Annotated in this window: 36 protein-coding genes (1 of these 36 only partly in view); 20 read left to right on the forward strand and 16 right to left on the reverse strand. The window is 74.1% G+C overall.

Annotation, left to right across the window (positions count from 1 at the left end; all coding sequences use genetic code 11):
- A protein-coding gene (locus tag AB0J08_RS21570; protein ID WP_360636430.1) for an MFS transporter crosses the window boundary here: on the reverse strand, positions 1–859 show its 5' portion. It extends 374 nt beyond the left edge of the window; only the first 859 of its 1,233 coding nucleotides appear in the window; it begins with the start codon at positions 857–859; its stop codon lies off the left edge, out of view.
- 60 nt (positions 860–919) lie between these two features.
- On the reverse strand, positions 920–1,660 hold the full coding sequence (locus AB0J08_RS21575; protein ID WP_360636433.1) for a FadR/GntR family transcriptional regulator: 741 nt from the start codon (positions 1,658–1,660) through the stop codon (positions 920–922).
- Between the two features lie 166 nt (positions 1,661–1,826).
- Here AB0J08_RS21575 and AB0J08_RS21580 point away from each other — a divergent pair, with 166 nt between their 5' ends.
- Entirely contained in the window at positions 1,827–2,594 is a 768-nt protein-coding gene (locus AB0J08_RS21580; RefSeq protein WP_360636436.1) for a sporulation protein, read from the forward strand.
- Between the two features lie 57 nt (positions 2,595–2,651).
- Here the strand turns inward: AB0J08_RS21580 and AB0J08_RS21585 are convergent, their stop codons facing one another.
- From AB0J08_RS21585 to AB0J08_RS21630, 10 genes are all read right to left on the reverse strand, one after another.
- Positions 2,652–4,460 carry an LCP family protein gene (locus AB0J08_RS21585; RefSeq protein ID WP_360636439.1) on the reverse strand — a complete coding sequence of 603 codons (1,809 nt, stop codon included), beginning with the start codon at positions 4,458–4,460 and terminating at the stop codon, positions 2,652–2,654.
- 179 nt (positions 4,461–4,639) lie between these two features.
- Positions 4,640–5,488, reverse strand: a complete 849-nt coding sequence (locus AB0J08_RS21590) for an HAD family hydrolase (RefSeq protein WP_360636442.1) — start codon at positions 5,486–5,488, stop codon at positions 4,640–4,642.
- A 49-nt stretch (positions 5,489–5,537) separates the two neighbouring features.
- Complete coding sequence (serS, locus tag AB0J08_RS21595) at positions 5,538–6,812, reverse strand: serine--tRNA ligase (protein WP_360636445.1); 1,275 nt, start codon at positions 6,810–6,812, stop codon at positions 5,538–5,540.
- A 643-nt stretch (positions 6,813–7,455) separates the two neighbouring features.
- Positions 7,456–8,391: a prephenate dehydratase gene (gene pheA, locus AB0J08_RS21600; protein WP_360636448.1), complete on the reverse strand. Its 936-nt coding sequence runs from the start codon at positions 8,389–8,391 to the stop codon at positions 7,456–7,458.
- Between the two features lie 189 nt (positions 8,392–8,580).
- Complete coding sequence (gene efeB / locus AB0J08_RS21605; RefSeq protein ID WP_360636451.1) at positions 8,581–9,936, reverse strand: iron uptake transporter deferrochelatase/peroxidase subunit; 1,356 nt, start codon at positions 9,934–9,936, stop codon at positions 8,581–8,583.
- 5 nt (positions 9,937–9,941) lie between these two features.
- A complete protein-coding gene (locus AB0J08_RS21610) occupies positions 9,942–12,020 on the reverse strand; it encodes a FixH family protein (RefSeq protein WP_360636454.1) in 2,079 nt (692 codons plus the stop codon).
- A gap of 13 nt (positions 12,021–12,033) precedes the next feature.
- A complete protein-coding gene (locus tag AB0J08_RS21615) occupies positions 12,034–12,552 on the reverse strand; it encodes a copper chaperone PCu(A)C (RefSeq protein WP_360636457.1) in 519 nt (172 codons plus the stop codon).
- Positions 12,549–13,214, reverse strand: a complete 666-nt coding sequence (locus tag AB0J08_RS21620; RefSeq protein WP_360636460.1) for an SCO family protein — start codon at positions 13,212–13,214, stop codon at positions 12,549–12,551. The genes AB0J08_RS21615 and AB0J08_RS21620 overlap by 4 nt, the downstream gene beginning before the upstream one ends.
- An 82-nt stretch (positions 13,215–13,296) precedes the next feature.
- A complete protein-coding gene (locus tag AB0J08_RS21625; protein WP_360636463.1) occupies positions 13,297–14,058 on the reverse strand; it encodes a YcnI family protein in 762 nt (253 codons plus the stop codon).
- Between the two features lie 190 nt (positions 14,059–14,248).
- Positions 14,249–15,088 carry a hypothetical protein gene (locus AB0J08_RS21630; protein ID WP_360636466.1) on the reverse strand — a complete coding sequence of 280 codons (840 nt, stop codon included), beginning with the start codon at positions 15,086–15,088 and terminating at the stop codon, positions 14,249–14,251.
- Between the two features lie 282 nt (positions 15,089–15,370).
- Between AB0J08_RS21630 and AB0J08_RS21635 the strand changes: the two genes are divergently transcribed.
- The gene (locus AB0J08_RS21635; protein WP_360636469.1) at positions 15,371–16,021 is read left to right on the forward strand and encodes an ATP-binding protein; all 651 of its coding nucleotides are present in this window, start codon (positions 15,371–15,373) and stop codon (positions 16,019–16,021) included.
- Positions 16,022–16,238: 217 nt separating this feature from the next.
- Here the strand turns inward: AB0J08_RS21635 and AB0J08_RS21640 are convergent, their stop codons facing one another.
- Positions 16,239–16,505 carry a hypothetical protein gene (locus tag AB0J08_RS21640; protein WP_360636472.1) on the reverse strand — a complete coding sequence of 89 codons (267 nt, stop codon included), beginning with the start codon at positions 16,503–16,505 and terminating at the stop codon, positions 16,239–16,241.
- 197 nt (positions 16,506–16,702) lie between these two features.
- The gene (locus AB0J08_RS21645; RefSeq protein ID WP_360636475.1) at positions 16,703–18,100 is read right to left on the reverse strand and encodes a sigma-70 family RNA polymerase sigma factor; all 1,398 of its coding nucleotides are present in this window, start codon (positions 18,098–18,100) and stop codon (positions 16,703–16,705) included.
- A gap of 348 nt (positions 18,101–18,448) precedes the next feature.
- Here AB0J08_RS21645 and AB0J08_RS21650 point away from each other — a divergent pair, with 348 nt between their 5' ends.
- Positions 18,449–18,742 (forward strand): hypothetical protein, encoded by a 294-nt coding sequence (locus AB0J08_RS21650; protein ID WP_360636478.1) that lies wholly within the window; start codon positions 18,449–18,451, stop codon positions 18,740–18,742.
- 199 nt (positions 18,743–18,941) lie between these two features.
- Here AB0J08_RS21650 and AB0J08_RS21655 read toward each other — a convergent pair whose 3' ends face one another.
- Positions 18,942–19,877 (reverse strand): LPXTG cell wall anchor domain-containing protein, encoded by a 936-nt coding sequence (locus tag AB0J08_RS21655; RefSeq protein ID WP_360636482.1) that lies wholly within the window; start codon positions 19,875–19,877, stop codon positions 18,942–18,944.
- Positions 19,878–20,026: 149 nt separating this feature from the next.
- Here AB0J08_RS21655 and AB0J08_RS21660 point away from each other — a divergent pair, with 149 nt between their 5' ends.
- The 17 genes from AB0J08_RS21660 (at position 20,027) to AB0J08_RS21740 (ending at position 38,478) form a co-directional block, all read left to right on the forward strand.
- Positions 20,027–20,941, forward strand: coding sequence for a LysR family transcriptional regulator (locus tag AB0J08_RS21660; protein ID WP_360636485.1), 915 nt, complete (start codon positions 20,027–20,029; stop codon positions 20,939–20,941).
- Positions 20,942–21,002: 61 nt separating this feature from the next.
- Complete coding sequence (alc, locus tag AB0J08_RS21665; RefSeq protein ID WP_360636488.1) at positions 21,003–22,091, forward strand: allantoicase; 1,089 nt, start codon at positions 21,003–21,005, stop codon at positions 22,089–22,091.
- A 107-nt stretch (positions 22,092–22,198) separates the two neighbouring features.
- Entirely contained in the window at positions 22,199–22,429 is a 231-nt protein-coding gene (locus tag AB0J08_RS21670; RefSeq protein ID WP_360636491.1) for a hypothetical protein, read from the forward strand.
- A 24-nt stretch (positions 22,430–22,453) separates the two neighbouring features.
- Entirely contained in the window at positions 22,454–23,770 is a 1,317-nt protein-coding gene (locus AB0J08_RS21675) for an amidase (protein ID WP_360636494.1), read from the forward strand.
- A 372-nt stretch (positions 23,771–24,142) separates the two neighbouring features.
- Positions 24,143–24,964: an integrase gene (locus AB0J08_RS21680; protein WP_360636497.1), complete on the forward strand. Its 822-nt coding sequence runs from the start codon at positions 24,143–24,145 to the stop codon at positions 24,962–24,964.
- Between the two features lie 134 nt (positions 24,965–25,098).
- Positions 25,099–25,887 (forward strand): alpha/beta fold hydrolase, encoded by a 789-nt coding sequence (locus AB0J08_RS21685; RefSeq protein ID WP_360636500.1) that lies wholly within the window; start codon positions 25,099–25,101, stop codon positions 25,885–25,887.
- Positions 25,888–25,967: 80 nt separating this feature from the next.
- Positions 25,968–27,719, forward strand: coding sequence for a fatty acyl-AMP ligase (locus tag AB0J08_RS21690; RefSeq protein ID WP_360636503.1), 1,752 nt, complete (start codon positions 25,968–25,970; stop codon positions 27,717–27,719).
- Entirely contained in the window at positions 27,716–29,464 is a 1,749-nt protein-coding gene (locus tag AB0J08_RS21695) for an acyl-CoA dehydrogenase family protein (RefSeq protein WP_360636506.1), read from the forward strand. Before AB0J08_RS21690 ends, AB0J08_RS21695 begins: the two co-directional genes overlap by 4 nt.
- A complete protein-coding gene (locus tag AB0J08_RS21700) occupies positions 29,461–31,179 on the forward strand; it encodes an acyl-CoA dehydrogenase (protein WP_360636509.1) in 1,719 nt (572 codons plus the stop codon). Before AB0J08_RS21695 ends, AB0J08_RS21700 begins: the two co-directional genes overlap by 4 nt.
- A 68-nt stretch (positions 31,180–31,247) precedes the next feature.
- On the forward strand, positions 31,248–32,021 hold the full coding sequence (locus AB0J08_RS21705) for an enoyl-CoA hydratase-related protein (protein WP_360636512.1): 774 nt from the start codon (positions 31,248–31,250) through the stop codon (positions 32,019–32,021).
- Positions 32,022–32,052: 31 nt separating this feature from the next.
- Positions 32,053–33,465, forward strand: a complete 1,413-nt coding sequence (locus AB0J08_RS21710) for a condensation domain-containing protein (RefSeq protein WP_360636515.1) — start codon at positions 32,053–32,055, stop codon at positions 33,463–33,465.
- Positions 33,466–33,502: 37 nt separating this feature from the next.
- Positions 33,503–34,414, forward strand: coding sequence for an alpha/beta hydrolase (locus AB0J08_RS21715; protein ID WP_360636542.1), 912 nt, complete (start codon positions 33,503–33,505; stop codon positions 34,412–34,414).
- A 60-nt stretch (positions 34,415–34,474) separates the two neighbouring features.
- Positions 34,475–34,747 carry an acyl carrier protein gene (locus AB0J08_RS21720; RefSeq protein WP_360636518.1) on the forward strand — a complete coding sequence of 91 codons (273 nt, stop codon included), beginning with the start codon at positions 34,475–34,477 and terminating at the stop codon, positions 34,745–34,747.
- Positions 34,748–34,775: 28 nt separating this feature from the next.
- The gene (locus AB0J08_RS21725) at positions 34,776–35,864 is read left to right on the forward strand and encodes a zinc-binding dehydrogenase (protein ID WP_360636521.1); all 1,089 of its coding nucleotides are present in this window, start codon (positions 34,776–34,778) and stop codon (positions 35,862–35,864) included.
- Between the two features lie 26 nt (positions 35,865–35,890).
- Positions 35,891–36,439: a YbaK/EbsC family protein gene (locus tag AB0J08_RS21730; protein WP_360636524.1), complete on the forward strand. Its 549-nt coding sequence runs from the start codon at positions 35,891–35,893 to the stop codon at positions 36,437–36,439.
- Positions 36,440–36,556: 117 nt separating this feature from the next.
- Positions 36,557–37,843 (forward strand): histidine kinase, encoded by a 1,287-nt coding sequence (locus tag AB0J08_RS21735; RefSeq protein ID WP_360636527.1) that lies wholly within the window; start codon positions 36,557–36,559, stop codon positions 37,841–37,843.
- Positions 37,831–38,478: a response regulator transcription factor gene (locus AB0J08_RS21740; RefSeq protein ID WP_360636530.1), complete on the forward strand. Its 648-nt coding sequence runs from the start codon at positions 37,831–37,833 to the stop codon at positions 38,476–38,478. Before AB0J08_RS21735 ends, AB0J08_RS21740 begins: the two co-directional genes overlap by 13 nt.
- Positions 38,479–38,566: 88 nt before the next feature.
- Here the strand turns inward: AB0J08_RS21740 and AB0J08_RS21745 are convergent.
- Positions 38,567–44,554, reverse strand: a 5,988-nt coding sequence (locus AB0J08_RS21745) for an amino acid adenylation domain-containing protein (protein WP_360636533.1), incomplete at its 5' end; no start/stop codon positions are given.

Here is a 44,554-nt window from a genome sequence, read left to right on the forward strand (position 1 = left end):
CCAGCAGCGGCACCAGGAAGGCACCGGCCACCTGGACCAGGTTGGAGAAGGCGAAGACCAGGCCGGCCTCGCCGCGGTCCATCCCGTGGTCGGCCAGGATCGTCGGCATCCACGCCACCAGGGTGTAGACCAGCAGCGACGAGATGCCCATGAAGAGGCTGATCTGCCAGGCCAGCGGCGACCGCCAGACACCCTCGATCGGCCGGCCGGCGGGGACCGCCGCCACGGCGGCCTTCTCCTGTCGCGAACGCAGCACCTGCGGCAGCCAGGCGACCGCCGCGACCAGTGCCAGCAGCGACCAGGCGCCGAGCGAGGCCTGCCAGCCGCCGCCGAGGGCGCGCTCCAGGGGCACCGAGGTGCCCGCCGCGAGCGTCGCGCCGACCAGCATGGTGGTCGAGTAGACACCGGTCATGGCCGCGGCCCGGCCCGGGAACTCGCGCTTCACCAGGCCCGGCATCGAGACGTTCAGCACCGCGATCGCGACACCGATCACCACGCAGCCGGCGTACAGCGCGGCCACCGAGGGCAGCACCCGCAGCAGCACGCCGGCGCCAAGCACCAGCACGGCGCCCAGCACCACCCGCTCGGTGCCGAACCGCCTGGTCAGCCGGGGGGTGAGCGGGGCGCCGACGCCTTGGAAGAGCACCGGGACGGTGGTGATCAGACCGCTCGCCGTCGCGGAGAGGCCGAAGGTGTGCTGGATCTCGCCGACCATCGGCGAGATCGCCGCCAGGCAGGCCCGCATGTTGAGGGCGACCAGCAGGATGCCGGTCAGCAGCAGGGCGGGGTGGGCCAGCCGGGTGCGGACGGGGAGCGGGGAGTGGGTGACGACCGGCTGCTGGGCACGGGTGACGGCCATGGGGCGTGCTGCTCTTTCGTGAACGGGGGGTGCGGGGCGCGGAAGGAGGGCGGGCGCCGTCTACTTCCGGGCCGCGATGGCGGCGAGGAGCTGCTCGACGGCCGCGGTGGGCTCGGCGAGCAGCGCCCGACACGCGGCCTCGGCGCGGTCCGGGTCACCGCTCTCGATCGCGTCGACCAGCGCCGCGTGGGTGGCCACGACCACCTCGGGCATCTCGTGGTCGCCGAAGGCCGTCCGCATCGACTCCCGCACCGAGGCGCCGAAGTAGCGGTAGACCTCGGTGAGCGCGGGATTGTGCGCGGCCTCGACCACGGCGGTGTGGAACTCCAGGTCGTGCTCGACGGTCGCCTCGCGGCCGGCGCGCTCCGGGTGGGACGCGATCACCTCGGCCTCGCGGGCCAGCGCTGCCCGCATCCGGACGATGTCCTCGGGCGTGTGCCGCAGGGCCGCCAGCCGGGCGGCCTCGGCCTCCAGCGCCGCCCGGACCTCCAGGACGTCCCGGACGCCGGAGCGCTGCACGCCCCGCAGGACGGAGGCCGGGTCGCTGGTGCTGCGCACGAAGGTGCCCTCGCCCTGCCGGGAGACCAGCATGCCGGCGTGCACCAGCACCCGGATCGCCTCCCGCACGGTGTTGCGCCCGACCCGCAGCCGCTCGGCCAGCTCGTGCTCGGTGGGGATCCGCGAGCCGACCGGCCAGGCGCCGGCGGCGAGCTGCTCGCGCAGCTGGTCGATGGCGGTGTCCACCAGGGAGCGCCGGCCGGCGGCCTGCAAGGTGTCCTGGCTGTGGCCGGGTGCGGTCATGGCGGAGCTCCCCTCGGGTCCCGTGCGGTGGTCGTCGGTCATCCTACAACTGCTTTGCCCGGTCATCCTACAACTGGCCCACGGCCGGTCCGGGGGAACCGTCCGGGCCGTCCTGGCGTTCCTCCCGACGACTTCGGTCCACCCCTATTTCGAGGAGAGCGCCCCCATGGTGTTCAAGAAGCTGCTCGGTGCCCTGGGCGTCGGCGGTCCCGGCGTCGACACCGTCCTGACCACGCCGGTCGTGCGGCCCGGCGCCACCCTGCACGGGACGGTCGAGCTGACCGGCGGGACGGTCGAGGCGGACATCCGGGGGATCACGCTGACCCTGGTCGCCCGGGTGGAGATCGAGCACGAGGAGGGCGAGAGCACCGGCCTCTACCCGTTCGCGCGGTTCTCCGTCACCGCGCCGCTGGTGCTGGCACCCGGCGAGAACCGGTCGATCCCGTTCGCCGTCCAGGTGCCGTGGGAGGCGCCGGTCACCGTCGTCGCCGGGCAGCACCTGCACGGCATGCAGCTCGGCGTGCGGACGGAGGTCGACATCGCGGGCGCGCTCGACAAGGGCGACTCCGACCCGCTGGAGATCGAGCCGCTGCCGGTGCAGCACCGGATCCTGGACTCCCTGCTGCAGCTCGGCTTCCGGTTCCGCTCGGCCGACCTGGAGGCCGGCCACATCCGGGGTACCGGTCAGACGCTGCCGTTCTACCAGGAGATCGAGTTCTCCGCCGCGCCGCAGTACGCGCACGCCTGCAACTCGCTGGAGGTCAGCTTCGTCACCACCGGGCACCGGGTCGAGGTGGTGCTGGAGGCGGACAAGCGCGGCGGTCTCTTCGGCCACGGCGGCGGCGACGTCATCCGCACCCACGTGGTCGAGCACGGCCAGGCCGACCAGGACCTCACCGCCCTGGTCGACGGCTGGATCCGCGCCGCGCTCTGACGGCCGCGCCGCCGCCGGCCCCGGGTGTCCGGGTCCCGGCGGCGGGGCCGGCGGCGGCTATCCGTAGGAGACGTTGCTGCAGATGTCGTCGTCGGCGGAGCGGGCCTCGTTGACCACCTCGCTGGGCAGCGGGGCCGGCACGCTGGGGCCGGCGGTGGCCGTGGTGGCGTTGGCCGCGGCGTAGTCCTTGCCGAGGACGAGGCTGATGCCGGCTGCCGAGGTGGGCGTCAGGACGGCGCCCGGGAACAGCGCCGCGACCTTCTCCGCGTTGGCCTTCTGGCCGGCGCCGTACTCCACCGTGGTGGTCGCCTTGGTGGTGTTCTTGGCGGTGGTGACCCCGGTGACGGTGACCTTGGCGGTCTTGAGCGTCTCGGCGGCCTTGGCGGCCAGTCCGGCGGCGGTGGTGCCGTTGTAGACCGCGACCTTCACCGGCCCGTCCACGGCGGCCGGCGGGGGCGCGGCCGGGGTGGTCTCGGGGGCGGCGGTCGGGGTCTGCGGCGCGTCCTCCTGCTTGCCCGTGGCGTCCTCGCCGTCGATGGTGCGGTCGGCCTGGAGGGTCTTCCAGAGGTTGTCGACGGCCGGGTGGACCAGGTCGATCCGGGGGCCGTTGTAGCGCCACGGCGTGGTGAGGAACTTGACGTCGTGCAGGTCGATGTTCTTCATCGACAGCGCGAAGTCCATCAGCTTCTTGGCCGAGTCCAGCCCCGGGTCGACCGTCATCGACTTGGTGGCGGCGTCGGCCAGCGGCAGCAGCGTGGTCGGGTTCAGGCCCTCGCCCTTGACCTTGGTCATCAGCGAGGCCAGGAAGGCCTGCTGGCGCTTCATCCGGCCGACGTCGGACTCGTCGCCGATGCCGTGTCGCAGCCGGACGTAGTCCAGCGCCTTCTGGCCGGAGAGCTTCTGCTTCCCCTTGGGCAGGACGACCTTGCCCTTCTTGCCCAGGTTGGGGTTGAGGTGCCCCTCGTAGATGTCGTTCGGCAGGCAGACGTCGACGCCGCCGACGGCCTCGGTCATCGCCGCGAAGCCCTCGAAGTTCACTTCTATGGTGTGGTCGACCCGGATGCCGGTGAGCTTCTCCACCGTGTTCTGGGTGCAGGCCGGGTTGCCGGACTCGCTGTTGCCCACCGAGAACGCCGAGTTGAACATCTGCCCGGGGGACTCCTTGGTCCACTTGCCGTTCGGCAGCTTGCAGGCCGGGATGGTCACCAGGGCGTCGCGCGGGATGGAGATGCCCACGGCGTGCTTGTGGTCCGCGTAGACGTGCAACAGGATCGTGGTGTCCGAGCGGGCACCGTCCTCGTTGCCGCCGCCGAGGTCGCTGTTCTTGCCGGCCCGCGAGTCGGAGCCGATCAGCAGGATGTTGACGGGCTTGTTGCCGTTGGCGTCGGCGACCGCCTCCGGCGGACGGTCGGTGGCGATGGCGTCCGCGTCGAAGGACTTGATGTTGCCGTTCAGCTTGTAGTAGATCGCGCCGCCGGTGCCCGCCAGCACCACCAGGACGCCGGCCACCGACCAGGCCACGACCTTCTTGACGTTCCGCTTGGGCTTGCGGCTGTTGCGCGCGGCCGCCCGGCCGCCCGTCGCGGCGCCGTCGGACACTCCGCCGTCGGGCTTCGAGCCGTCGCCCCTGCCGCGGCCGCCGCCCTTGCCCTGGGCGGCCCGCCGGGCCTCCGCCCGGCCGCCCGGCCGGGGTGCGGGGACGCGACCGGCGGCGTCGGCCGGCCGTTCGGTGCCGACCCCGCCGCGTGAACCGCCGCCGGCCCGCGGGGTGCCGGCCGCGCGCGCGGCGCCGGTGCTGCGGGGGGCGTTCGCGGCGCGCCGCCGCCCTTCAGCCCCCGACGTGCTCTCGTCCCACTGGCCTGACATGCGCGTACCTCTCAGCGGCGGAAGCAGCAATCCTGTGCGTGTCCGGCGGGCACGGCCCGGATCGGCCGGGAGAACCGCACAGGAGCACCGCACCGGGAGACGCGGAGCTTCAGCGGAGCATACAAACTCTTCCTGTGACGGTCAGCATCCGGGTGCCGTGGAACGGCCCCGCCCCTGTCTCACCGCTGCGGGTAGAGCCGCTCCAGGACGGCGGCGACGCCGTCCTCGTCGTTGCCGAGGGTGACTTCGTCGGCGACCGCCAGCAGCTCCGCGTGCGCGTTGGCCATCGCGACGCCGTGCGCGGCCCAGCCGAACATCGGCACGTCGTTGGGCATGTCGCCGAAGGCGATCGTGTCGGTGGCGCGCAGGCCCAGGCGGCGGGCGGCGACGGCCAGGCCGGTGGCCTTGGAGAGGCCCAACGGCAGCAGCTCGACGATGCCGGCGCCCGCCATGACGACGCCGACCAGGTCACCGGCGACCCGGCGGGCGGTCTCGGCGAGCGCGTCGTCGGTCAGACCGCGGTGTTGGATGTAGAGCTTGCTGAGCGGGGAGGCGAACAGCTCGCCCTTGTCGACCCGGACCACCGGCAGGTCGGAGCCGATCAGCAGTTCGTAGCCGGGTCCGGCCAGGACGTCGCCGTCCAGGCCGTCCTGGTTGGCGGCGACGGCCAGCGGGCCGGTCTCCGCCTCGATCTTGGCGACGGCCAGCGCGGCCAGTCGGCGGTCCAGGGTGAGCGAGGTGAGCAGCTTGTGCGCGCCCGCGTCGTAGACCTGTGCACCCTGGCCGCAGACCGCTATGCCCCGGTAGCCGATCTCGTCGAAGACCGGCCGGGCCCAGGCGGCCGAGCGGCCGGTGACGATGATGTGCACCGCGCCGGCGCCGGTGGCCGTGGCCAGCGCGGCGCGGGTGCGCGCGGAGACGGTCTCCTCGCCGGTGAGCAGGGTGCCGTCGAGGTCGGTGGCGACCAGCCGGAAGGGCAGGTCGCCACCGGCGACGGGGGAGACGGGGCTGGGGCTGGTACTGCTCATGGGCCGTGCGTCTCCCGGGAGTTGCAGTCGGGCGGTGGTGCGGTGGGCGCTACTTGACCGGGGGCAGGACGGAACGCCCGCCGAGGAACGGCCGCAGTGCCTCCGGGACCACCACCGAGCCGTCGGCCTGCTGGTGGTTCTCCAGGATCGCCACGATGGTGCGCGGGACGGCGACCAGGGTGCCGTTCAGCGTGGCCAGCGGGCGGACCTTGCCCTCCTCGCGCATCCGGATGGAGAGCCGGCGCGACTGGTACTCGGTCGTGTTGGAGGTCGAGGTGACCTCGCGGTACTTGCCCTGGGTCGGGATCCAGGCCTCGATGTCGAACTTGCGCGCGGCCGAGGAGCCGAGGTCGCCGGAGGCGACGTCGATCACCCGGTACGGCAGCTCCAGGGCGTTGAGGAAGTCCTTCTCCCACTGCAGCAGGCGACGGTGCTCGTTCTCGGCGTCCTCGGGCGTGGTGAAGACGAACATCTCCACCTTCTCGAACTGGTGGACGCGGATGATGCCGCGGGTGTCCTTGCCGTAGGTGCCGGCCTCACGGCGGAAGCAGGACGAGTAGCCGGCGTAGCGCAGCGGCAGCTTGTCCGCGTCGATGATCTCGTCCATGTGGTACGCCGCGAGCGGGACCTCGCTGGTGCCGACGAGGTAGCGCTCCTCCTCTTCGAGGAAGTACACGTTCTCGGCGGCCTGGCCGAGGAAGCCGGTGCCGTCCATGGCGGCCGGGCGGACCAGGGCGGGGGTGATCATCGGGGTGAAGCCGGCCGCGGTGGCCTGGGTGATCGCCATGTTGACCAGGGCGAGCTCCAGCAGCGCGCCGACACCGGTCAGGTAGTAGGACCGCGCGCCGGCGACCTTGGCACCGCGCTCGGTGTCGATCGCGCCGAGGATCTGCCCCAGCTCGACGTGGTCACGGGGCTCGAAGCCCTCGGCGGCGAAGTCGCGCGGAGTGCCGATCTCCTCCAGCGTGACGAAGTCCTCCTCGCCGCCGACCGGTGCGGCCGGGTCGATGAGGTTCGCCAGCGAGCGGAGCAGGCGCTCGGCCTCCTCCTTGGCGACGCCCTGTTCGGCGTCGGCGGCCTTGACCTCCTCGGCGAGCGCCTTGGTGCGCTGCAGCAGGGCGGTCTTCTCCTCGCCCTGGGCCTTGGCGACCTGCTTGCCGAGCGTCTTCTGCTCGTTGCGGAGTTCGTCGAAGCGACTGCCCGAGGACCGCCGCCGTTCGTCGGCGGAGAGGAGGGCGTCGACCAGGTCGACGTCCTCGCCACGGACGCGCTGCGAGGCGCGCACTCGGTCAGGGTCCTCACGGAGCAGGCGAAGGTCAATCACGCGCCCAAGCCTACCGGGCGGGGCCCCGTCCACCGGTAGGGGATTTCCCCTGGGGATAACTCGACTCCTCCTGTGGATAACTCCTGTGGGCAATCGCCCGGGGTCGAGTTATCCACAGGAGGAGCCCGCAGGCTGTGGATGGACGGGTGGTGGGTGGGGACGGCGGACGCAACCGAAGAATTGAGGTTTCAAACCTCAGTTGACCTTCCCGAGTGAGGGAATTGAAGCACTCAGACAGGTGATTTGCTGGCACACGGGTGACTCTGGTCCGATTAGTCATATCTAAGCCGCTAACCGATGTTCCGACCGAAACGGGCAGTGGCTATACCGGTTTGTCGACTCGTCCCCAGGTCTGTGGATAACTTTCGGCTGTGGACAGCCCGAGGGCCTGTGGACAGCCGCTTCCATCGGTGGGGCCCCTGTGGACGACGGGTGCGGTCGCCCGCCCCGAGGTCCGGATGCAGTCGAAAACAGTCGAGAAAGAACAGGGAAACGAAAGTCGGCGATCAAATGTCCTGGATGCCCAGGTCACCCGGATGCCGCAACCGCCTCGCAACCGCCTCGCAACCGCCTCGCACGTGCCTCGCTGCAGCCTCGCGACCGGCTCGTACGTACCTCGCCGCCCCCGGACGTCCCGAACCCCTCAGATGTCGCCGCGCCCGTCGAGGCAGCGGGAGAGCCAGTCGGCGGCCTCGGTGAAGTCGGCGTCCGAGGTGCCCGGTCGCTGGTGCTTGGAACCCTGCCGGTCGGCGCGCGGATAGGAGCCGAGGAAGCGCACGTGCGGGCAGATCCGCTTGAGGCCCATCAGCGCCTCGCTCACCCGGCGGTCGGCGAGGTGGCCCTCGCAGTCGATCAGGAAGCAGTAGCTGCCGAGTCCCTCGCCGGTCGGCCGGGACTCGATCCGCATCAGGTTGACCCCCCGCACCGCGAACTCCTGCAGCAGCTCCAGCAGAGCGCCCGGGTGGTCGTCCGGCAGCCAGACCACCATCGAGGTCTTGTCCGCGCCGGTCGGTGAGGAGACCCGCCCGGGCCGGCCCACCAGGATGAAGCGGGTGGTCGCGTTCTGCGCGTCGGCGATGTCTTTGACCAGCGGGTCCAGGCCGTAGATCGGCGCCGCGAACTCGCCCGCGAACGCACCGTCGAACCGTTCCTCGGCGACCAGCCGGGCGCCGTCGGCGTTGGAGGCCGAGGACTCCCAGCGGGCGTCCGGCAGGTTGGCGGCCAGCCAGCGGCGCACCTGCGGCTGGGCCACCGGGTGGCTGGTGACGGTCTTGATGTCGGCCAGCTCGGTGCCGGGCCGCACCAGCAGCGCGAAGGAGATCGGCAGCAGCACCTCACGGTAGATCATCAGCGGGGTGCCGGCGGCCAGTTCGTCGTTGGTCGCGGTGACGGCGCCCTCGACCGAGTTCTCGATCGGCACGAACGCGCCCGAGGCCTCGCCGCCGCGCACCGCGTCCAGCACCAGCGGCACCGAGGCCAGCGGCACCAGCTCCCGGGTCGCCGCCTCGGGCAGGGTGCGCAGGGCCGCCTCGGTGAAGGTGCCCGCCGGGCCGAGGTAGGTGTAGCGGGTGGCCGACATGCCGCCTCCATGCGAAAGGGTTACCGAACAGATCACCTTAGACCCTCCGGCAGATCGGGGGCGGTGTCGCCCATCTGCCGGAAGGTCCTGGCCACTTCACCCGCCGCCCACGGCGGCGCTCCGGTCCGTGGGAGGTCCGGGCGGGGCCGCTGAGACGCGGGCCGGGACCGTGACCGCCCACGGCGGTGCCTACTCCAGCAGCGGCTGCCCCACGTAGCCGCCCTCCGGCGCGCCGGGCGGCACGGCGTACAGGCCGCTGGCCTCGTGTCGCAGGAAGCGGGAGAGGCCGTCGCCCCGGGCGAGCTTGCGCTGCACCGGGGTGAAGCCCCGGCCCGGGTCCGCCTGGAAGGCGAGGAAGAGCAGCCCGGCGTCCGGCGAGCCGTCGGCCAGCAGGCCGTCGTGGTACGAGAAGCCCCGCCGCAGCATCGTCGCCCCGCCGTTGGCGGCCGGCGCGGCGACCCGGACGTGCGCGTCGGCGGGGACGGCGAGCGTGCCGTCCGCCGCCTGCGCGGTCAGGTCCACCGGGGTGGTCTCGCCACCGGAGGCGGGCGCGGAGAGCGGCGCGCCGTCCGCCTTCCGGCGCCCGATCACCCGCTCCTGGCGGTCGACCGGCAGCGACTCCCAGGAGTCCAGCAGCATCCGGATCCGCCGGAACACCAGGTACGAGCCGCCGCTCAGCCAGGCGGTGCGGTCGTCGCCGCCGGTACAGAACACCTTGCCGGCGAAGCCGTCCTCGCCGGGCCTGGGATTGTTGGTGCCGTCGATCTGGCCCATCAGATTGCGCCCGGTCACCGGGTGCGCGGTGGCGCCGGGCGTCCGGGCGAAGCCGGCCGCCTGCCAGCGCAGCGCCGCCGTGCTGGCCGCCTGGCGCTGGAGCACCCGCAGGGCGTGCACGGCGACCAGCGCGTCGTCGGCGCCGATCTGGACGAAGAGGTCGCCGTCGCCGCGGGCCGGGTCCAGCGCGTCCGCCGGGAAGGCGGGCAGCGGCTCCAGCGCAGCCGGGCGGCGGTCGGCGAGGCCGGCCTTGTCGAACAGGGTGGCGCCGAAGCCGAAGGTGACGGTCAGCGAGCAGGGGCCGGCGTCCAGGGCCACCTGGTTCTCGAACGCGTCGGCCGGTTCACCGGCGGCCATCAGCGCGGCCGTCCGGGACCAGCTCCGCAGCAGCGTCCGCAGCCCGTCCCGGCCGACGCCGCCGGCCAGGTCGAAGGCGGCCAGCTGGACCCGGGCCTGCTGCGGTTCGAGGATGCCGGCCTGGTGCTCGCCGTGGAACGGCACCCGCCCGGCGCCGAGCGAGGCGTTCGGGCCGGCGGCGGGCCCGGCCGCGGGGGCCCGGCCCAGGGCGGCCGCCCCGGCCGCTCCGGCGCCCGCGCCGACCACCAGCCCGGCCCCGGCGGTGCCCAGCAGGGCCCGCCGGGTGACACCGGACCGCGGCGCCCGGCCGGTGGCGCCCCCGGCGCCGGTGGCGTCGGCCGCACCGGTGGCTTCGCCGGTGCCCGGGGTGCTCCCGGTGCCCGTGGTCCGGCCCGTGCCCGTGGCGTCGCGCATCGCCCTCACCCGATCTTCAGTTGCTTGATCTCGGTGGTCTGGTCGATCTCCGAGGAGCGGACCAGCACCGACACCACCCAGTTCCCGGCCAGCGGCAGCTGCGCGGTGCCGCTCCAGCGCCCCGCGCCCTCGGCGGTCAGCGGCACCGGCAGCGGCCCGAGGTCGCGGTCCGGCAGGGTGAAGGCGAGCTCCACCTCGGGGACGTCGACCGGCCGGCCGTCCACCCCGTCCAGGCTCAGGTGGACTTCGTTGGGACCGGTTCGGGCGGGGTTGAGGGTGACGGTCGCGGTGCCCTTGGCGTTCGGGGTGCGGCCCTTGGTGTCGTACGGGAGCTTGAGCTCCAGCGTCTGGCCGGGCACCGTCTGCGGGGCGGGCACGCCCGGCGCGGGCACGGTGGCGCCGTTCGCGGCCCCGGCGGCCGCGATCTCGCTCGCCACCCGGCCGGGCGGCGAGTTGGTGAGCATCGTGGTGACCACCAGCACGGCCACCGCCACCGTCGCCTCGGCCAGCACCGAGCGGCGCAGCCCGGCCCGGGTCGGGGTGAGTCCGCGCGCGCGGCCGGCGCTGGCCCGGGCAGCCTGCTGGCGGGCCAGCTGGGCCTGCCGGACCGGGTCGTCGGTGCGGGCCGCGACGGCGACCGGCTCCGGCGCCTCGACCGGCGCGACCGGCTCGGCCTCCGCCGGGGCGGCCCGCAGCCGGGCCAGCCAGGCGCGGGAGATCCAGGCGACGCCGAGCATCGCGACCACGCAGCCGGTCTTCACCAGCAGCAGCCGCCCGTACTCGGTGCCGGTCAGCGCGCCCCAGCTGCCGAGGCCGCGCCAGGACTGGTAGATCCCGGTGGCGGTGAGCACCGCCACCGAACCGAAGGCGATCCGGGAGAACCGGTCGGCGGCGTCCGCGCCGATCCCGTGCCGCAGGCCGACCAGCATCCCGGCCAGGCCGCCGAGCCAGAGCGCCATCGCGATCAGGTGCAGTACGCCGAGCGGCAGCGCCAGCCAGACCTGGATGCCGACCGAGGCGTGGTCGGCGCCGACCCAGGTCGCCGACAGGGCGACGGCCAGCACCAGCCCGGCCACGCCGAGGCCCAGCCGGGCCTCGTGCTGCGGGCGCTCGGCGGCGCGCCGCTCCAGCTGCCGCAGCTCGGCCTCCTCCGCGTCCACCGTCGCCCGTTCGTCGCCCGCGGCCGGGGCGTCGCTGGCCGGCCGCTCGTCGCCCAGCGTCCGCTCGTCGCCCGCCCGGCCGTCCCCGGCCTGCGCCGGGGGCGGCGTCGCCGGCTGCCCGAGCTGGCCGACCAGCAGCGACAGGAAGACCCCGCTCGCCGCCAGCAGCAGCAGCCGGGCGGCCAGCGCGGTGCCGATCCGCTCGTCAAGCGTGGCGCGCACCAGGGACAGGTCGAAGGCCTGCCCGAGGCCCGATCCCCGCTCGTACGGGCCGCGCAGCATCAGCACCGCGACGGTGGAGACCAGCAGGGCCACCCAGCCGGTCATCAGCAGCCGCTGCACCGCGCGGTGCGCCGCCCCGGCCGGCCAGCAGGCCAGCACGAACGCGGCCGCGCCGATGAGCAGCGCGAACGCCGCGTAGGCGACGGCCCGGCCGGTGCCGTACAGCGCGGCGACCACGTCGTCGGCCTCGGCGCCGCTCAGCGCGGTGGTGGAGACGGAGGTGTCCGAGGGCGCGCCGACGGAGAAGGTGAACGCGCCGCCGATCGGGTGGGAGTCCTCGGAGACCGCGCGCCAGGCCACCGTGTAGGTGCCGTTGGCCAGGCCGCTGTTCAGCCCGACCCGGGCGGTGTTGTCCTTGCCGTCCGCGTGTGCGGGGCCGCCGGTGTCGACCGCCTTGCCGGCCGGGTCGAGGACCCGGACCGAGTCCCCGGAGAGCGACACCGCCTCGCTGAAGGTCAGTGTGACGGCCTGCGGCGCGGTCGCGACGACCGAGTTCTGCGCCGGGTCGGTGGACTGCAGGGTGGCGTGGGCGGCGGCGGGCCCGGCGGCGGCGAGCATCAGCGCGAGCACCGCGCCGAGCAGGCCCAGCAGCCCGACGAGCCGGCGGCGGGTGGTGGGGTTCGGCAACGCGGCCGTCAGCATCTCCTGGATCCCCTTACTGCTGGCCGGGGCGGTAGGTGAGTTCCTTGACCGGCACCTTGACCGAGACGGTGCCGGTCTTGGCGAAGGTCAGGTCGAGTTCGAGCTCGTCACCGAGGGCGGGGGCCTTCTGCCATCCCATGATCATGAGGTGGTTGCCGCCGCGCGCGAGCTGCAACGCGCCGTGCGCCGGGACGTCCAGGCGGTCGACCTGCTCCATGGTGGACTCGGTGGAGCGGTGCATGGTGACCGACCGCGCGGCCGGGCTGGAGACCTTGAGCAGCTGGTCCTCGCCGCCGTCGTTGCGCACGGTCAGGTAGCCAGCCGCCATCCCGCCCGCCGGAGGCAGCGGGATGTAGGAGTCGGCGACGCTCAGCCGGGCCGGCCCGTCGGCGGAGTCGCCGCCGCCACCCGCGCCGTCCCCGCCGCCCGCGCCGCAGGCGACCAGGATGGCGCCGGCGCCCAGTGCCGTCGCCAGCACCGTCCCCGCGAGCGCGGCCCGCCGAAAGCCCCGCGGGCCGCCGATGCCCTTCATGCCGCGACCCCCTGGGCGAGCAGCGGGAGGTCGTGCTCGTAGGTCTTCTCCTCCGTACCGCTGAGGTAGAGGAGGTGCGCCTTGTCGTCGGAGGGCAGGAACGCCAGCACCTGCGCGCCGTGGGTGGAGGTGACCGTCCCGTCCGCGTTGACCACCGGGTCCTCGATCAGGATGCCGAGCGACTTGGCGGCGGCCTTGACCTTGGCCAGGTCCCCCGTGAGGCCTATGAAGTCCTTGCCCATCGAGTCCAGCCAGCTGCGCAGCACCTGCGGGGTGTCGCGCTGCGGGTCGGTGGAGACGAAGACGACGTCGACCTTCTGCCGCTCCTCGGGGGAGAGCTTCGTCATCGCCACGCCGATGTCGCCCATGGTGGTCGGGCAGACGTCCGGGCAGCTGGTGTAGCCGAAGAACAGCAGGGTGCTCCGGCCGCCGGTCTTCTGCCGCAGGTCGTAGGGCTGGCCGGCGGTGTCGGTCAGCTGGAGGTCGGGCTTGTCGAAGTGCTTGCTGAGCACCGTGCCCTGGTAGGGCGAGTCGGCCTGCTGCCGGGTGACCTTGGCGGGGCCGGTGCCGCCGTCGGAGCCGCAGGCGGTCAGGGTGAGGGCCGCGGCGAGCGCGACGGCGGCGGCGCCGGCCAGACGGGCGGTGCGGAGGGTGCGGGGCATGGGGGGATCCGATCGTGCGCGGTGGATCACCGGCGGGGCCGCACCCGGGTGCGGTACGGGTGCGGCCCCGACGGTGCGGGGGTCAGGAGGCCGAGCCGCCGTTCTTGCGGCGCAGGCCGAGGACGCCGAACGCGGCGCCGATCAGGCCGACCACGATGCCGACCACGGCGAGCACACGGGCGGTGGAGTCGCCGCTCTTGCCGGAGGAGCCTGCGGCGGCCTCGTCCTTGGTGTCGCCGTGCCCGTGGCCGTCGGCGGGGGCCGACGGGGAGGCGGTCACGCCGTGGCCGTCGCCGGCGGCGGCCTTGGTGAGGGTCAGCACGGGGGCGGGCTTGGCCGGCTCGGGCTGGCCGTCCTTGGCCTCGTCGATCCAGCGGACGACGTCGCCGTTGTCGTAGCTCTGCAGCGCCTTGAAGGTCATCTTGTCGGTGTCGGTCGGTAGCGGGCCGAGCGAGACGCGGAACTCCTGGAACTGGCCGGGGGCGATCCTGGTGCCCGCGTCGGCGGTCCAGGTGATCTTGGAGACGGCCTCGTTGACGTCGTTGCCGTGCACCTTGATCGGCTTGTCGAGCTTGGACTTCTCGACGGTCGCGGTCCACCCCGGCATCGGGAGGGTGCGGACGGAGGCCAGCGGGTGGTCCAGCGGGAGGTTGACCTCCAGCTTCACCGTGGAGGCGGTGTCGTTCTCGTTCGGCACCCGGAAGTCGACCGCGGTGTAACCGCCCTGCGGGGCGCTGCCCGGGTTCACGGTCACGTGCGCGAAGGCCGGGCCGGCCAGCACCACGACGGACGTGGCGGCGGTGAGGGCGACGGCGCCGATACGGCGGGCGGGAAGGGAACGCATGATTCGGGTCTCCGTTCGGAGGCTCGGCGGCAGGACCGCTCCCGGACACGGTGATCCGTGCCTCGGCGGGGCCGCGCGGCGTGGGGACGAGTGGGGGAGCCGGCCGCGGGACGCGGCGGAGACGGCTCGGCTGCTGCGTACGCCCGGAGCCCGGTCCGGCGGCCCTGGCGGGCACGCCGTCGACGGCGGGTCAGTACGCGAGGGCCCCGAACGGTGGGCCGCGCCGCACCACGCTGTGCCGCAGCGCGGTGCGCGCCGGCGGCCGGCTGTCCCCGGCGCGTGCGCCGGACCGGCGGGCGGGCCCGCCGGGCGTGCCGAGCAGACCGCCCAGCACTGCCGCGGCCAGCGCGAACGCCGTCCGCAGCGGAGTGGCCCAGTGCTCCCGGGCGGCCGTGGCGGTGATCCTGACCAACCGCCAGAGCGCCGCCTCGCCGCGCCGCAGCCACCAGCCGGCCACCAGGGCGGCGGCCAGGTGTCCCGCGAGCATCGACGGCGTCATGCCGAGCAGGCCGCCCTGCCACCAGGGCGCGACGGCGTACGCCTGCGGGTCCAGGCCCGCGCCGGCGACCAGCTGTTCGGCGGACGGGCCGCCGGACAGGCCGGCCGGCGTGCCGGGCCGGGCCTCGTTGCAGATCAGCCGGCCGGCCACCTGGGGCAGGGTCAGCCGGCCGGAACCGCCGCCGTGGTGCATCCCGGCCATCGCGCCGGCCGCGGTGGCGTGCCCGCCGAAGGCGTGGAACAGGCAGTGCAGCCCGAGCTGGCCTGCACCGAGCGCACCGGCGATGGCGCCGAGCGAACGCTCCCGCCCGCCGAAGGCCACCGCGAGCACCAGGACGGCCGCGAAGCCGGTCGCGAGCGCGGGCGGTGCCACGTTCCCGCCGCCGGCCAGGGCGTGCCCGGCGGCCGCGACCAGCGTGCAGACCAGGGCGAACGGGACGGCCCGCGCAAGCCGCAGGTCCCAGGCGGCGGCCCCCACCGGCGCGTCCGGTGCGAGGGCGCCCGGGTGCGGGGCGGTGGCGAGGGCAGTCATGGCCGGGCCATCATCTCATCGCCCACCGCGCCGTCGTTGGCAGGGTGGGAAATCCCGGGGCGGGTCGGACGGCTCCCGCCGGGCGGGGACGCGGATTGTCGGACAAGCCCCACGAATGCCCCGTTCGGCCCCGCGTGCGGCCCCCGGTGTGCGCCGCTCGGCACACACCACGGCCCCAGTCCATCCGCCGAACGGGCGGTGGCGGACCTCCGGCACGGTTCACCGCCGGATCGCCCGGAGATACCTAGTTGTATGTGGAGCCGTAGCCAGGAGGGACCTCCCGTGGACATCTGGTGGACTCTGCACCTCAAGCGCGACCCGGCCAGCGTGCCGCTGGCCCGGCGCATCCTGCTCGGGGCCATGGCGACGGCGGGCGTCGACCCGCAGATCGCCGACGACCTCGGCGTCGCCCTCAGCGAGGCCTGCGCCAACGCGGTGGAACACGGCGCCGGCGGGCGGGCGGACGCCGGCTTCCAGGTCACCGCGTCGATCAGCGGGGACCTCCTGCGGATCGAGGTGACGGACTCCGGCCCCGGCCTCCCGGCGCCGGCCGTCCCGGCCGCCCCCGCACCGTTCCCGCTGCGCCGCCCCGCCGCCCCGCCGGCCCGCCCGGCCCCGCACCGCCGTGCCCGGCGCGGTCGCGCCAGCGTCCCCGGCCCGGTCCTCACCGCCCACCGCCCCCGCCGCGAGGACCGCCCCTACGACACCCACGTCCTGCCGCCCCGCCGCCCCGAGGCCCCGGTGCCCACCCTCCGCCCGGTCGACCTCGACACACTCCCCGACCTCACCGCCGAGTCCGGCCGCGGCCTGTTCCTGATCCACGCCCTCACCGACCACGTCCAGCTCCGCAACCATCCTCTGCGCGGTGCGATCGTCAGCTTCGACAAGGTCCTCAAGTGGCAGGACGATGCCCTGCTGCGGGCCGCGTCGTAGCGCCGGTATCCCTCTGACCTGCACGAATGGTCGCTATCGGGGCCCAGGTCGGGCGAGAACGAGGCGGGGATCAGGCTGCCGGGGCACACGTGGGGCACACGCCCTCGGATCCGGCGCAGAGTGCCCCGCTCCCGGACCCGGAGCACTCCGTCGACAGCTCGGCAAGGGCCGAGGGGCCGGGGCTCCTGCCGGTGGCACCGGCAGGAGCCCCGGGCGGTCACCTGGCCAAGGCCCAGGTCACCACGACTGTGGCGACCGCGGCCAGTGCGGCCACCGCGCTCCAGATCACGGAGGTCCGGTGCCAGAACGGGGGCACCGCCACCGCGCCGGTCCTTCCATCGCCGGCCGACACGCTGGTCCGGCTGATGGAGCCGTGATAGGCGTTCGAGACCGGCGCGACCATGTTCAGCCGTGCCTTCCCCTGGACGTTGATGCTGATGAGGGGTGCCTGGGGAACGTCGTCCGCGTTACCGTTGGCGTCCAAGTAGTTCTCCTCGTGTGGGCTGCTTGTTGTCGAGGAGGCTGTGCTTTCCTGCGTGCCGCCTCGACGGTGGTGTGCGGCGGGGGCCGTTCGCTGCAGCCCCCGCCGCATTCGTGTCGCTGCTTCGTGGCCTGGTGGAGGCCCCCGTGACCGGGCCGTTCCCCGATCGCGCCGCCTCGTCCGGCCGGTATGAGGCCGGCTCACCGCTGCGTTCCCTCGGGCCGGTTGTCGAGGCTGAGACTCCTGGCGAGGCGATCCTTGGCCCTGCTCAGGTGGTAGTCGACGGTGCGCACGCTGATGTCCATCAGCAAGCCGATCTCCGTGGTGGAGCGGCCGGCAACGTAACGCAGCACGATGACGTCGAACTGGCGTGGCGGAAGTTCCGAGATGGCGGCGTACAGGCCGAGGCCGTCCTGCATCGCGTCGAGTTGGGCCCGGGCCTTCTGCATCGCCCGGGCAAGCGCAGCGTCTGCGGAGAAGCTGCGGGTGTGAGACGCCACGCTGGCCAGGAGGACATCCCAGGTCGAGGCGGCCAGCTGGGGTTCCCGCACAAGCTGCTGCCAGCGATCCAGGATGAAACCGAATGCCTCGTCGACCGCCCGTCGAGTAAGTCGCTCATCTCCCAGACGTGACTTGGCGTATGCGGTGTAGTAGGCCACGTTCGAGAGGTAGAACGCCTCGAACTCGAGCGGTAGATCCGGGCCGACCGCCTCCGGGGCACCGGCGGGGTCGGTGAGCAGTGCAGCACCAACCGACCGGGCACCGCCTACCGGCGCTGTGCGTCCGCCCGGTTCGGGTGGACCGCCACCGCCCGACAGCCCGGTCGTCGGGGGGAGGGGGCTTGGTGGTCCGCCGGCCGGGCCAGTCGGTGGCTCCGCGGTGGGTGGTTCGTCGTCCAGGTCCTCGTTCGGTCCAGCGCCGGCCCTCTCCGCTGCGGACCGGGTTTGCGGGCATGGGGGCGCCGGCTGTCTCCCGGGCCGTTCGGTCGGCACTCCTGCCCTGCTCCTGGCAGCCGCCAGCGCCTGGGAGGTCGTTGCGAGGCGTCGGCGCAACTGTTCGCATTCGCTCGCCGAGCAGCTCAGCTCCTTGGTGAGCGCGTGCACGCGCTTGCCCAGTTCTGCGACGTTCAGACGTAGTTGGGAGTTCTCCTGGTACAGCTGCGTGACCAGCTTCGCGCTGTCGGCTCCGGGGCGACCCCGCAGATCCTCGACCTGTTGGTGCAGTTGGGCCAGAGCCAGCGGGTTGACCGCGGTGGCCCGGATCGTCTCCGTCCGGTCCGCGAAGAACCTTCCGAAACCGTCAAGCACCCCCCGGGCCTGTCGCGCCCGCTCCGTGGCGACTGCCTCGTCAGGGAAGCAGGCCGCGGCCACCGCATCGATGAACTCGCCAGTGAGGTTGCAGCCGGCCAGCCGGTCGGCCACCGTGGTCCGGCTCGGGACGGGCCCGCTGTAGAAACGGCCGTGGGTCAGGGCGCTGTGCAGGCCGCTGACGGTGAGCGCTGCCTCGTCCATCCAGGTGCGCATGAGCGCCGCCGTGGCGTTGTCCTGCGGGCTGCTGCCGCGCAGGTCCGCCCATGGCCGGGTTCGGCGGCCTGACATCCAGAGCTCCTAGTGTGTGCTGGAAGAACAACTCTGGGGCACACGAGAGGAGTTATGGAAGTTGTCCGACAGATCTGCCGGACAACTCCCGGAGGCTCCTGGTGACTGCTGGTCGGCAGGAACCGCTCGACTTCAGCGGGGTCAGGACAGCGGACATGAATGTGATCAAGGCTGCTGGAGGGAACCTCCCGCCCTGCCCGGCGGACCGGGGAGCCGGTCACCGCTGCTGAGCCGCAGGCGAGGGCGGGCGGAAGACCACGAGGAGGAGGACCGGCAGTCGGGCTCGCCCCCGGCGACGGCGGATGGAAGCCGCTGACCGAGGGCACCAACAGACTGTGGCAGGCGCTGGTGGAGATTGCCGGTGCCGACAAGTCCGGCAAGGTCACCAAGGACGCTTTGGTGCGTGCCTGCAGTAACCCGAAGCTCAAGGACTACATCACCAACTACGTCCTCGTGCCCCTCCGGGCGATGGACGCCGACCGGGACCGGAAGGTCTCCCGCACGGAGTGGATGGTGACTCACACCATTCTGGGTGATTCTCAGAAGAACGCTCTGGAGCAGTTCCAGACCTGGGACACCGACGACGACTGCTACATCCCGCTCGCTCAGGTCGAAAAGGCGGTGGAGGAGGCCTGGGCATGACCCGCTGCCCCGACATGTGAGCGTGCCCCCGAACACCTTCGTTCGGGGGCGCACCTTTCTGGTCGAATCCGCAGGTCACGGGCTTGCGGTGATCAAAAACCTCACGTGGCGGGACGACGCCCTGCTGCGGGCCTGCTGAGACGGGGAAGGGGTACGGGCGCGCTCGCCCGTACCCCTTCCTCCGTTACCGCTACCGGTGTCAGCTGTGCGAGCCGGCCTTGCGGCGGCGCAGCACGAGCAGGGTGCCGGCGCCGGCGGCCAGGACGACGGCGCCGCCGAGGGCGATCGGGAGGGTGTTGGAGCTGGAGCCGGTCTCGGCCAGGTGCGGGCCGGCGGCGGGGGAGGTCGACGGTGCGGCCTTGGCGGTGGTTGCGGCACCGGCCTCGGCGACCTGGAAGTCGCCCTCGTAGTAGTCGATGAACTGGGTGCAGGCGTTCGGCTTGTTGTTGGCGGGGGTGGGGATCTTGTCGTTGTCGAAGGCGTCGGAGCCGCCGCCGATGGTGCTCCCGTACTTGCCCGCCGGGGCCTTCGCCGTGGCGGCTATCCGGAGCTGGACGGTGAACTTCTCGCCCTTGGCCAGCTTGATGGCGTCGAACGAGAAGTTGCGGTCCGTGAGCTTGAAGGCCTTCCAGCCCGAGCCGGTGTTCACCTGGACGTCGAAGAACTCGGGGCTCCAGTTGGGGCCCACCGGGATGTCGAACTCGTCGGTGACGTAGAGACCGTGGCGAATGACGGGCAGGTCGACGCCGCTCTTGTTCTCGAAGACCACCGAGACCTCGGCCGCCGGGCCGCCCTTGACCAGGGTGGTGCCGAACAGGCCGGTGCCGGTCGTCTTGAGGAGGTTGCTTGGGTAGACGCCGCCGTGGCAGCGGTCGGAGGCCGTCGGCGTCGGCACCGGAACGGTCGGCCGGTTCGTCGGAGTGGCCGTGGCGGACGGGGTGGCCGTCGCGGGGGCGCTCGCTGCGGGGGTGGTCGGCGTGGTCGGCGTGGCCGTGCTGGTCGACGGGGCCGACGGGGTGCTGGTCGCGGTCGGGCTCGGCGAGACGGCGACAGCGCCGGCGGTGGCCGCACCGACCGTCGCGCCGAGGGACAGCGCGAGCAGCGTGGAGGCGGCCAGGAGGCGGGAAGAGCGCACGATCATTGCTCCAGCTTTGGTGAATGATGTCCGAAACAGGGCGACTTGGGGCCTGGCGGTGATCGCCGGGAGGTCGCGCCGCCGCACCCTATCGGGAGCCCGGCAAAGGGTCCCGGCCGGGGTGGCCGAAATCCGACTACGCTGGCGCGATGGGTGCGGTCGGAGAGTGGGATCTGCGGCGACTGCGGGTGCTGCGGGCGGTCGACGAGTGCGGGACGGTCACGGCGGCCGCGGAGCGGCTCAGCCTCTCGCCGTCCGCGGTCTCCCAGCAGGTGTCGGCGCTGGCCAGGCAGTTGGGCGCGCCGATGCTGGAGGCGTACGGTCGGCGGGTCCGGCTGACCAGTGCGGCGCGGCTGGTGCTGCGCCACGCGGAGCTGGTGTTCGGGCAGTTGGAGCGGGCCGAGGCGGAGCTCGCGGGGTATCTGCACGGCGAGGCGGGCGAGGTGCGGGTGGGCGCCTTCGCCACCGCGATCGGCGGGCTGCTCGTGCCGGCCATCGCCCGACTGCGCGAGGACGCGCCGCGGTTGGCGGTGCGGGTGGTGGAGGCGGAGGCGGCCGGGGCGTACGGGCTGCTGGCGGCGGGGGACGTCGACCTGGCGCTCTCGCTCGCGGTGCGGCCGGCCGGCGGCGATCCCCGGTTCGTCGAGTCGGTACTGCTCAGCGACCCGCTGGACGTGGCGCTGCCGCCCGGGCACCCGTGGGCGGACGCCCCGGGCCTGCGGCTCGCGGACCTCGCCGACGAGCCGTGGATCTACGGCGCGGCCGGCCCCTGGCGGGAGATCACGCTGGCGGCGTGCGCGGACGCCGGGTTCGTGCCCGAGCGGGCGCACACCGCGGCGGACTGGTCCGCGATCCTGGCGATGGTGGCGGCCGGCCTCGGGGTGGCGCTGGTGCCCCGGCTGGCCTCGGCGGGGCGCGGCGGCGGGGCGGTGGTCCGGGCGCTGCCCGCCGACCTGCCGACCCGCCGGGTGGTGGCCGCGGTGCGCACGGGGACGGAGGGGACGCCGCCGCTGCGCCGGGTGCTGGCGGCGTTGGCCGAGGTGGCGGCAACCGTTCAGTCGTAGTGAACGGTTTGCTCAGTTCTTTGTGATGGACCTGATCAGTTCCCGGGGCCATGGTGGACGCATGGCCACCGACACCACTCCCCGGACCCTGCCCGACGCCGACACGCTGCCCTACGCGGGCGGCAACCCGTACGCCGACTACCGCTCCGGCACCTTCGCCTTCACCACGCTGACCGACCTGGCCGACCGCCGGCTCGGTGGCGCCGTGATCGCCGCCAACGACGAGCTGTTCGCCGAGCGGGAGAACCTGCTGCTGCCCGAGCCCGCCGAGTTCCGCCCGCACACCTTCGGCAACAAGGGCCAGATCATGGACGGTTGGGAGACCCGCCGCCGCCGGGGCGCCGCCGCCGTCCGCCCGCACCCGACCGCCGAGGACCACGACTGGGCACTGATCCGCCTGGGCGTACCGGGAGTCGTGCACGGCGTGATCGTCGACACCGCGCACTTCCGGGGCAACTACCCCCAGCAGATCGCTCTGGAGGGCGCCGAACTCCCCGGCACCCCCGGCCCGGAGGAACTGCTCGCCGACTCCACCGTCTGGCACCCGCTGGTCCCCCGCTCGCCGGTGCGCGGCCACGCCGCCAACGGCTTCACCGTCGAGGGCGGCCGCCGGTTCACCCACCTGCGGCTCAGCCAGTACCCCGACGGCGGCATCGCCCGGCTGCGGGTGCACGGCGAGGCCCGGCCGGACACCGCCTGGCTGGCCGCCCTCGGCACCTTCGACCTGGCCGCGATCGAGCACGGCGGCGCGGTCGAGGACGCCTCGGACCGCTTCTTCTCGTCCCCGGCCAACCTCGCCCTGCCCGGCAGGTCCCGGGCGATGGGCGACGGCTGGGAGAACCGCCGGCGCCGGGACGACGGCCACGACTGGGTCCTGCTGCGGCTCGCCGGGCGCGGCGCGATCCGCGCGGTGGAGATCGACACCGGCTACTACGTCGGCAACGCGGCCGGCTGGGCCGCCCTCCACGGGCGGGACGAGCAGGCCGCCGACCCGCAGGAGTGGTTCGAGCTGGTGCCCCGCACCCGCCTCCAGCCCGACGCCGTCCACCGGCTGGTGCTCGACGCGCCCCGGCCGGCCACCCATGTCCGGCTCGACGTCTTCCCGGACGGCGGCATCGCCCGGCTGCGGCTGCACGGCAGCCTGGTCTGAGCGAGGGCGGGGAGGGCGAGACGGGCGGGACTGGCGGGACGGGCGCCGTTCCGGCGCGGAGTCCGGCCCCGGTTGCCGGTGCCCGACGGCCGCCGGACGATGGGGGAATGATGCACCAGATGCGCGCCGAGTACGGTGACGGCGGTCCGTCCGCCGGGGTGAGGCTCTGGCACATGGTCCGCGGCTCGGAGGCCGTCGCCATGTGCGGCCGGGAGCTGGACGGGGAAGCGCAGCTGCGGGATCCGGTGGACTGGGGCAGGACGCCCGAACTCTGCTGCCACACCTGCGGCGCGTACTACCTGCGCGAGACGCCGTACCTGGCGACTGAGCACCCGTAGCCCGGACGTCCTAGCCTGGTCGGCATGGAGAAAGCCCTGGTCCGCCCACGGTCGCTGGCCGACGAGGTCGCGCAGCTGCGGGCCGGGCACCCCGGCCCGGCCGCCCACGCCGACCGGCTCTGCGGCCGGATCGAGCGGCTCGACCCGCTGCTCCACACGTTCGTGCCCGAACCCGGGCGCCCGGAGCGGCTGCGGGCCGAGGCCCGCGCGCTGGTCGCGCGGTACCCCGATCCGGGCGCGGCACCGGCACTGTACGGGGTGGCGGTCGGGATCAAGGACATCGTGCACGTCGACGGCCTGCCCACCCACGCCGGATCGGCGCTGCCGCCGGGCGTGCTGGCCGGGCCGCAGGCCGCCGTGGTGGACCGGCTGCGGGCCGCGGGCGCGCTGGTGGCGGGCAAGACGGTCACCGCCGAGTTCGCCGGCGCCGCCCCGGGCCCGACCCGGAACCCGCACCACCCCGGGCACACCCCGGGCGGCTCCAGCAGCGGTTCGGCGGCGGCGGTCGCGGCCGGGCTGGTGTCGCTGGCGATCGGCACCCAGACGGTCGGTTCGGTGATCCGACCGGCCGCCTACTGCGGGGTGGTGGGCTTCCGGCCGACGTACGGGCGGATCCCGACGGACGGGGTGCTGCCGAACGCGCCGAGCTTCGACACCCTGGGCCTGTTCACCTCGGACCTCGCCGGTGCGGCGCTGGCGGCGCCGCTGCTCTGCGACGACTGGCGGGACGACTGGCGGGACGGCGCGCCGCCCGTTCTCGGGGTGCCCGCCGGGCCGTACCTGGAGCAGGCCGGGCCGGCGGCGCGGGCGGCCTTCCGGGAGCAGCTGGACCGGCTCGCCGCGGCGGGGGTGACGGTGTGCGAGGTCGACCTGCTGCCCGACTTCGAGTGGCTGGTGCGGCAGGTCCGGACGATCAACCGCTTCGAGCAGGCGCGCAGCCACGCCGACTGGTTCACCCGGTTCGGCAACCTCTACCGGCCGGAGACCGCGGCCGGTATCCGGCACGGCCAGTCCGTCCGGCCGGAGGACTACGAGACGGCGCTGCGCGCCCGCGAGCACGCCCGTGCCCGGCTGGCCGACGCCTGGGCGGCCGCCGGGGTGGACCTGCTGGTGGCGCCCTCCGCCACCGGGCCGGCCCCGCTCGGGCTGGGCGGCACCGGTGACGCGGTGATGTCCCTCCCGTGGAGCTACGCCGGGCTGCCGGCGCTCAGCCTGCCCGCCGGGGTGAGCGTGGACGGTCTGCCGTTCGGTCTCCAGGTGGTCGGCGCGGCCGGCGCCGACGAGGTGCTGCTCGCCCGGGCGGCCCCGCTGGAGCGGGCCCTGGGCGGATCCGCCGGGTGAGCGGCCCCGGTCCGGCCGGGCGCCGTGCGGCTCCCGGTCGGTCGGTCGTCAGTGCCGGTCGCGCTGCTCGTCGGGGAAACGGGGACCGCCGATCAGGAACAGCAGTGCTGCGATCGGAAAGCCGATCGAGGCGACCACCAGCACGATGAACTCCCAGAACATCCGTCGCTCCTCGTCCTCGTCAGTCCCGTGCCGGTCGGCCCCTCGAAGGAGCTCGCAAACCTGACCGGCCCTGATTGGCCGAATTGTCCAGTCGATATCCGACGGTATGGGTGAATTGCCCCCACTGCCACCGGACAGCCCCGGCCGAGCCCGGACACGCGGCGTGCACGGGTCTGGGCGCACGCCCCACCCGCCGTCCACACTGTCGGGATGCAGGTACAGCTGGCAGGGGAAGCACGGCGGCCGGACCGCGCGAGCGAGGACTTCGCGGCGGCCTCGCCGGAGGCGCTCGTCCTGCTCGACGGGGCGAGCTCACCGACCGGCCTGGAATCCGGGTGCCGCCACGGCACCCCGTGGTACGTACGGCGGTTGGGGGTGCACCTGCTGGCCCGGCTCACCGACCGGGCGGACCGCTCGATCGCCGAGTGCCTGGCCGACGCCATCGTGGAGACGGCCGCGCTGCACGGCGGCCGCTGCGACCTCGCCCACCCCAACACGCCCGCCGCCATGGTGGTCGCCGCCCGGCGGCACGGCGCCGCACTGGAGTACCTGGTGCTCGGGGACTCGCTGCTGGTGCTCCAGTACAAGGACGGCCCGCCCAGGGTGATCGGGGACAACCAGCGCTTCCCCGGCGGTGAGGAGCTGCGCCGGCAGGTCTGGTCGACCGTGCCCGGCTCGACCGAGCGGGCCGCGCTGCACCTGGAGTACGCGCTGGCCGTCCGGGCCGTCCGGAACTCGGGCGGCGGCCCGTGGATCGCCGCCGCCAGCCCCAAGGCCGCCCAGCACGCCGAGACCGGCTTCGTCGAGCTGGAGCGGCTGCACGCGGTGGCCGCGCTGAGCGACGGCGCCTCGCGCTACACCGAGCGGTTCGGGCTGGGCAGCTGGGCGGACGCCCTGCGGCTGCTCGCCGAGTCGGGGCCGGGCGAGCTGATCGCCCAGGTGCGGGCGGTCGAGCGGTCGGACGCGGCCTGCGAGCGCTGGCCGCGCGGCAAGGCGCACGACGACGCCTCGGCCCTCTACGCACTGCTGTAGCGGGGCGGGCGGAGGCGGGCCGGGAACGGCGCGGCCGTCCGCCCGATATGGGCGCGGTATAGGAGCGCGCGGCACGGTGGCGGTGCTGATAGATCGGCATCTCCATGGCCGCACCCCTCCTCCGAAGGACGCTCATGACCGACTCCGTGGCGCTGTGGTTCCGTACCTACCACACGACTCCGGCCCCGCGCCTGCGGCTGGTCTGCTTCCCGCACGCCGGCGGAGCGCCCACCGCCTACTGGTCCTGGGCCCGTGAGCTGCCCGATGACATCGAGGTGCTGTCAGCCTGCTACCCGGGCCGGCAGGACCGCCTCGGCGACCCCTTCGCGACCTCCGTCCACGCGATGGCGGACGAGATCGCCGCGACCCTGGCCGGGCTGGCCGCCGACGGCGTGCCGCTGGCCCTGTTCGGCCACAGCATGGGTTCGGTGGTCGCGCACGAGGTGACCCTGCGGCTCGTCGCCGAGCACGGCGTGCGGCCGGTGCGGCTGTTCGTCTCGGGTTCCGAGGTCCCGCACCGCCGCCGGCGCGAGGACTCGGCGGCGGCGGACGACGCCGACTTCCTCGCCGAGCTGCGCCAGCTCGGCCACAACGGGCTGGCCGACATGGACCCGGCCCTGCTGGAGCTGGTGCTCCCCAGCATCCGGGCCGACTTCCGGCTGTCGGCCGCCTACCGGCCCGACCCGGCCGCCGGCCGCCACCGGGTGCCGGTCGTCGCCTACGTGGGGGCCGAGGACGCCGAGTGCGAGCCCGAGAACGTCGCCGCCTGGTCCGACACCACCAGCGCCGGCTTCGAACTGCGGATCTTCCCCGGCGACCACTTCTACCTGCAGACCCAGGGGAAGCCGCTGCTCGCCCACATCGCCGGCCACCTGCAGTCCGACCTGCGGCTGCGCCAGGTGCTCGGCGCGGGCCGCTCCTGACCCCCGCACCACCCCCGTCCCGCCGGCGCCACCGGCCCCCCACGCCACCGTCCACCCCCGACCGAGAGGAGGCCGTCCTGATGGCCGATCACCTGGTGACCCGACTGGAGCGGCACGGCCGCGAAACCCCCGACCGCCCCGCCCTGGTCTTCGTCGAGACCGCCTCCGCCGGCTGGTCGGAGCAGTCGCTGAGCTTCGGGGACCTCGACCGTGCGGCCCGCTCGGTCGCCTCCTGGCTGCGCGGGCGGTGCGCCGTCGGCGACCGTGTGATGCTGCTGTACGGCGCCGGCCCCGAGTTCGTGACCGTGCTGGCGGGCTGCCTGTACGCGGGTGTGGTGGCCGTCCCGGCGCCCCAGCCGAGCACCCAGCGCGGCCACAGCTCCCGCTCGGACGGCATCGTGCGGGACGCCGACATCCGCCTGGTGCTGACGGACTCGGCCAACCACGGGACCGCCGTCGAGATGCTGGAGCAGGCCGGCGTCACGCAGCTGCCCTGCGTGGCCACCGACCTGCTGGAACTGGCGCCCGCCCCCGACTGGCAGGTGCCGCCGACCGCCGACGACGACCTGGTGTTCATCCAGTACACCTCGGGCTCGACCAGCGCGCCCAAGGGCGTGATGGTCACCCAGCGCTCGCTGCGCCACAACATCGGCCTGATCACGCGGGCCTTCAAGCTGGAGCCTGACAGCCGCGGAGCCTGCTGGCTGCCGCAGCACCACGACATGGGCCTGATCGGCGCCCTGATCGCGCCGCTGTACGTCGGCGCCCTCGGCTACCAGCTCGCGCCGATGGCCTTCCTGCGCCGCCCGCACGTGTGGCTGGAGCTGATCAGCAGCCGGCGGGCCACCCACACGGTCGCCCCGAACTTCGCCTACGACCTGTGCGCCCGCCGGGTGACCGACGCCCAGGTGGCCGGACTGGACCTGAGCAGCCTGGTCAGCGCGGGCAACGGCGCGGAGCCGGTCAGCGCCGCCACCCTGCGGCGGTTCGTCGAGCGGTTCGCCCCGGCGGGCTTCCGGCTCGACCAGTTCAACCCCTGCTACGGCATGGCCGAGACCACCCTGCTGGTCTCCGGCACGTCACGCGGCGAGACGCCGGCCCTGACCGCCGTCGACGCCGCCGCACTGGCCGCCAACGAGCTGCGGCCGGTCGACCCGGGCGCCGACGCCCCGCTGCTGGTGAGCAGCGGGTCCGTCCACGACCTGGAGGTGCGGATCGTCGAGCCGGCCACCGGCGTGACCCTCCCGGACGGCGGGATCGGCGAGATCTGGGTCCGCGGCGACAGCGTGGCCGCGGGCTACTGGCGCAACCCCGAGGAGACCGAGCGGACCTTCCGCGCCGTCACCGCGGAGGGCGCGGCGGGCTTCCTGCGCACCGGTGACACGGGCGCCCTGCACGAGGGCCGGCTGTACGTCACCGGGCGGATCAAGGAGGTCCTGATCATCAACGGGCGCAACCTCTACCCGCACGACATCGAGCGCGAACTCGCCTCGCTGGACGAGGCGTTCAACGGGCTCAGCGGCAGCGTCTGCGCGGTGCCGGGAGCCAGCGAGCAGATCGTGGCGATGCACGAGGTCCGGCGCCGTCCCGGCTCCCCCGAGGAGCTGGCCGAGTTCGCCCGGCAGCTGCGCGGCCGGCTCGCCGAGCGGGTCGGCGTGCGGATCCCCAACCTGGTGCTGCTGCGGCCCGGCCAGGTCCGTAAGACCACCAGCGGCAAGGTGCAGCGCTCGCTGATGCGCGAACTCTTCATGACCGGCGCGCTGGAGCCCGTGGTCGAGGACCTCGACCCGGCCACCGCCGCCCGCTACCGCACCGCGGCCGGTGCCCGATGACCCACTCCGCCCACCAGATCGCCGAGGTGCTGGACCGCGGCCTCGGCGACCCGGAGGACGCCGGACGGCTGTTCTCCTACGCCCGCTGCGGCGCCCTGGACGACCGGGAGGAGTTCCCGGTCGAGATCTGCCGCGAGCTGGACCTGCTGGGCCTGCCCCGGCACTACGTCCCGGCCGAGTACGGCGGCGCGCTGCAGAGCTACGAGCAGGTGCTGCAGCTGATGCGCGCGGTCGCCCGCCGTGACCTCACGGTCGCCATCGCGCACGGCAAGACCTTCCTCGGCGCGGTGTCGGTCTGGGTCGGCGGCACCCGGGAGCAGGCCGAGGAGCTGGCCGCCCGGGTGCTCGACGGGACGGTGGTCTCCTGGGGCCTGACCGAGCGCGACCACGGCAGCGACCTGCTGGCCGGCGAGGTCGTCGCCGTACCGACCGGGGACGGCTACCGGGTGAGCGGCGAGAAGTGGCTCATCAACAACGCCAACCGCGGCCGCCTGGTCTGCCTGCTGGCCCGCACCGGTGACGCCGGCGACGCCCGCGGCTTCAGCCTGTTGCTGATCGACAAGGCCGGCGTCGCGCAGCCCGGGTACCGGCCGCTGCCGGCCGTGAAGCTGCACGGCATCCGCGGCGCCGACATCAGCGGGGTGGCCTTCACCGACGCCCGGGTGCCGGCCGACGCACTGGTCGGTGGCGAGGGCGAGGGCGCCGAGATCGTCCTCAAGAGCCTCCAGCTGACCCGGACCATGTGCGCCGCGCTGTCGCTCGGCGCCGCGGACAACGCGCTCACGCTGGCCACCGGCTACGTGCTGGGGCGGCAGGCCTACGGCCGGCTGCTGGCCGAACTCCCGCAGACCCGGCGTCTGCTGGCGCAGTCGTACGCGGACGTGCTGCTCGCCGAGGCGCTCACCCTGGTGGCCGCCCGGAGCATCCACGCGCTGACCGGAGAGCTGGCCGTCTCCTCGGCCGTCACCAAGTACCTGGTGCCGACCCTCGTCGACCAGGTGATCGACCGGCTCGGCACCGTACTCGGCTCGCGCTCGCTGCTGGTCGGCGAGACCTACCAGCACGGCCGCTTCCAGAAGGTCCAGCGCGACCACCGGATCGTCTCCATCTTCGACGGCAACTCGCTCGTCAACCTGCACGCGCTGATCAACCACTTCCCGCTGCTGGCCCGCCAGTTGCGCAAGCGGACGGTGGACGCGGCCGGGCTGGCCGCGGCCACCGACCTGGGCGCGCCGCTGCCGCCGTTCGCCCGCGAGCGGCTCAGCCTCCTGCCGCGCGGCGGCTCCAGCGTGCTTCAGGCGCTGCCCGACGCGGTGGCCGAACTCGGCCGACTGGCCGCGCAGGGCACCGTCCCGGCCTCGCTCGGCCGGCGGGCCGAGGCGGTGCTGGCCGCGGTCGACGGCCTGGCGGTCGAACTGGCCGCCCACCGGCCGACCCCGGTCGAGGCGTCCCGCACGGCCTTCGACCTGGCCGAGCGGTACGCCCTGCTGTACGCGGCCGCGGCCGCCGTCCAGCTCTGGCTGCACAACCACGAGGCGCCCGAGCACGGCCGGGGCCCGTGGGCCGGCGGGCTGTGGCTGGAGGCGGCGCTGGCCCGGGTGCTGACCCGGCTCGGCCACGGCCCGCAGCGGCCGGTGGCCGGTGACGACCTGCTGGAGCGGCTGGTGCCCTTCCTGGAGGAGCAGCAGCGCACCGGCGTCCTCCCGTCCCTGCTGCACTACCCCCTGGTGAAGGACAGCCGATGACCACCGCCACCACCCCCGAGTGCTACGCCGACCTCGGCAACCCGGCGCCGCTGGAGGTCCTCTTCGGCGACCCCGACTACCAGGACAACCCGCTGGGCTTCGCCGCCTTCGTGGCCGCCGACGAACGCGGCGACCTGCTCTCGGCCGGCGAGCGGGTCCTGGACGCCTACGGGCTGGGCGCCGAGTTCGTGCCGTCCCGGCTCGGCGGCCGGCTCGACCGGGCCGACCGGCTGGCCCGGGTGCTGCGCCCGCTGTTCCGCCGGGACGCCGCACTCGGCCTCGGCCACGGCGCCAGCAACCTGGTCGGCGCGGTCAACGTGTGGGCGCAGGGCGGCGAGCAGCAGCAGCGCTGGCTCGCCGACATCCTGCGCGGCAACGGCCGGATCGCCGCCGCCTACACCGACATGTCCACCGGCAACGACGTCACGAACACCGCGTTCCGCGGCACCGTGCGGCAGGACCGGCTGGTGCTCAACGGCCGCAAGGAGATCATCAACAACCTGGCCCGCGCCGAGGCCGTCACCGTGCTGGCCCGCACCAGCCCGGAGCCCGGCAGCCGCAGCCACTCGATGGTGCTGGTCGACATGGCCACGGTGCCGCGCGACCGGCTGCGCTTCCTGCCGCGCTACCGCACCGTCGGCGTGCGCGCGATGTACCTGGGCGGGCTGGAGTTCGACGACTGCCCGGTGCCGGTGACCGCGGTGGCCGGCGAGGTCGGCGCCGCCATGGAGACCATTCTGCGCTCCTTCCAGGTCACCCGGGCGGTGCTGCCCGCCGCCGCGCTCGGCGCGGTGGACCAGCAGCTGCGCACGGTCACCGGCTTCGCGGTGGGCCGGCACCTGTACCGCCGCACGGTGGCCGACCTGCCGCACGCCCGCTCGGTGCTCACCGACGCCTTCCTGGACATCCAGGCGGCCGACGCCTTCGCCACCACGGTCTGCCGGGCCCTGCACCTGATGCCCGGCCAGACCAGCGTCTACGCGGCGGCCGTCAAGTACCTGGTGCCGCTGCTCTTCAAGGACACCGTCGACGCCCTGGGCCTGGTGCTGGGCGCCCGCTCGTTCCTGCGCGAGGGGCCGCACGCCGTGTTCCAGAAGCACGCCCGGGACCTGCCGGTCGCCTCGCTGGTGCACGCCGGCGGCACGGTCTGCCAGGCCACCGTCATCCCGCAGCTGCCCCGGCTGGCCCGCGCCGCCTGGCTGGTCGGCGAACCGGCCCCGGCCGCCGTCTTCCACCTGGCCGGGGACCTGCCCGAGCTGGACTTCGACCGGCTGAGCACCACCGCCGGGCGCCACGACCCGCTGCTGGCCAGCCTGGTGGACGCGGCCGCCCGGGTGCGCGACGAACCCGTGCTGGGCCGGCTCGCCGCCCAGCTGGTGGACGAGCTGACCGCGCTCAAGCAGGCCTGCCAGGAGCTCGCCCCCCGGGACCGCACACCGCTGGCCGGACCGGTCAGCTTCGAACTCACCCACCGCTACGCGGTGCTGCTCGCCGCCGCCTGCTGCCTGGGCGTGTGGCTGAACAACCCGGACCACCCGAACGGGTACGTGCACCGGCCCGACTGGGTCATCGCGGCCCTGGCCCGGCTCACCGCCCGACTCGGCTGCCCGCCGGTGCCCGGGGCGGAGGCCGTCCGCCCGGCGGTCTTCGCCGAGCTGATGGGCCGCTACGAGGACGGCGCCGGATTCGACCTCATCGGCCGCCACCTCGCCTGAGTGACCCGCCCGGGAGCGGCGGGCCCCGCCGGCTCCCCGCCGGATCCGCCCAGTGACAGGAAGAGAGCATGGGAAAGTTCGTACGGGTCGAGGCGGCCGGGCCGGTGGCGACCATCCGGCTGCTGCGCCCGACCATCAGCGGCGCCGATCCGGTGCTGCCCGCGGAGCTGGCCGAGGCCGCCGAGCGGGTCGGCTCGGACCGGGCCGTCCGGGCCGTGATCCTCACCGGCGGCCGGCGGATCTTCGGCTCCGGCGCGGACATCGCGGCGATGGCCGGCTGCACCCCCGCCGAGGTGGACGCGTACACCGCCCGGCTGCACACCGGGTTCGCCGCGATCGCCGCGATCCCCAAGCCGGTGGTGGCCGCGATCGCGGGGTTCGCCCTGGGCGGCGGGCTCGAACTCGCGCTCTGCGCGGACTTCCGGGTGGCCGGGGCCGGGGCCGTGCTCGGCCTGCCGGAGATCGGCTTGGGGATCATCCCCGGCACCGGCGGCACCCAGCGGCTGCCCCGACTGGTGGGCCCGGCACGGGCCAAACACCTGATCATGACCGGGCGGCAGCTGGACGCGGCCGAGGCGCTGCGGATCGGCCTGGTCGACGAGGTGGTCCCGGACGCCGAGGTGCACGCGTGCGCCCAGCGGCTGGCCGAGCGGTTCACCGAGGGGCCGACGGCCGCGCTGGCGGCCGCCAAGCAGGCCGTCGACGAGGCCCTCGACCGCCCGCTGGCCGAGGGCCTGGACCTCGAACGGCACCGGTTCGCCGCCCTGTTCGCCACCGCCGACCAGCGGGAGGGCCTGCGGGCACACCTGGCCGGAGAACCCCCGCGGTTCCTCGGTCACTGACCCGCCCACCCCACCGGAACGAAGGACGACGATGCCCAGCCCGCACCCCCTCTCCCACGCGCAACAGGCGCTCTGGTTCCTCTACCAGCTGGCACCGGACGCCGCGGTCTACAACACCGGCGTGGCCCTCACCGTCCGCTCCGCGGTCGATCCGCCCGCCCTGCGGCGGGCGGTCGAGGCCACCGCCGAGCGCCACGACATGCTCCGCTCGCTCTTCGCCGAGCACGACGGCCGGGGCGCCCGAACCGTCACCGACCGGCACCCGCTGGGCCTGGAGGTGCGCGAGCTGCCGGGCCTGGGCGACGAGCAACTCGCCACCGCCGTCCGCGACGCCCTGCGCGAGCCGTTCCGGCTGGAGCGCGACGGCGCGTTCCGCTTCGTCCTGCTGCGCCGCGGCGCCGAGGACGCCGTCCTGCTGATGGCCGGCCACCACATCGGCACCGACGCCACCTCCAACTGGCTGATCCTGCGCGACCTGCTGCAGAGCTACCGGCGGGTGGTGGACGGCCAGGAGCCCGACCTCGCACCCCTCCCGGCGGGCTACGACGCCTACGCGGCCCGGGAGCGGGAGCTGCTCGGCTCGCCGCGCGGCGCCCGGATGGAGCAGTACTGGCACGGTTTCTGCGAGGGAGCGGCCCCGGCCGAGATTCCCACCGACCGCCCCCGGCCCACCAGTTCGAGCTACACCGGCAGGACCCACCACCTGGACCTGAGCGGCCCGCGGGTGGCCGGGCTGCGCGAACTCGCGCTGGCCGACGGCGTCTCGCTGTTCTCCCTGCTGCTCGGGATCCTCCAGGGGCTGCTGCACCGCTACACCCGGCAGAACGCGTTCCTGGTCGGTGCGCCGACCACCACCCGGCTGAGCCCGGCGACCCGCGAGGTGGTCGGGAACTTCATCAACACCCTGCTGTTCCGGGCCGACCTGGCGCCCGGGGCGAGCTTCCGCGACGCGGCCCGGGCCGCCGACGGTCAGGTGAAGGCCGGCCTCGGCCGGGTCGGCTACCCGTTCGAGCTGCTCACCCGGACGGTCAACCGGCCGCGGGTCGGCGCCGGCTCGGCGCTCTGCCGGATCACCCTCAACCTGATCGGCACCGCCAGCCCCGATCCGCTGCTGCGGCTGCTCCTGGACGCCGCCGACGGCGCGCCGGCCGAGTTCGCCGGGCTGCGCATCGCACCCTTCGAACTCCCGCAGGCGGAAGGGCAGGTGGACCTCGCGGTGAACGTGCGGCAGAGCGTCGACTCGCTGGCCGTCGACTTCCGCTACGACGCCGACCTGTTCGACGAGGCCACCATCGAGCGCTTCGCCGGCTACTTCGTCCGGGCCGTCGACGCGGCCCTGGCCGACCCGGACGCCGCCATCGCGCGACTGAGCCTGGTGGACACGGCCGCGATGGACCGGATGTTCGGCATCGCCACCGGCCGGGGAGGGCGGCGCGTTGGCTGAGATCGTGCACCGGACCCTGCGGGTGGCCGGCCGGCGGATGCACGTCGCCGAGGCCGGCGAGGGGCCGCTGATCGTCCTGGTGCACGGCTTTCCCGAACTCTGGTACTCCTGGCGCCACCAGCTCACCGGACTGGCCGAGGCCGGCTACCGGGTGGTGGCCCCCGACATGCGCGGCTACGGGCTCAGCGAATGCCCCGCCGAGGCGGACCAGTACACCATCCACCACCTGGTCGGCGACGTCGTCGCACTGATCGGCGCGCTCGGCGCCGACCGGGCGGTGGTGGCCGGACACGACTGGGGCTCCCAGGTCGCCTGGCACACCGCGCTGATGCGCCCGGACCTGGTCCGCGGCGTGGCGGGGATGAGCATCCCCTACCGGCCCCGGCCCGGCCTGCCGCCGCTGCCCGCGATGCGACGCGCCATGGGCGAGCGCTTCTACATGCTGTACTTCCAGGAGCCCGGCCCCGCCGAGCGGGAACTGACCCGCGACGTGCCCGCCGCGCTGCGCCGCCTGCTGGCCGGCACCAGCGGCGGAGCGGCGCCGTTCGACCCGGTCGTCCCGGACGGCGGCGGGTTCCTCGACCTGTACCCGGAGCCCGACCGGCTGCCCGACTGGCTGACCGAGCAGGACCTCGCCGTCTACGCCGACGCGCTCGCCACCACCGGCTTCACCGGCGGCCTGAACTGGTACCGCAACCTCCAGCGCAACTGGGAGCTCACGGCCCCGCTCAACAAGGCCGCGATCCAGGTCCCGGCGCTCTACCTGGCCGGCACGGACGACTTCGTCATCCGCGGCCAGGACCCCGACCGGCTGGAGGAGGACCTGCGGCGCTGGGCACCCCGGCTGCACCGCAGCGTGCTGCTGCCCGGCTGCGGCCACTGGACCCAGCAGGAGCGGCCGGCCGAAGTCACGGCCGCGCTGGCCGAGTTCGCCGCCGCACTGGACTGACCCGACATCCCGTCGGCATCCCCTTCCCACGATTTCCCACCTTCCCGAGGAGTTACCACCATGACCACGTCCATCGAGCCCACCCAGGACCTGACCGAGCTGCGCGGCTGGCTCACCGACCGGGTGGCCTTCTACCTGGAGATCCCGGTCGAGCAGATCGAGCCGGACGTCAAGCTGGTCGAGTACGGCCTGGAGTCGGTCTACGCACTGGCCCTGTGCGGCGACGCGGAGGACGAGTTCGGCATCGAGCTGGAGCCCACGCTGGCCTGGGACTACCCCACCGTCGACGCCCTCGCCGGCCTGCTCGCGGAGAAGCTCGCCGAGCAGGCCTGACCCCGAGCCGGCAGAGAGGAGAGCGACCATGCGTGCCGCCATCACCCGCGGAGGCGCCCTCGTCGTCGAGGAGGTCCCCGACCCGGTGCCGCAGGCCGGACAGGTGCTGGTCCGCACCCTGGCCTGCGGGATCTGCGGTTCGGACCTGCACGCCCTCGACGACCCCGAGGCGTTCGGCGACGTCATGCGCCGTACCGGTGGGTCCACCCACGACATCCGCGAGGGGCTGGTGCTCGGCCACGAGTTCGCCGCCGAGATCGTCGACTACGGCCCGGGCACCGTCCGGGCCCTGCCGACCGGCACCGTGGTGTGCGGACCGCCGATCGGCTTCGGGCCGCAGGGCAGCGGGATCATCGGCTACACGCCGGCCTTCCCCGGCGGCTTCGGTGAGTACATGATCCTCTCCGAGGCGTTCACCATGCCGGTGCCCAACGGGCTCGACCCGAAGACGGCCGCGCTCACCGAGCCGTTCTCGATCGCCGCCCGCGCCGTCCGGCGGGCCGAGGCGGCCCCCGGCTCGGTCGCCGTGGTGATCGGCCTGGGCCCGGTGGGCCTGGGCATCGTCGCGGTCCTCAAGGCCAGGGGCCTGGGCCCGGTCGTCGCGGTGGACTTCTCGCCGCGCCGCCGGGCCCTGGCCGAGCGCCTCGGGGCGGACATCCTGATCGACCCGGCCGTGGAGTCCCCCTACGGCCGGTGGACCTCGCTCGGGGTGATCCCCGGAATGATGGACCGGATGGCCGCCGAGTACCGGGGCGTGCGCGTCAAGGACGCCGTCATCTTCGAGTGCGTCGGCACACCCGGCATGCTCGCCCGGGTCGTGGACGGGGCACCGGCCGGCGCCAGGATCGTGCTGGTCGGGGTCTGCCTGCGTCCGGACACCTTCGACCCCGGGGTGGCCGTCGGCAAGGAGCTGGACATCCGCGGCTCCTTCGGCGGCAGCCCGACCGAGTACCGCCAGACCCTGCGCGACATCGCCGAGGGCCGGATCGACGCCGGCGCCGTGATCACCGGCGTGACCGGGCTGGACGGGCTGACCGGTGCGATCGCGGAACTAGGCGAGCCGGAACGGCACGCGAAGATCATCGTCGATCCTTCGCTGGACCGGCTCGTCGTCTGACCCAGCCAACCAAGCGTGGAGGACCAATGCTCGTTGACACGTCGGAACAGGCCGTGGCGGTGGGCCTGCTGGAACGCCCCGCCCCGGCCGACCTCGCCCCGCCGTCCACCTACCGAAGACTCCTCGACCTGTTCCACCAGGGGGACATCGCCTACCGGCTGATGGACCACCCTCCGGAGGGACAGACCACGCTCGCCAGCGAACTGCGGGGCCACAAGCTCTCCGCCGCCGCCAAGTGCATGGTCGTCACCGTCACCAAGGGCGGCCAGCCGACCCGCCACCTGCTGGCCGTGGTACCCGGCGACCGCCGCGTCGACCTCAAGCAGGTCGCCAGGGTGGCCGGCGGCGGCAAGGCCCGGTTCGCGGGGCAGGACGTCGCCGAACTGCTCGGCGCGACGGTGAGCGGGACGATCACCCCGTTCTCCTTCCACCCGGACCTCCAGGTCCTCGCCGACCCGGCCCTCTTCGACGAGCCGGAGCTGTACTTCAACGCCGCCCGGCTGGACCGGTCGGTCGCGATCCGGTCGGCCGACTACCGGCGGCTGGCCCGGCCCCAGATCATTCCGATCACCTGATCACCACAGGGCCCCCGCACAGGTGGCACTCCTTCTCGACAAGGGGTGCCACCTTCCCCTTTTCCGCGAGACAGGCGCGACATGACACTCCTTCGGCCTGCCAACTACGGTGGGCGCATGACAACCGGCACAGCCCCGCGGCGGCTGCTCACCCTCGCACTCGGCCGCGCGCCGTGGTCGGTGCGGGTCTGGCGGGACACCGGGTTCCTCTGCCTGGGCATCCCGCTCCAGCTGGCCCCCTTCTCGCTGGTGGCGGTGCCCTGGCTGCTGTTCGTCGAACCCGCGGACGGCTGGCTCTACTGGCCGCTGGAGACCACCCAGCTGATGCTGACCGTGGTCGGTCCGCTCGCCTTCCTGCTGCTCTCGGTCACCGCCCTGAACGAGGCCCAGCACCGCCGGTACCGCTACCTGCTCGGCGAGTCGATCCCGCGCGCCGCCCACAGCACGATCCGGCTCAGCTGGCGCGGGGTCGCCACCTCGTTCCGCTCGCAGGCCGCCTGGCGCCAGCTCGGCTACCACGTCCTGGTCGGGCCCGTGCTCGGCCTCGCCGGGCTCGCCGTCCTGGCCGCCTGGCTCTGCGGCTTCGCCATGACCACCGCCTACGGCTGGCTCTGGGCACTGCCCGACCAGGCCCGATCGCGCGCCGCGGTGTTCACCGTCTCCGGCCTGCTGATCGTCCTCGCGCTGCCCTGGGTGACGGCCCTGCTGGTCGGCGCGGACGGCTACCTGGCCCGCTGGCTGCTCGGGCCCAGCCGCGCCGAGCGGCTCGCCGAGCGCGTCGACGACCTGACCGAGGGCCGCGACGGCATGGTGGCCGCCGCCGACGCCGAACGGCGCCGGATCGAGCGCGACCTGCACGACGGCACCCAGCAGCGGCTGGTCGCCCTGGCCATGAACCTCGGCCTGGCCCGGGCCACCCTGACCGACGCCGGGCCGAACGCCGAGGGCGTCATCGTCAAGGCCCACCAGGAGGCGCTGGAGGCGATCGCCGAGCTGAAGGACCTGGTCCGCGGCCTGCACCCGGCGGTGCTGGACGACCGCGGCCTGGACGCCGCACTGTCCGGCGTCGCCGCCCGGGCCCCGCTGCCGGTCGACCTCGAGGTCGCGGTGGACCGCCGCCCCCCGACGGCCATCGAGTCCGTCGCCTACTTCGTGGTCGCCGAAGCCCTCAACAACGTCGCCAAGCACGCCCGCGCCGCACGCGCCGCCGTCCGGGTGGACCACGTCGCCGACCGGCTGCGCATCGTCGTCACCGACGACGGCGTCGGCGGTGCCGACCAGAACCGGGGTACCGGCATCGCCGGCCTGAGCCGTCGCGCCCGCTCGGTGGACGGCACCTTCCAGATCACCAGCCCCGTCGGGGGCCCGACCACCATCACCGTGGAGCTGCCGTGCGCGTCGTGATCGCCGAGGACTCCGTCCTCCTGCGAGCCGGTCTCATCAACGTCCTGGAGACGATGGGCTTCGAGGTGGCCGCCGCCGTCGGCGACGCCGAGGAACTGCTCGTCGCCGTCGAGGAACACCAGCCGGACGTCGCCATCCTCGACGTCCGGATGCCGCCCTCGCACACCGACGAGGGCGTGCGGGCCGCGCTGGTGATCCGCCGCCGCTGGCCGGACATAGCCCTGCTGCTGCTCTCCCAGTACGTCGAGGAGCGCTACGCCGCCGAACTGGTCGCCGCCAACCCCAGCGGCATCGGCTACCTGCTGAAGGAACGCGTCGCGCACGTCGAGGAGTTCGTGGACGCGCTGCGCAAGGTCGCCGCCGGCGGCACCGCGCTCGACCCCGAGGTGGTCTCCCAGCTGCTGCTGCGCCGCCAGAGCGGCCCGCTCGACCGGCTGACCGAGCGGGAACGGGAGGTGCTCGCGCTGATGGCCGAGGGCCAGTCGAACTCCTCTATCGCCGCCGCGCTGGTGATCAGCGACAGCGCCGTCGGCAAGCACATCAACAGCATCCTCACCAAGCTCGACCTGCCCCGGGAGGACGCCGGCGGCCACCGCCGGGTCCTCGCCGTGCTGCGCTTCCTGGAAGGCCGCTGACCGGCCCGCCGCGAAACGCCCCTGACGTTCGTCCGGCCCGAGGGCCCCGCGGTGCTGATGACCGCGGGGCCCTCGGGCGTTCCCGCTGTCAGCGGACGGTACCGACGCCGGCCGCCACCCGCTGGGCGCGTGCCCGCAGCTCGTCGAGCACGTCCTCGGCCTCCGGCGCGGATCCGCCGGCCACCAGGGCGGTCACCGTGTGGCTGTCGAAGCCCGCCGCCAGCAGCCGCCGCCAGCCCTCCGGCGTGGCCTGCACATGGGTGACGCGCTGCGCGTCCACCAGGGCGACCAGCGCCGCCGGGTCCGCCGCCGCGGCCTCGGACGCGAGCACCACCCGGGCGCCGCCGGTGAGCGGCAGGTGCAGCTCCACCGCCGCCCGGGCACCGGCCCCCGGAGCGTGCGCCAGCCAGGCGCCTCGCCGGATCCCGCCGAGCTCCGCCCGGACCTTCTCCAACAGCAGGCCCAGCTCGCGGTGGTCGACCAGCACGCCGTCCAGCAGGCAGGCCGCCCCGTCGGGCGCGGCCGCGACCGGCAGCGCCCCGGCCGGCCGGGCGGCGATCTGCGCCGCCTCGGCGTCCAGCCGCAGCACCCCGCCGGTGAAGTCCCCGGCGACCGCCCGATCGGTGATCAGGAAGGTGACCCGCGGGTCGACCGGCTCCGCCGCGGCGGCCGGGTCGATCAGCTGGTACGCCGCCCCGGCCCGCCACACGCCCTGGAGCACCGGGACCAGCTCGGCCCCGCGGGCCAACGCGACCCCGACCACCGCGCCCGGACCGACCGCCAGGGCGGTCAGGTGGTGCGCGATCCGGTCGGCGTACTCGTCCACCTCGCGGTAGGTGAGCGTGCGCCCACCCGCGACCACGGCCACCGCCCTGGGCGTGCGGGCCGCCTGCTCGGAGATCAGCCCGACCAGCAGCGGCTGCTCCGGCTCGGCCGCCGACGCCTGCGCCGGCACGGCGGGGGCCGGCAGGTAGCCGGCGGTGGCGTCCCCGTCGGGGTCGGCCGCCATCGCCTCCAGCACCAGCCGGTACATCGCGGCGAGCTGCGCCAGCTGCGCCTGACCGAGCGCGCCGGCCCCGGTGCTGAGCCCTATCCGGCCTCCGGTGGCGATCACGGTCAGGGCGAACTCGTTGGCGCCGTCGTTCAGCGAGGCCCGGACGTCCACCGTGCCGCGGTCGACCTGGTGGAAGTCGAGGAACTCGAACATCACGCTCAGCGCCGCCCGGCCGTTCCCGGCCGCCCGCTGGATGGCGGGCAGCGGATAGCGGCGGTGCGACCAGAGGGCGGTCTCGGTGCCGAAGACCTGTGCCACCAGCTCGCGCCAGGTCCGCGCGCCCCGGACGGCCGGGAACGGGAGCGTGTTCAGGTGCATGCCGAGCACCCGCTCCGCGCCCGGTGCCTCCAGACGGCCGTGGTAGACCACGCCCGTGTGGAAGGCGGGGGCCGTGCTCAGCGAGCCCATCACCGTGAGGTGCGCGGCGAGCAGCACCGTCTTGAGCGAGGTCTTCGCCCCGGCGGCCAGGGCCCGCAGCCGCTCCTCCAGGTCCGCGTACTCGACGTCGAGCAGCAGCGACCCGGCGCTCACGTCCCGCCAGGTGGCGGGCAGCTCCAGCGGGCTGTGCCGGTCGACGACGTCCTGCCAGAAGACCTGGTCGGCCGGGTCGGACAGCGCGGCCAGCTCGGCGGCGACGTAGTCCGCGTACCGGACCGCGGGGGCCTGGTGGGCGGCCGGGCGCCCGCCGTCGCGCAGCGTCCGGTAGGTGTCGAGCAGCTCCATCAGCAGCGAGTTGAGCGTCCAGCCGTCGGTGACGGCGTGGATGTGGCTCGCGGTGACCCGCCAGGCCTCGTCCGACTCGATGTGCACGGCGATCCGCAGCAGCGGCGCGGCCGTCAGCTCGAACCCGCGGGCCCGCTCCTCGGCCACGTAGCCGCGCGCCCGCTCGGCCCGCTCGGCCTCGGTCAGGCCGCGCAGGTCGTGCACGGTGAGCGGGACCTCGGCGGCGGCGTGCACCAGCTGGAGCGGCCGGCCGAACCCGGTCAGGTGCACCGAGGTGCGCAGCAGCTCGTGGCGGTCCGCCAGCAGTTCCAGGGCCTGCCGCAGCGCCGCTTCGGTGAACGGCAGGAGGTCCGGGATCCGGAAGGAGTTGATGTGGTGGTAGGCCGTGCCGCCCTTGCTCGCCATCAGCTCGACCAGCATGCCGGTCTGGATCTGGGAGAGCGGGTAGGCGTCGACGACGTCGGTCGGGAGGGCCGCGCGGTCCGTGTCGTCGATCAGCGCGAACGGTTCGACGGCGGTCACCAGCGACCGGCCGTCGCCGCCGGGCAGCGCCGCGGCGAGGGCGGCGATCGTCCGCTGCTCGAACACGTCGCGGATGGTCACGTCGTGACCGGCCTCGCGCATCGCGCCGACCAGGCGGACGGCGCGGATGGAGTCGCCGCCGAGGTCGAAGAAGCTGTCCTCGACACCCACCGCGGTCAGGCCCAGGACCTCGGACCAGATCGCGGCCAGCGCGGACTCCAGCTCGGTGCGCGGCGCGACGTGGTGCTCGCCCACGACGCTCGCCGCCTGCTCCGGCGCGGGCAGCGCCCGGCGGTTCACCTTGCCGTTGGTGGTCAGCGGGATCTGCGCCAGCGTGACGAACGCCGCCGGGACCATGTAGCCGGGCAGCACCGCCGCCAGGTCCGACCGCACCGCGGCGAGGTCCGGCGCGTCGGGGCCGGCCGGCACCAGGTAGGCGACCAGCGACTTCTCGCCGGCCTCGTTCTGGTGCACGATCACGGTCGCCTCGGCCACCAGCGGGTGCTCGCGCAGCCGGGCCTCGATCTCACCGAGCTCGATGCGGAAGCCGCGGACCTTCACCTGGCCGTCGATCCGGCCCAGCGACTCGTAGCGGCCGTCGGGCAGGCGCCAGGCGAGGTCGCCGGTGCGGTACAGGCGGGAGCCGGCCGGGCCGAACGGGTCCGGCACGAACCGCTCGGCGGTCAGCTCGGGGCGGTTCAGGTAGCCGCGGGCCACGCCCGGGCCGCCCACGTGGATCTCGCCCGGCACGCCGTCCGGCACCAGGTGCCCGTTGGCGTCCAGCAGGTGGATCACGGTGTCGGCGACCGGCAGGCCGATCGGGGACGCCGTCCGGGTCAGGTCCGACTCCGTCACCCGGTGGTAGATCGAGTGCACGGTGGTCTCGGTCGGCCCGTAGATGTTGATCAGGGCCGGCCGCCGCACGCCGAACTTGGCCGTCCAGGAGGCCAGTTGCGACATGTCCAGGCGCTCGCCGCCGAACACGACGGCCCGCAGGCCCAGTCGGTCGACGCGGTGGTCGCCCTCCTGCACCAGCCCGGTCAGCGAGCGGAACGCGGACGGCGTCTGGCAGAGCACCGTGACCCGCTCGGCCACCAGCAGCTCGACCAGCTCCTGCGGCGTCCGGGCCACCATCGCCGGGACGACCACCAGGCGGCCGCCGTGCAGCAGCGGGCTCCAGATCTCCTTGACCGAGAAGTCGAAGGCGTAGGAGTGGAACAGCGCCCACACGTCGTCCGCCGCGAACGGGAAGTCCGCACGGGTCGCCGTGAACAGCCGCGGCACGTTGGCGTGCGCGGTGCTGACGCCCTTGGGCAGCCCGGTCGAACCGGAGGTGTAGATGACGTACGCCAGGTCGCCCGGGCGGACGCCGGTGACCGGGGCGGTGGCCGGGCGGGCGGCGATCTCGGCCTGGTGGGCGTCGATCAGGACCCGGGTGCCCGCGAACTCGATCGGTTCCAGGGCGGAGTGGGTCACCAGGATCGGCGACCCGGCGTCGGCCAGCATGTAGGCGAGGCGGTCGGCGGGGTTGGCCGGGTCCAGCGGCAGGTAGGCGGCGCCGGACTTGAGGATGCCGAGGAGGGCGGGGATGAGGTCCGGTCCCCGCTCCAGGGAGAGGCCGATCACCCGGTCCGGGCCGGCGCCGAGGGCGACGAGGTGGTGGGCGATGCGGTTGGCCCGCTCGTCCAGCTGGGCGTAGGTGAGGTTCAGCTCGCCGCTGGTGAGGGCGACGGCGTCCGGCGTGCGGGCGGCCTGGGCGGCGAACAGCTCGTGCAGGCACTGGCCGGCCGCCCGGCCGTCGGACTGCTCGGCCCCGGACTGCTGGGCCCCGGCCTGCTGGGCCTGTGCCCGACGCACCGGGACGAGCCGGCGGTCGGCCTCGGCCAGGGGGACGACCAGGGCGTCGCCGTCGGCGTCGGCGGCCATCGCCTCCAGCACCAGCCGGTACATCGCGCCCAGCCGCTCCAGGTTCTCCCGGGACATCGTCGCGACCGAGGCCCCGAGGCTGATCCGGCCGACCCCGGCGATCGCCATCAGGCCGAACTCGTTGCGGCCGTCGTCCAGACCGCTGCCGGTGTCCACCGTGCCGGTGTCGACCTGGTGGAAGTCCTGGTGGTCGAAGAGCACGGTGAGCAGGTCGCGGGTGTTCCCGGCGGCGCGCTGGATGGCGGGCAGCGGGTAGCGGCGGTGGGACCAGATGGCGGTCTCCGTCGCATGGGTCCGCTCGACCAGCTCGCGCCAGGTCTTCGCGCCCCGAGTGGTCGGGAAGGGCAGGGTGTTGAGGTGCATGCCGAGCACGCGGTCGGCGCCCGGCGCCTCCAGGCGGCCGTGGTAGACGACGCCGGTGTGGAAGGCGTCCTCGGCCGTCAGGCTGCCCATCACCTTGAGGTGCGCGGCCAGCAGCACGCTCTTGAGCGAGGTCTTCGCCCGGGCCGCGAGCCTGCGCAGGCCCTCGTCCAGGTCGGTGAACGGCACGCGGATGCCGTGACGCTCCTCCGACTCCTCGGCTCCGGCCCAGGTGGCCGGAATCCGCAGCGGGGTGTGCCCGTCCACGATGTCCTGCCAGAAGGCCTGCTCCTCGGTGCTCGCCAGCGCGTCCTGCTCGGCGGCGATGTAGTCCGCGTACCGGACCGCCGGGGCCTCGTAGGCGGCCGGCTCGCGGCCGTCCCGCAGTGCCTGGTAGCAGCCGACCAGCTCCATCAGGAAGGAGTTGATCGTCCAGCCGTCGGTGACCGCGTGCAGGTGACTGACCGTCAGGCGCCAGGCCTGGTCGGACTCGATGTGCACCGCCAGGTGCAGCAGCGGGCCGTTCGCCAGGTCGAATCCGGCCGTCCGGGCCGCGGCGACGAACGCGCGGCCGTGGGCGTCCTGCTCGGCCCCGGTCAGACCGCGCAGGTCCTCGACTGCGAAGGGGACCTCGACGGTGGCGTGGACCAGCTGGAGCGGCCGACTGAAGCCGGTCAGGTCGACCGAGGTTCGGAGGATCTCGTGCCGGCCGGTCAGGATCGTGACCGCCTGGCGCATCGCCTCCGCGTCGAAGGGCTTGGAGTCGGGCAGCCGGAAGGAGTTGATGTTGTGATAGCTGTTTCCGCCGTCCGCCGCGAGCATCTCGACGAGCATGCCGGTCTGGACCTGGGAGAGCGGGTAGGCGTCGACCACGCCGGTGGGGAGGGCCTTGCGGTCCTCCTCGCCGATCTGGGCGAAGGGCTGGACGGCGGTGATCAGCGACTCGCCGGTGCCGGTGCCGGGGAGGGCGGTGGCCATGGCGGCGATGGTGCGCTGCTGGAAGACGTCACGGATGGAGACGTCGTAACCGGCGGCGCGGAGCGCTCCGACGAGGCGGACGGCGCGGATGGAGTCGCCGCCGAGGTCGAAGAAGCTGTCCTGGACACCGATCTGCGGCAGGTCGAGGACGTCGGCCCAGATGGCGGCGAGGCGCTCCTCCAGCGGGGTGCGGGGGGCGGTGTAGCCGCCGGTGGTGAAGGCGTCGAGGTCCGGTGCGGGCAGGGCGCGGGTGTCGACCTTGCCGTTGGCGGTCAGCGGGACGGCGTCGATGGTGAGGTAGGCGGCCGGGACCATGTACTCGGGCAGCTTCTGCGCGAGGCTCGCTCGCAGGGCGGCGGTGTCCAGGGCGGTGTCGGTGACGAGGTAGGCGACGAGGGACTTCTCGCCTGCCTGGTTCTCGCGGACGGTGACGACGGTGTCGGTGATGTGGGGGTGTTCGCGCAGGCGGGCTTCGATTTCGCCGAGTTCGATGCGGTAGCCGCGGATCTTGAC

Source organism: Kitasatospora sp. NPDC050463 (genome assembly GCF_040655255.1).
Lineage (GTDB): Bacteria > Actinomycetota > Actinomycetes > Streptomycetales > Streptomycetaceae > Kitasatospora.

Coding starts and splice junctions, on each gene's coding strand:
- AB0J08_RS21575 (WP_360636433.1), bottom strand. CDS start 1,660: ATGACCGCACCCGGCCACAGCCAGGACACCTTGCAGGCCGCCGGCCGG.
- AB0J08_RS21580 (WP_360636436.1), top strand. CDS start 1,827: ATGGTGTTCAAGAAGCTGCTCGGTGCCCTGGGCGTCGGCGGTCCCGGC.
- AB0J08_RS21585 (WP_360636439.1), bottom strand. CDS start 4,460: ATGTCAGGCCAGTGGGACGAGAGCACGTCGGGGGCTGAAGGGCGGCGG.
- AB0J08_RS21590 (WP_360636442.1), bottom strand. CDS start 5,488: ATGAGCAGTACCAGCCCCAGCCCCGTCTCCCCCGTCGCCGGTGGCGAC.
- pheA (WP_360636448.1), bottom strand. CDS start 8,391: ATGTCGGCCACCCGCTACACCTACCTCGGCCCGGCGGGCACCTTCACC.
- efeB (WP_360636451.1), bottom strand. CDS start 9,936: ATGCGCGACGCCACGGGCACGGGCCGGACCACGGGCACCGGGAGCACC.
- AB0J08_RS21610 (WP_360636454.1), bottom strand. CDS start 12,020: ATGCTGACGGCCGCGTTGCCGAACCCCACCACCCGCCGCCGGCTCGTC.
- AB0J08_RS21615 (WP_360636457.1), bottom strand. CDS start 12,552: ATGAAGGGCATCGGCGGCCCGCGGGGCTTTCGGCGGGCCGCGCTCGCG.
- AB0J08_RS21620 (WP_360636460.1), bottom strand. CDS start 13,214: ATGCCCCGCACCCTCCGCACCGCCCGTCTGGCCGGCGCCGCCGCCGTC.
- AB0J08_RS21625 (WP_360636463.1), bottom strand. CDS start 14,058: ATGCGTTCCCTTCCCGCCCGCCGTATCGGCGCCGTCGCCCTCACCGCC.
- AB0J08_RS21630 (WP_360636466.1), bottom strand. CDS start 15,088: ATGACTGCCCTCGCCACCGCCCCGCACCCGGGCGCCCTCGCACCGGAC.
- AB0J08_RS21645 (WP_360636475.1), bottom strand. CDS start 18,100: ATGTCAGGCCGCCGAACCCGGCCATGGGCGGACCTGCGCGGCAGCAGC.
- AB0J08_RS21660 (WP_360636485.1), top strand. CDS start 20,027: ATGGGTGCGGTCGGAGAGTGGGATCTGCGGCGACTGCGGGTGCTGCGG.
- alc (WP_360636488.1), top strand. CDS start 21,003: ATGGCCACCGACACCACTCCCCGGACCCTGCCCGACGCCGACACGCTG.
- AB0J08_RS21670 (WP_360636491.1), top strand. CDS start 22,199: ATGATGCACCAGATGCGCGCCGAGTACGGTGACGGCGGTCCGTCCGCC.
- AB0J08_RS21675 (WP_360636494.1), top strand. CDS start 22,454: ATGGAGAAAGCCCTGGTCCGCCCACGGTCGCTGGCCGACGAGGTCGCG.
- AB0J08_RS21680 (WP_360636497.1), top strand. CDS start 24,143: ATGCAGGTACAGCTGGCAGGGGAAGCACGGCGGCCGGACCGCGCGAGC.
- AB0J08_RS21685 (WP_360636500.1), top strand. CDS start 25,099: ATGACCGACTCCGTGGCGCTGTGGTTCCGTACCTACCACACGACTCCG.
- AB0J08_RS21690 (WP_360636503.1), top strand. CDS start 25,968: ATGGCCGATCACCTGGTGACCCGACTGGAGCGGCACGGCCGCGAAACC.
- AB0J08_RS21695 (WP_360636506.1), top strand. CDS start 27,716: ATGACCCACTCCGCCCACCAGATCGCCGAGGTGCTGGACCGCGGCCTC.
- AB0J08_RS21700 (WP_360636509.1), top strand. CDS start 29,461: ATGACCACCGCCACCACCCCCGAGTGCTACGCCGACCTCGGCAACCCG.
- AB0J08_RS21705 (WP_360636512.1), top strand. CDS start 31,248: ATGGGAAAGTTCGTACGGGTCGAGGCGGCCGGGCCGGTGGCGACCATC.
- AB0J08_RS21710 (WP_360636515.1), top strand. CDS start 32,053: ATGCCCAGCCCGCACCCCCTCTCCCACGCGCAACAGGCGCTCTGGTTC.
- AB0J08_RS21715 (WP_360636542.1), top strand. CDS start 33,503: ATGCACGTCGCCGAGGCCGGCGAGGGGCCGCTGATCGTCCTGGTGCAC.
- AB0J08_RS21720 (WP_360636518.1), top strand. CDS start 34,475: ATGACCACGTCCATCGAGCCCACCCAGGACCTGACCGAGCTGCGCGGC.
- AB0J08_RS21725 (WP_360636521.1), top strand. CDS start 34,776: ATGCGTGCCGCCATCACCCGCGGAGGCGCCCTCGTCGTCGAGGAGGTC.
- AB0J08_RS21730 (WP_360636524.1), top strand. CDS start 35,891: ATGCTCGTTGACACGTCGGAACAGGCCGTGGCGGTGGGCCTGCTGGAA.
- AB0J08_RS21735 (WP_360636527.1), top strand. CDS start 36,557: ATGACAACCGGCACAGCCCCGCGGCGGCTGCTCACCCTCGCACTCGGC.